The following is a 54,027-nucleotide window of genomic DNA, read 5'->3' as shown; positions in this document are numbered from 1 at the left end:
AGCGTCCCCGTCTTGTCGAAGGCGACGAGATCGATCTTGCCGGCGCGTTCGAGGTGTTCGCCGCCCTTCATCAGCACGCCCGACCGGGCGGCGTTACCGATGGCCGAGACGATGCTGACCGGTGGCCCGATGACCAGCGCGCCCGGACAGCCGATGACCAGCAGCGTCAGCGACAGGATCGCGTTCTGCGTGACCGCGTACGCGCCGATAGCCAGGGCAATGACGGCCGGCGTGTAGTACTTCGCGAACCGGTCGATGAGACTCTCCGTGGGCGACTGAGCCTCCTGGGCCTCCTCGACGCGACGGATGATCCGTTCGAGAGTCGTATCCGATCCCGCTCCCGTCGTCCGGATTTCTAGCGCGCCCTCCTGGTTGACCGTCCCGGCGTACACCTCGTCGCTGTCGGCCTTGTGGACGGGCGCGCTCTCGCCGGTGACCGGCGCCTGGTTGACTGCGCTCTCGCCGTCGACGACGGTTCCGTCGACCGGGATCTTCCCGCCCGGCTTTACGACGACGACTTCGCCCTCTTCGACATCGCGGGCGGAGACCTCTTGGAGTGTCCCGTCGCGACGGACGGTCGCCGTGTCGGGCGTCATCTCCAGTAGCTCCTGAAGTGCCGTCCGGGTCTTCCGCATCGTCCGGCCTTCGAGGTAGCTGCCAAGGCTGAACAGGAAGACGACGGCGGCGGCTTCCCAGTACTCCCCGATGACGATAGCACCGATGGCGGCCAGCGTCACCAGCGTCTTGATGCCGAGCGTCCGGTTGGTGACCTCGTGGTAAGCGGTCTTGGCGATGTCGTAGCCACCCACGACCGTCGCGAGGACGAGGATGGCGGCGCTTGCCATCTCGAAACTCGTGAGGTAGCCGAGACTCCAGCCACCGCCGTACAGCAGGCCGCTCGTCGCCGTGACGATGGCCTTCCGGTGGTTCCGGTAGTACTGCGTGATCGATTGTTTGTTCATAGTGTTAGGCGGGCTGGGGAGTGTACCCCTGGTTTTCGATGGTCTCTGCGAAGGCGTCGGGGTCAGTGACGCTGTCGTCGTACTCGATCTCGACGCGGCCGGTCGCGTAGTGGACTTCGACGTGCTGGACGCCGTCGACGTTCGACAGGGCGCGTTCGACGGTACTCGCGCAGGTCGGGCAGTCGAAGTCGAGGACGCGGAATTGGGTTGTGTCGCTCATTACAGTTTGAGATAGTGCCCGTACCTCAATAAGTATTTTTTAGATGATATGTTTGAATTCGGATACGGGTCGTTGGAACAGTCAAACGGGTCGTCTAGGGCTTTCGCTATCGCGGGTCCATCCTGTACTGGATACCTCGACAGACACCTACCCGACTCCTGCCCCGCTACCTTTTCCCGCGTGCTCGCGCTCAGTTCTCGTATGAGTGATTCCGATACCGACCACCGTCTCGACGACATCGCGGTGCGAGACACTCGGATTTCGGACGCCATCGACGAGCCGATGCGGGCGATGGTCCTCGACATTCTGTCCGAGGAAGCCCTAACTGCGACCGAGGTCCACGAACGCCTCGACGATCGCGGCATCGACCGGACGGAGAACACGGTCCGCCATCACATCAACGAGCTCCGGGATGCGGGCCTCGTCGACGTCGTTCGCTTCGAGGAGGGGCGTGGTGGGACGACGAAGTACTACCACGCGAACACGATCGTCCTCTCGTACTCACTACCAGATTCGGCCGACGCCGCCGTCGAGGAGATGATCGACGCTGCCCAGCCCCAGATCACGGACGCGCTCACTACGCTCACCGACGAGTACGACGACGCTATTGAGGAGATCGTCGAGGATATGCAGCCCTGCGAGCACTGCCAGACCCAGAAGTACGAGACGTACGTTCTTCTGACCGTCCTGCGACGTGCGTTCGTTCGCGCCCACAGAAATTCCTGAGGGGGAACCACCCCTACGCTGGCAGGGTCTTAGAAGGAGAACCGATCACGCGCGGATTGCATCGCGAGGCGAGTCAGGAGTCGCGCAGGGCCACGCTTTGGGAGGTCCCGTACAGTCTCGATGCTGGTCGGCGGTTCACTACCACCAATGTCTAACTCCCAGCCTGTCTCGTCCATGAAGCGTTCGACAGCCTGATTTACTCGCTGTCGCACGTCGTCCGAGTCCATTGTCTCGGGCACACCATTCCGGAGGACGACGTCGCCGTCAACGATCACTGTCTCGACGTCGGCCGGCACCGCGTTGTTCACGACCTGTGCAGGAATATTGGTCCGTGGCGTGAACTTCGGTTTGTCGACGTCGAGGAGGATAATATCCGCGCGCTTTCCCGCTTCAATACTGCCGATCTCGTCGCCCATCCCCAGCGCGCGTGCGCCTTCAATAGTGAGCATTCGTATCAGTTCCATCGAGTCGAACTGCCCGGCTGAACGCTTGAGATTTGCCGCCAGCCGAGCTTGCCGCGCTTCACCGAACATGCTGTACGAGTCGTGCCAGTAGTGGTCGTCAATCCCTACTCCGACGTCGACGCCGGCGGCTCGAAGCTCGGGAACGGGCGTCCACTGCGTCTCCCCGTCCGGATTCCAGTAACAGAAGACGGACGGGCAGTGCGCAACAGCCGCGTCCGCCTCGGCGGTTCGCTGGATGTCCTCTTCGTCGGCGAGGCGGAAGTGAGCAGCGACCAGTCGGTCGTCCAGGAGTCCAACGTCGTCGAGCAATCCCACCGAGTCCTCGCCACCGTTCGCTCGTGCCATCGTGTTACTCTCCTCGAGTTCGAGCAAGTGCGTGTGGACGAGCAGGTCCGGGTACTCTGCGGCGAGGGACGCGGTCCGTTCCCACAGCTGCCTGGTACACGACCAGTCGTCGTGCGGGCAGATCGTCGCCCTGATTCGGCCCTCGTACGTGTCGTGGTACGTTTCGACGAACTCGCGAGCACGGGAGAACTGCTGATCGACTGGTTGGTCCCAGAAGAGGTCCGAGATCGCCGGGCCGAAAAATCCGCGGAGCCCTGCTTCCCCGAACGCCTCTGCACCTGCGGCAGGCCGTGCGTCCATCGAGTTCACGGTCGTGACACCGCCCAAGAGGAAATTGAGCGCTGCGAGCTCGACGCCTGCCTCGACGAGGTACTCGAATTCGCCGTTCCCTAATCTGTTAAACAAGGCCGTCCCACTCCCAAGCATCTCCGTCAGCTCGAGTTCGCTAAACGCACCGATGAGCGGTGTCATCTCCAAGTGCGTGTGGGCGTTCACCAACCCCGGCATCACCAGTTTCCCGTTCCCGTCGATAACGGTGGACGCTTCTAATTCTCCGTCTCCTGCACGTGATGGTCGGACTTCTTCGATACAGCCATCGGTGATGCATACTGTGCCGCGCTCGTACAGGCGGTTCCGCTCGTCGGCTGTGAGAACGAGTGCATCATGGATTGCCAGATCGACAGCCATCGTAAATTAGGAAGTGGATGTGACAGTTACCGTACTGGACAACCGAGCAGGCCGGCGAAGGCTGTTCTTCCAGGTGGTGTTCCCCTCATTTGGGATATCATCGGTCTCTACTGGTCCCATTAGCCTCTAATACGTCGGCGTGATTTAATCAGATTCCCCTTTTGAATCTGAAGTCGGATTCCGTGGAGCTTGTGGAGGTTTGCAATGTTTTCCCCTCTTCACGATAGATCATCTATGGCCGACGGTTACGATGCCATAGTACTGATACCCTCATAGGCAGTATATTCTAATCAAAACCGCAATAGATGATCCCTACAATGATACACCTATGCAGGCGACGATAATCGACGGAGTTCTTGAATCCCTTCGTATCGGTGTCGGATTTCTCTGGACGGCGGCGTGGGCGATCATCATGGGCCTCACGATTACGAGTCTGGTCCAGGTCTACGTCTCGAAGGAGCGGATGGCACAGGTGCTGGGTGAGGGCGATCTAACTGGACTTACCAAGGCGACTGTGTTCGGAGCAGCAAGCAGTGGCTGTAGTTTCGGCGCCGTCGCCATCGGGAAGGGCCTGTTCAAGAAGGGGGCGCACGCGGTGAACTTCCTCGCGTTCATGTTCGCGTCGACGAACCTCATCGTCGAACTAGGGCTGATGATTCTCATCCTGCTTGGCTGGGAGTTCCTCGTCGCGGAACTGCTCGGCGGCCTGATTCTCATCGCCGTCATGGCCGCCATCGTCCACCTTACGCTTCCCGAAAACCTGTTTAACGAAGTCCGCGAGAAGCTCAACGAGCGCGACCGCCAGGCGGGCGTCACGGAAGATCCCACCTGCGGGATGGAGGGGAAAGACGAGTACACGCTCACGACCGACGGCGGTGAGACGCTCAAATTCTGCTCGGAGGGCTGTATGGAGACCTATCGCCAGGAGACGTCGAGTAGCGGCGGGTGGCGTGACGAGTTGCTGTCGTGGGGTGGCTGGTACAAGGTCGGGAATCAGTACCGCAAGGAGTGGTCGATGATCTGGAAAGACATCGTCGCCGGCTTCCTTATTTCTGGGTTCGTCATCGTCTTCGTCCCGCAGTGGGTGTGGAACACGCTGTTCATTCAGGGCGACGGCCTGCTCGTGACTGCCGAGAACGCCGTCATGGGCGTCATCATCGCCGTCCTCAGTTTCGTCGGCAGTATGGGCAACGTCCCGTTCGCCGTCGCGCTGTGGGGCGGTGGCGTCAGCTTCGCCGGGATCATCGCGTTCGTCTACGCCGACCTCATCACCGTGCCCGTGCTGAACGTCTACCGGAAGTACTACGGCTGGAAGATCATGCTGTACATCCTTGGCGTCTTCTTCGTGACGATGGCGTTCACTGGCTTCCTCATGGAGTTGCTGTTCGACGCCCTCGGCATCGTACCAGATCTGGCCGGTGGCGAGACGGCGACCGAACAGACGTACTTCGAGCTCAACTACACGTTCTACCTCAATATTATCGCCTTCGCGCTCTCCGGGTTCCTCCTGTATGTCTACCGACGTGGAATCGGCGCACCAGGTCAGTATCGTGATCCGGTGTGTGGCATGCGGACCGACGATGAGGGGCCGAGTGCGTCCAATGATGGGATGACGTACTATTTTTGCTCGAAGACCTGTAAGCGGGCATTCGAGGAAGAGCCCACGGAATTTGCTGATCAAAGCCCGCAGATAACAAACCACGATCACGATCACTGATAGATGTACTGTGGTTCATCCGCTGTGAAGCACTTCATCATCGCACCTTCAATCCGCAATTGTCACACCTGTCGCGCCAAAATTGATTGTATGAGCAGTCAGATATCGAAACAAGGGGATGTCATATGAACCAACGTCCAGCGGATACCGTCGTTGGTGTGCTCCTTGGGTTCGTCCTCTTGGCTGGCGGACTACTCAGTTGGCGGGCCTATCAACAGCGTCGCGCTATCGAGCAGTCGATGGGGCCGATGATGGACTCGTCTATGGGGGCGATTCACGGTCCAGATCCTCTCTGGTACGTGGTTGGAACCCTTCTGGTCGCAGGCAGTATCGGTGGCATCTATTACGTGGTTCGAGGGAATCTCATCGATTCGACAACCGACTCAGCGGATCACATCGACCCCGATCAGGTATCGGAGGCAACGCCTACATCGATAGACGATGACGCCTCGCCGGCGACGCCTATCAATCCTGAATCGGATCCGCAAGCGCGCGTTCTCGATCTCTTACCGGATGATGAACGACGCGTCCTTGAACCCGTCCTGAACTCGCCTGGAATCACGCAGATCGAACTTCGGGATCGATCTGAGTTCTCAAAGAGTAAAGTGAGCCAGACCGTGAGTTCACTCGAGGAGCGCGGGCTGCTGTATCGGGAACGACAGGGTCGAACCTACCGCGTGTATCCGAGTGATGACCTGCAGAACTAACAGACGTAGAAATTCATACTAACACTACCCATCATGTCACAAGCAACACTCGAAACTGATCGCATTAGCCGGGTTCTCAAGTCAAGCACGTGGCTCAATCTCCTCCTCGCCGCACAGTTGATCGCCGGGTTGGTGTACGCATATTTCACAGGAGATATGGGGAGCCGGTGGACCCATTTCGTCCTTCCATTTATTTGGTTCACCGCCTCAGTCTGGGTGATCTGGCACACTCGACCTGTAACGAAACGTCGAGTGTATCGTATTGGTGCCGCACTTGTCGTTGCTCTATATCTCATCGTGATGTTTTATTTTTCAGGATTACTTGGACCGAGCACCTCTCATTTCGGGCAGCTCACTGGACCAAGCGGCTTCGGAATAACGTGGGGTCGATCTTTGGGATGGAGTCCGGTCTTCGTCTATACAGGTGACCTGATCACGGTCTCGCTCATTCCTTACCAAGCGGTTGGCCTGTTCGCGCTGGCGTATCTCGTCTATGATGCATTGCTTGATTTCTCGCAGTCGGCAGTCGGAGGAATAGTCGGGATTGTGGCGTGCCCTGCCTGCGTTAGCCCGTTGTTTGCCGTACTACTTGCAGGCGGACTGAGTGGTTCTTCAACGATGTTATTGCTTGGTGCGTATGGCTACGAAATTGCGACCGTTCTGTTCCTCATGACAATTGGAATCCTCTACCATCGTCAGGCACTCACGAGGCAGTATCACCAGTTCCGAGGGAACTGATCCATCTCGTTCGTGGTCAGCAATACCCGAGCCTCCCTCGCCGCCTGAACCGTGGTTATTGTCTGGATCGCCGCAATGAGGTGAACAGTCTCGACGGATCCCCTTTGCTCTCACCATTCCTCTGATCCTTTCGAATTCGGCAGGTATGAACGATCCCGTCAGTAGAAAACGTTTAGATGGCGTTATAGACGTTCTTGAACGCTCTCCTGTTTGAGTTCACTCCCACGAAGATAACTCCGAACCCACCGTATGACTACTTGAGGCGAAAAACAATGACCAACCGAAACCTCGGACGATGGCTGCTCGTGGTGCTCGCGATTGTCGGACTCGCGTTTGCCGCCCCGGTAGTTAGCGCACACGGTGACGAACCGATCCAGGGGAACGAGACGGCAGCTGAAGGGACGCCAGCCGATGGTAGTGCAGCAGACTGGGCGGCCTGGATGGAAGGTCACATGACCGACTACATGGGCCCGAATGCCGTTGACGAGATGGAAGCGCACATGGGCGTGACCGTCGACGAGATGGCCCAAGATATGGCGGACGACAATCACACCGCGACGGGGATGAACGGACAGGGGTACGGCTGCTAACGATCCCTGTTCGGATCCTCGTCTGACACGATAGATATTCGACTTACTGACTCAACGATCACAATGACACACTACACCAACACTCTCGGGCGGACGACTCGTCGAATCGCAATACTAGCGGTTCCGCTGTTGATTGTAGCAACGGGCACCGCAGCGGCTCACGGTGGTGGAGGCTACGGCGGCGGTATGATGGGTAGCGGCGGTTGGGGGGTCTTCAGCGGTGGAATGGGCCTCTGGAGCTTCCTTTGGATGGGGCTCCTAATCGTCGTCCCGCTCTATCTCGTCTACTCACTCCTCAACAGAGATTCTGAGAGGAGTGATAGTCGGCCGCTTTCGGTTCTTCGTGAGCGTTACGCTCGCGGTGAACTCTCCGATGAAGAGTTCGAACGTCGACGAAAGCAACTCGAGTAGTGCCCATGACCGAAATAGAAGGAGCATCGTCGAGAAAAAATTCTCGTCTGCCAGTTGGGGCGACGGGACCGAACGCTTAAGTGCGTAAACAGGATACAGTATTACATGAGTTACACAATACAAACCAAGATTGATGGAGAGTTCGACGATGTCGTCGACGCAACGAATGCCGCGCTCAAAGACGAGGGATTCGGTGTTCTCTGTGACATCGACATTCAGGCGACGCTCAAGGAGAAACTCGGTGAGGAGTTCCGCCAGTATCGCATCCTCGGTGCGTGCAATCCTCCGCTGGCATACGAAGGGTTGAGTGTAGAAACTGAACTCGGTGCGCTCTTGCCCTGTAACGTCATCGTCTACGAGAACGATGGCGGCGTCATCGTGGTGAGTGCGGTCGACCCGGAACAGTTAGTCGGGATCGCTGATAACGACGCGCTTGACTCCGTCGCGACCGAGGTCAGCGAACGATTCGACCGCGTACTGGCAGCCGTAACTGACGAGTTCGGATCCGCATCGGAGGCCTGATCTCTGATGGCATCATCGGATCAACTGGATACGACGACGATACTGCTCATCGTCCTCGGAGCGTTCATCCTCCTTCCCTTGCTCACAATGGGTATGGGGTTCGGTGGGATGATGGGATACGGAGGAATGATGGGCCAGTACGGTACCACAGGTGGTTGGTGGCCCCTCATCGGGATGCTCGTCCCGGTCATCTTCCTCCTTGCGCTTCTGGGCGGTGGATATCTCATCTTCCGGCGGATGAGCGAGACACAGACGTCTCATAATCCCGCGATGGAAGAGTTACGTCTGGCGTACGCTCGTGGCGATCTCACGGACGAAGAGTTCGAAGCCCGACGAGAAAAGCTCGAACAATCAGAGTGACCACTACCCAAACCGCGTTTCACCCGTTTGAACACCTGCGGATCGACTCGAGGGTATCGAAACCAACCGTTCGGCAGCATCGTTCCGTTACATCGAAATGGTGTGCTCGATTCAGCATATGGTTATGAGTAGTAATGGGAACAAACGACAAGTTCGGAGTGAGTCACGTCCGAAGTCTTCGCACCAGTATCGCGCGTAGCTACTCCCTGACGAATGATACAGACCACATGACACATCACAGCCGACGTCAATTCTTAGGCATTGTCGGTGCCAGCGCAGTCGCCAGCACCGGCTTTGCTCAGTCAGCGAACGCACAGGAGACGCCCATCGTGGAGATGGGAAACAATTACTTCGACCCAATCGGCCTACGTGTTGATCCCGGGACAACCGTTCAATTTGAACTCGCAGCGGGGGCACATTCCGCTACGGCGTACGCAGATCGTATTCCGGAGGGCGCTTCCGCCTTCGATAGTGGGACGATCTCAGACGGGAGCTTCGAATATACGTTCGAAACGTCAGGGACGTATGATTACTACTGCATCCCGCACAAGTCGATTGGGATGGTCGGACGGATCGTAGTTGGCAGTCCTGGCGGACCGGCAGAGGAGGATTCAATCCCGGATGGAGAGGTCCCATCGAGTGAGGCGATTGTTGACCAGGGTACAGTCGCCTACGGCTCAAGCAGCGATGGAAGCGGGAATACTGGTGGTGGAATGATGGGACGAGGTGGTTCTGGAATGATGAGTGGCCGCAACGGAGGTGGAGTTGGAGGGCTACCAGCTGTTGGTGGCGTACTCGGAATGCTGGGCGTTCTCGGTGGCGGGCTCTACTGGCTTGGAAACCAAAAATCTCCTCAATCGACTACCGACGACTCAGCCAGAAAAACGCTCCAGAACCGCTATGCCAGGGGCGAAATTGACGAGGAGGAGTATAGACGTCGCCGTGAGCGATTAGATGCTACTGATGAGGACATCTCCAACTGATTGCCACCGTGAGAGGGTGAACTCACCGGGGTCAAGTGATTCGGGGATTAGAGAATACCGCCCTCACCGATACCTTTGATTTCAGAACGATCCCGTGACCTGTTTTGTTCCATTTATGACTGATTTCTCTTGTGATCAACTCGCCTGTGTGGCTCGGTAGTAAACACCAATTGCGAGCACGGCTACGAGGAGAAGATATCCAGTAGCCCACACCAACGAGAGAGCCGTATCTACGTCGGTTGTGAGTCCGGTATCGACCATTACACGGACTGGCCAATAGCCCGGAAAGAGTTTCATCCACCAATCAGGTTCAGATTGAATAAACAGCGGATCCTGAAACAGTCCGATATCGAGCATCGGGAGAATCAGCATCAGCCACATCCCGGCTAGGCGGTTGAAGACGGCCCCGACGAGCATCCCGATGAGACCATACGTGACCGAGACGACGAGCATCGCTGCGACGAACCACCAGAGATACTCGGGCTGGAAATCGACGAGCATCACACCAACTGAGACACCGGTGACGATGAGAGTAATTGCTGCGAGAACCCCAAACCGGGCAGCGATTACCTGCCATGCACGATAGCCAGCGACTGCCAGACGACCGTCCGTGTCTTTGGCTTCTCGCATCAGGAACAACCCGGCGAGTCCGGCGATGAGAGCACTCGTAATCGGCGTCATGATCACGCCGTGGACCTCAGGCATCCCCCGCATGACCGTCGCCGTCTCACCGTCGACGAGCGTCCGAACCGGCATCTCGACATCCTGGGTGACTGCGAACGCCAACGTGATGAACGAGACCGGTAAGACGACCAGCAGAGCGACGAGGACGTAGTTACGCGCCTGTTCTTTGATGCCGATCGAGAACGCCGTTGTCGTACGGTTCATGCGGACCACCCACCACTGGTGCGCATCGTCACTCCGAACACTACGGTGACGAGCACGAGCAAGACGAGCAGGTATCCGGCAACGAAGCCGAGGTCGCCCGTCGTATATGTACCTTGGAACATCGCCTCCTGAAGGAGTTCCTTCGGATGATAGAGCGGGAAGTATTCCACGAACTCAGGAATGTCAGCAGCCAGCGGGCTGTCGCCACTGAGGAACGCGTCCATCATCGCGAGGAACACCACGACGAGCGAGCCTTCGAACAGTCGCGGAAGGAGTGCACCGACGAGCGCACCGAGAAACGCATAGACGAGGCCGGCGAGGACGAGGAATACGAACGTCAGGACAGGGGCTTCCGGTGAAATCGTCAGCCAGAGCACGCCGTAGTTCACGGCAGCCACGACGACCGTGACCCCTCCGAGCGTCGCTAATCGAGTCGCAAGCAGTGTTCGGGGTGGATAGCCTGTCTGAACGAGTCGTCGATCGGCTGCACGCGCACTAATCATCTGGGCGAGTCCCATCAGGCCGGCGATGATGGCGACACCGAATATCGCTCCGAGGAGGCGACCCAGATCGATCGGAATCGCCTCAACTGTCGGCATAGTTGGCAACCCCGCCATCGCTTGTCCCCAGCCTTCGATAACGACAACCGGAAGGAGGAGTGCTAAGACGACATTCAGGGGGGTCCTGAGGAAGGTGGAGACGTTCGTCCGGATCCCCGTTTGAATTCTATTCATCGGCCTTTCTCCTCCGTTCACCGGTCGTCGCTTCGGTCTCACTTTCCCGCTCAGTCACGTCGTAGACGTGTCCATCACGAACCTCGTAGATACGGTCGAGACGGCTCTGCTCCTCGATCAAGTGTGAAATCATTACGACAGCTGTTCCGTCGGCAGCAAGTTCGTCGGCGAGGTCCCAGAAGATGAGATATGTCTCCCAGTCGAACCCGGTGTAGGGCTCGTCTAGCATGAGGACGTCCGGATCATGCATTAGGGCGATACTGAGATTGATTTTTTGTCGGTTTCCACCGCTGAGTTGGTCGATTCGATAGTCAAGGTACTGCTCGAAATCGAGTTTCGATGCGAATCGGCGTTTGGCCTCGTCGATTTCTTCGGCGGTCATTCCGTATCCGGAACCGAACAGGCGGAACGTCTCTGTGACCGTCAGGCGGTCGTAAAGCAGTGGTTCTTGTGGACACCAGCCAACCGTCCCTGTTCGTTCAACTGCTCCGGAATCCTGCTTGAGGACGCCGACGAGGATGTTCATAAGCGTGGATTTCCCCGAACCGTTCCCCCCGACGATTCCGACGATTTCTCCTGCTCGGATTTCCAGATTGGCACCGGTGAGGACGGGAACCGATCGTGTAAATGGGAGGTTTGACCCGTACGTTTTTTCAATCTCATCAGCACGGACGAGTACCTCGCTGGTGGTAGCCTCTGTCGTGGAGGTTGTGGGCGCTTCCATAGATGAATACACACGCTCCTCATTTACTGCGATTACTGTTTCAAATCTAAACTATCAGTAGCAACCCCGTGAATAATCAGAGATTGCATACAGAGCTGACGCTGGACTCAACGTGTTAGATACCTCTTGATTTTCTGAATACTGTCTCCTATAAGCTGTTTCACAGTTTACACGGGAAAGCTTCTGAATTGGATCACCAACAAGCCAGAACGCGATACAAACCCGCTTCAAGACAGCTGTTGAAGTTTCGCGTTGAAAAAGATGAGACGCGCGAAGGTGTATCCGAACCCATAGAGAAGCCGTCTGAACATCAGTTGCAGATCTACTGTATCTCTGAATCTATACCTCAGTGTACTCAGCTCCGGCTTTATCGCCGTCAATAGCGTATATGCTTAACGAGCCATCTTTCTCTCCACCCATCCCCGGTGTCCCAGATGGCATACCAGGGAGTGCAACTCCATCTATCGGTGGGTTTTCATCGAGAAGCCGGGCGATTACTTCGACCGGGACGTGTCCTTCTACGACGTAATCTGTGAGGACGAGTGTGTGACAGCTCTGGAGGTCTTCGGGGATCCCATATTCCTGCTTTACTGCTTGGATATCATCCGGTACGGTCTCTGAGAGGTCACCAGTGATATTCTCACGAAGATATGATGCATACTGCTCGCAACAGCTACATCCTGGTGAGTTAAATTGTTGTGCTGATGCCACTGCTACTGGGTCATCAATATCCCATGAGTTCGTGCTTGAGCCACCTAGACAGCCTGTAAGACCTAGTATTCCGATTGTACCACTATGTTGAAGCACCCGACGACGATTCCACGGTTGCGGCATTATTAGACGATACAACAGTAGTTCCCATACGCTTTACCCCTGTTACTAATAACCCGGAATGTGATCACAGTCGCCTTCGGTAGGATTGTCTATTCTAGGACACGCCGGTCCCACACTCCACTCTGTTTTCTTTCGAAACGGGAGTGATCCAGCAAGGCTACGCGCGGTGAACGCCTCAATCCACCATCCCAGATACCGTTCGGCCGGTTTCGATTCTTAACAGAAAGCGCGGTACATCGCCGAGGCCGTTGTTAGGCCCCCAGTAGCATCCGAAGTGACCCGCGAACGCCCATCGGGAGCCCGATCGCTCCGATGAAGAACGTCATAAGCCACCACCATGTGTGGTTCATCTCCTCTTTCGCATCAGCGAGATACCACACGATGCCGACAGTCACGACGAGTTTCAGCACGAACGTCGATCCGGCAAATCCAGTCGCCTGGTATACGAGATTCGTGACGACCAGCTTGGGGGAGTAGCCGAGAAACGTCACACCGATGAGGTTCTGTGCAGCGTCCCACAGCTGGCCAAAGACGGCCAGCAGAATCAGCGGGTGTCGAAGGTGTGTGACATTGACGAAACTCGCTCCCCAGTAGTAGAGCGCGGTCGCCCCGAGAGCAATCCCCGTCGTTGCGACAGGAACCCACAGACGGAGCGGGGTCGACGTCGAGAGGCCGTACCAAAGCACCCACCCGACAGCACCGACAGCCCACACCGACCCGATAAGCCCGACCGTTGACGGAATGGAACCGGTATTCCGATCACGCGCAAGTGCGCCGATGCCGAGCGCGAGGACGGTGACAGCGGTAACGACAAAGTAGATTGACGGCGTGATGAACCACACCGCGTAGTCCCCGAGTAGGCCGATGTCCTCGAGGGCGCGCATCGCTCCGCCGGCGATAATGATCGGGGCGAACCCGTAGGCCAGTCGTGCGTCAAACGTGACGTCGAGTTGATCGAGATACACTCGTAGTCCGGGGAGGCTGTACACGACCGCCGCGAGGTAGGTTACGGTGTTCACCGCGTTGTAGCCCCGAACAGCACGAATCCCCTCATGCATGACTGGCTCACTGGCAGCGTCAGCGACGACTGGTCCCCAGAGGTACTGCCAAATGAACTGGTCGAAGACGAGGCCCGGGAACGCAAGGATTCCCGCACCGATGAGGACGGGCGGAGCAAGTAGGTACAGCGCCCACCACTCGCGTGAGCCTGTTTCCGGAAGGGCGGTTTCGACGCGTCGCGTGACAGTACTCACGACTCGTTCACCTCCAAGCGCCACGTCGTGCTCTTAGAGCGCCCCCACTGTTCGAGTGAGACGAGTGAGAGGTCGTCCTGAAGTTGGCTGAGGTATTGCGCGACAGCCCTCGGAGAGCCGTCAAGATCACCGGCGATCTCGTGAGCCCGGAGGTACGTCGGTTCGCTACTGGCTGTCTCGACGAGGTACCTCCGAACCGTTTGGCGGGAAATATTCGACATTGAGATAGAGGCGACGGTTAGCGAAGGAACCCGAAGAGCTTGTAGTCGTGATCGGGGGTGTACCGCCGGAACAACAGGCTGTTCGTCAGCACCGACACCGACGAGAACGCCATTGCTGCTGCAGCGAGCACCGGCTGGAGCAGCCCGAGCGACGCGAGGGGAATCATCGCGGTATTGTATCCGAGCGCCCACACGAGGTTCTGCTTGATCTTCTGGAGTGTCGCGTCCGAGATTCGGATCGCCTTCACCACGTCGAGCGGGTCGTCGCGCATCAGCGTAAGGTCTGCAGCCTCGATGGCCACGTCCGTGCCGGAGCCGATGGCTGTCCCCACGTGCGCGACCGCGAGCGCGGGGGCGTCGTTGACGCCGTCTCCGACCATCATCGCCTGACGGCCCTCGTCTTGAATACTGTCGACCGCGTTAGACTTGTCTTCGGGAAGGACCCCTGCTCGGACATTCTCCGGGTCGATACCCACCTGTTTGGCGACCGCACGAGCAGTTCGCTCGTTGTCGCCCGTAATCATCATTACGTCGACTCCCCGCTCTTGGAGGGCTGTAACGGCCTGCTTGGAGCTCTCTTTGATTGTGTCGGCGTCAGCCACTACACCAACCAGTTTGCCCTCGGAAGCGACAAGCATCGCCGTCTTCCCCTCGTTTTCGAGGCGTTCCATCGTCTCCTCGGCGGGTGACGGGTCGATGTCGTTGTCTCGCAGCAACTTGCGGTTGCCGACCAGTACCTCGTTGTCACCAACAACCGCTTTGATCCCGTGACCAGGAACGTTCTCGAAGTCGTCGGGCTCAGTCACGTCCAGCCCGCGTTCTTCAGCCCCGTCGACGATTGCCCGCGCGAGCGGGTGTTCGCTTCCGCTTTCTGCTATCGCCGCCAGCCGCAGCACGTTGTCCTCGGAGAGGCGCTCACGAGTGCTGATCTGTCCACCATCTGGCGTCGGCTCGCCACCGTCAGTCACTGCATTTCCATCGCTATCGAAGACGACCACATCGGTCAATTCCATTTCACCCTCCGTGAGGGTGCCCGTCTTGTCGAAGACGACCGTGTCGACGTCTTTTGCGCGTTCGAGGATGTCACCGCCCTTGAACAGGACGCCGTTCTGGGCACCAATCGTCGTCCCGACCATCGTGGCTGCGGGCGTCGCCAGCCCCAGCGCACAGGGACAGGCGATGAGGATCGAGGACGCGAAGACAATAATCGCGAACTCGAAGACGGAAACGGTCCCACCGACCGGGGCCGGGCCGCCAGCGACCTGACCCCACAGCGGGAGCCAGTCGACGAAGCCAGCCAGTACCTCCGGGAACAGGAACCAAACAATGCCCCAGAGGAGAGCGTTCGCGATGACCGCAGGCACGAAGTACGCGGAGATACGGTCCGCGAGGTTCTGGATGTCGGGCTGGCGCGACTGCGCCTCCTTGACAGTCTGAACGATCTGTTGAAGAGCCGTATCTTCTCCGACCTTTGTCGCCTCCACGACAAGGACGCCGTTCTCGTTAATCGTCGAGCCGACGACCTCATCGCCCTCTTCCTTCTCTACAGGGACGGATTCACCAGTGACCATCGACTCGTCGACGGCGGACTGACCGTCGACAACGACGCCGTCTGTGGGAACCTTTTCACCCGGACGGATTTTCATCCGGTCACCCGTTGTGACTTCTTCGAGCGGAACTTCTTCTTCACTGCCGTCCTCGCGGATAATGGTCGCCGTCTCGGCTTCCATTTCGAGGAGCTTCCGGAGGGCCTCGCCCGCTTGCCCCTTCGACCGAGCTTCGAGGTAGTTACCGAGCGTAATGAACACGAGGATGAGCGCTGCCGTGTCGAAGTAGAGCCCACCTGCAATGAGTTCAGACAGGACTGCCACGGAGTAGAGATAGGCGGTTGTTGAACCGATTGCGATTAACACGTCCATATTGGCGCGGCCGTTTTTCACGATCGCCTTGTACGAGTTCTTATAGAACGGCCAGCCGAGGATCGCCTGCACCGGTGTGGCGAGGAGGAACTCGAGCCACCCGATTTCAACGCCGAAGACGGCATCAGGGACGATCGCGCCACCGAGCAGAAATTTGTCGATGAGGAAGAAGAGCAACGGAGCCGACAACACTGCCCCAAAGAGGGTCAGTCTGAGTTGCTTTTGGGTCTCAGCCTGTCGTGCGGCATCTCGTGCGTCTTGGCCCGACTCGTCGTCATCACCATCTTCGCGGACGGGCGAGTAGCCAGCGTCCTCAATAGCATCATACAGCGTATTGAGAGACACCTCTGCCGGATTGTAGGTGACCTGCGCTTCGTCAGTCGCGTAGTTGACTTCGGCGGTGACGACACCCGGTGTATTCTCGAGAGCAGTTTTGTTGGTCTCGGCGCAATTGGCACACGTCATATCGGAGATGGCAATAGACACCGTCTCCGAGACTATGCCGTAGCCCGCCTCATCGATCGCTTCATAGATTTCCTGGAGTGATACCTCATCGGGATCGTAGGTCACGGATCCCTCGTCGGTGGCGAAGTTCGCATCCGCCTTCGATACCCCGTCAAGGGATTCAAGGGTGTCCTGGATCGTTCCTGAACAGTTGGCACAGGACATCCCCGTAATATCGAGATGGGTTGTTCGGCTTGTCATGCTCATCTTACTATACGGGGTCTATGTTTAGGCGGTTTACTGTTTCGAGAAGGTGGTTATTGACACCAAGAAAATTTGGAATCCAAAGAGCGTACTATACACCCTCTTCGAGCCGCTGATAGCGGTCTTCAAACCGTGCGAGACAAGATGGGCAACAGAAGTGATAGATCTCGCCATCGATGCGCGTCGTCTCACCTTCATTGTCGACGGTATTGTTACATTCAGTGCAGGTGAGAGCAAATTCGACGCCGTCGATCGAAGGCGTCCATTCAGCTTCGTCGATCAAGGTGACTGAATATCCAGACATCCCAAGCCCATCAAACAGACTGTCTACCCACTGACGGACGTTCTGTGCCTCAACGCGGGCATAGAACCAGAGATCGCCTTCTGAGGTCGTGAAGACGTGTTCGATGCCGTCCGATTCCCGGACTCGCGTACGGGCCTCCTCGAGTGATTCCGGTTCGATTTCTGTTTGAATGAATACTGGAACACCGGCCCGAAGGTGCGCCCGGTTTACATCGATCGTGAAATTGTTGATAATATCTGCTTCCTGTAATCGTTGGACTCGATCGGAAACAGCTGGCCCGGACAAATCAACTTCTTCGCCGATGGCGCTAAATGGACGACGGGCGTTTTCGGCTAGTAACGAGAGAATCTCCAGATCTGTTTCGTCTAGGTTGCGCATACAATAGCGTCGCACCGCAGGATACATTATTGTTTCTCAAAATAAACCTTTGAGAGTGCGATTTTGAACTCAGAATGACTTTGGATTCTAAGCAGAAAAGCACATAGAATAGGGGGCCCTAATCATGTATGGATATGAGTCAGACCATCTCGGTCGAAGGAATGACCTGTGAACACTGTGAGCAAACTGTAGAGGAAGCACTCAAAGAAGTCGACGGAGTCACATCGGCGACTGCGGATCGGGACTCGGAATCCGCGACAGTCGAAGGAACAGCTGAATCAGATGACCTCGTGACTGTGGTCGAAGACGCCGGGTACGACGCCTCTACGTAAGCTATCACGTCACGACAGAAGGCGAGCGACGCCCCATCGTAGCGTATCTCGCCTTCACTGCTCCGAACGTTGAGTTTGTGCCAAGTGGCTAAGTGCGTCTGAGATCGATTCAACGGGTGTCACGCGTAATCCCTCGATAGTTACATCTGAATCGGTATCGCTGGGAACAATCAATTCGGTCGCTCCGAACGCCCGGGCACTCCGGGCCTTTGCTTTGATTCCGCCAACCGGGAGCAGCTTGCCATCGTCGGCAACGATTCCAGTGATGAGGGTTTCAGACGACAGCGACTGCTGGCGAAGACTGGCAATAAAAGCAACCGTAAGGCCGGCTTCCCAGCTTTTTCCACGGAGTGTAAGAGTGCCCGTCTCAGGTGAGACGAATGATACGTGCGTAGCCGTATCTCCAAGTGAACGACCAGTAAGACGGGTAGCAGTTTGTCTCGCCTCATCCAGTGCACGCTGGAGGTCGTGGCGGATCTCGATACCGTTCAGATTGACAAACAGCTCACCGTTGCCATCAGAAAACTCGAAATTGGTCGCGATAATGAGACCCGAGTTAGCTGCATCCACTGCCGGAAGATGGAACTGTGTGTCCGGGAGAGAGGCCGCCCCGCCTGCCAGTGTCGCTAGTGACTGGAAATCGGTATCTGACCGCGTGAGAGCGACTGCTCCACCGGCACCGCCTATCGATCCGAGACCCAGTCCGGCAAGAAATTCTCTCCGCGAAAGGAGGTCTCGCTCGATGCGAGAGACGATGTCGTCACTTGAGTCAGACGTGGATGCGGACGTTGTCTCTCGTTCGGTAGGTGGCATACTCTGGGAGTGTTTCGTGGGTAGTGATGGTACTATGTTACTTGGTAACGATTGTGAATATATAAGAATGGTGTCGGTCAGAAATTCGGCGCAAAAACGAGTATTCCCGTGTTAGATTCCACACGACTATCTTGACGCATCCCCAATTAGTCAGCCGTGTCCACCAGGTACCGCTCTCTCTTCGCACTTGTGGCGATCAGTGCTGTAGTGACAGGTGTCGGTGTCTGGATCGCGTATCAGGTTGAGCTTGTACTCCTACCGGCTACGACCTCTCGCACCGGAATACTTCTTGTCGGTTTTATCGAGGAAACGTTCGTCCGACTGCTTCCGTTGATCGTAGTCTTCTATTTCTGGAGCTACTGGCGAAGCCAACTACTCTCGAAAACGGAGGGGATCTTGGCGACCGCCGCATCCGGGATCACTGTTGGGGGGCTGGAACTAATCTTCAAACTCGAATACTTGTCCCGGCTTGAAGCCACCGCCAGATTCGATGCGATGGTTGTCCCGATACTACTCGTGTATCTTCCATTCGCATTGGTAGCCGGTCGGTTCGTGTATGCCCTCGGTGAGCGTATTCACGGATCCGACACGATTGGCCTGCCATCACTGCCTCGAAGAACTCTTCTCTTCCTTTTGGGAGGGTATCTCACCCTCGCAATAGCACACGCTATGTATAACCTACTGGTATGACTCCTTAAACCGCGTCCGGCAGCGATAGAAAAGATGCCGGGAGCGTTCGTCAGCAATTAGTGGTCATCGCCAAGTGCACTCGAAACCATTCCGTTCAGTTCGGTGAGCTTCTCTCGGACAGTATCTGGTTTCTCCTCGGGTGGCTCTTCGAGCGCGATCTGTTCATGTGGATCTGGGTCGCCGACGATGACGCTCCCGAGCATACCGACCGTCTCGTGGGGCGTACAGTAGTAGTGGTAGACGCCCTCGGTCTCGAAAGTGTGCTCGAACGTCGCTCCTTCCTCCGAGCGGAGACCACTATCCCATGCTGCAGCACCATCGGGAACGAGCTGGGGTTGGTCGTTGTCTGGATGGTAGGCCGTCGCGGAGTGACTGCCGCTCTCGTTAGTCCACGTTACCGTCCCACCGACATTGACGCGGACGACGTGCGGTTCGAAGTGATATCCTCCGTCTTCGGTGACCATCGCCACCTCAGCTGTATCGCTCGGTTCCTCGACGGCTTCATCGTGACCTTCCTCGTCGTCATGCCCCGATTCTCCTTCGCTACTGTTCTCTCCTTCGTCATGCCCCGACCCGCCTCCGTCTTCGGTAGATCCCGCAGTGCTTTCGGCCCCACTATCACTGCCGTCTGATTCCGATCCAGTACATCCTGCGAGTCCAATAACCGCTGTACCACCAGTTAACTGGAGCACTCGCCGCCGGGTGAGTCCTGAATTGGTTGTCATAGCGTAGGTCACCTCACAGGTGAGAATACGAGGGGTGGGAAAATAGACGGGTGAGCTGTTTTGCGTGCGACGCAAAACTGGTCGTTACATACGTTTCGGCAGGGCATTAACTTGTATTGCGAGGAACAGCTGTGTCCACGGACCATCGCGCTGACGAGCTATTAGACCTCCTCGGGGAGGAACGGGTTCGTCAGATTCTGGCCGCGACGAGCCGGGACCCCCTCTCAGCGAAGGAACTGAGCGAGGAATGCGACGTTGCCCTCTCAACGATTTACCGCCGGGTCGAAGATATGGTCGCTAATGATCTGCTCGTCGAACAAACACAGATTGAGACTGACGGGAGCCATCATAGCGTGTACGAAGCAAACGTTGACCACGTCGATGTCGACATCGAAGATGGAACGATCGACATCAAGATGGACGTTCGTGAGGACGCCGCGCAGCGGTTCTCGCGTATCTGGGGCGACATCCGAGACACCTAACCATGCACACCGCACTCGTCATTGCAAAGCTCATCGCAGTCGGACTAGGGCTGTCGATAACGTATCAAGCGTATCGTGGATACAGGGTCTACGGTAGCGAACCAATGCTGTACGTCGCTATCGGATTCCTATTCATCAGCGTCGGGTCCGTAATCGAAGGCATTCTCTTCGACGTGGTTGGGTTGTCCATCTTCGTTGCTGGGACCATCCAGACTACACTTGTCGCGGCAGGTATGCTCATTATCCTTTATTCGCTACACGGACAAATGTCCCAGCCAACACAGGGGGGCGATGAATCGTGACTACTGGATGGGAAGTCACGCTAATTGGAGTCCGTGTCTTTCTCCTCTTCTTGGGTATGGCGACGACAGCGATCAGCTTTCGCGCGTATCGTCAGGAACGGACTCGATACCTACGTGACGCAACGATCGGCTTCGGGTTCATGACGCTCGGTGTCCTCATAGAAGGTTTTCTCTACCAGCTCACAGCATTAACGCTCACGCAGGTGCATGTTGCCGAATCCGCTGCGTTGGCGTGTGGGTTTGCCGTCCTCCTCTGGTCTTTCATTCGGTGAGTTCTGAAACGCCGTCACAGTATTCAGGATCCCGATTCCCATCGGAATGAATTCGGAGGGAGATTAATATCGCTCCCGAGCACATATTCAGATACTATGACTGACACACTCCCGTTCGATGCCGTCCGCGAACTTGACGTCGACGGGACGACGTACAAGATGGCTGACCTTCGAGCACTCGAAGAACATGGACTCTGTGAACTCGACACGCTCCCGGTGAGTATCCGTATCCTCCTCGAATCGGTGCTCCGAAACGTCGACGGCGAAACCATCACCGCGTCAGACGTCAGAAATGCTGCTGGCTGGGAGCCGGACGTTCCGGACGCAGAGGTGCCGTTCTCTCCGTCACGGGTGGTCCTACAGGACCTTACCGGCGTGCCCGCAGTGGTCGACCTAGCAGCCCTCCGCTCCGAAGTCGATCGCAAAGACCGCGACCCCACTCTGGTCCAACCGGAGATCCCTATTGATCTCGTGATCGACCACAGCGTCCAAGTCGACTACTTCGACTCCGAGGACGCCTACGAGAAGAACGTCGAACTGGAGTACGAGCGCAACGCCGAGCGGTATCGCGCGATCAAGTGGGCGCAAAACGCCTTCGAGGACTTCAACGTCGTCCCGCCGGGAACCGGGATCGTTCATCAGGTAAATCTCGAACATCTCGGCCGTGTCGTTCACGCCCGCGAACAAGATGACAAGAACTGGCTTCTGCCGGACACACTCGTCGGCACGGACAGCCACACCCCGATGATCGGCGGTATCGGTGTCGTCGGCTGGGGCGTCGGGGGTATCGAAGCGGAAGCAGCGATGCTCGGCCAACCGATTACGATGAAACTCCCCGAGGTGGTCGGCGTTCGTCTCGAAGGCGAGTTACCCGAAGGCGCGACGGCAACGGATCTCGTGCTTCACATCACCGAACAACTCCGCGAGGTCGGCGTCGTCGACCGGTTCGTCGAATTCTTCGGGCCCGGTGTACAGAACCTTACTGTCCCGGACCGGGCAACGATCGCTAATATGGCACCCGAACAGGGGTCGACGATCAGTATGTTCCCGGTCGACGATCAGACGCTCGAGTATCTCGAACTCACCGGGCGCGACCCTGAACACATCGACCTCGTCCGCGAGTACCTCGAATCCCAAGGCCTGTTCGGGAAACAGGAACCGGAGTACACCGAGGTCGTCGAGTTCGATCTCTCAACTGTCGAACCGAGTCTGGCCGGACACAAGCGACCACAGGACCGAATCCCGATGGGGGACGTAAAACAGAGCTTCCGAGGACTTCTCCACGGGGAGTTCAAGCACGACCTCAACGATGTCGATGAAGAGGCCTTACAGCGGTGGCTCGGTGAGGGGGGTGTAGCCGACGCAGAGACTGATGGCGGCGCTCAAGTCGAGGCCGAGTCCGAACTGCACCCGTTAACCAAACGCGTTGAGGTCGACCTCGACGGTGAAACGGTCGAAATCGGTCACGGTGATGTCCTGGTTAGTGCCATCACGAGCTGTACGAACACCTCAAACCCGTCGGTGATGATCGCCGCTGGTCTGCTCGCCCAGAACGCCGTCGAAAAAGGCCTGGACGTCCCGCCGTACGTCAAGACGAGCCTCGCACCGGGCAGCCGCGTCGTCACGCAGTATCTCGAAGAATCAGGGCTGCTTCCGTATCTCGAAGAGCTCGGGTATGCCGTCGTTGGCTACGGTTGTACCACCTGTATCGGTAACGCCGGACCACTTCCGGACTCCATCGAGCAGGCGATCGACGACCACGACCTCTGGACGACGAGTGTCCTCTCGGGGAACCGCAATTTCGAGGCGCGTATTCACCCGAAAGTCCGAGCGAACTACCTCGCGAGCCCACCGCTTGTGGTCGCCTACGGGCTCGCAGGGCGGATGGACATCGACCTCGAGAACGAGCCGCTGGGCACTGACGCTGAGGGTGACCCAGTCTATCTGGCGGACATCTGGCCGGACGCAGCCGACGTGCAGGCAGCAATCCACGAGAACGTCTCCCCGGAGATGTTCGAGGAGAAGTATGCCTCCGTGTACGAGGGTGACGAGCGGTGGGCTGCTCTCGACGCGCCAAGTGGTGACGTCTACGAGTGGGACGACGACTCGACGTACATCCGAGAGCCGCCGTTCTTCCAAGACTTTCCCCTCAAGAAACCCGGCGTCGCCGATATCGAGGACGCACGCTGCCTGCTGACGCTCGGCGATACCGTTACGACCGACCACATCAGCCCTGCTGGCCCATTCGGATCTGACCTCCCTGCCGGCCAGTGGCTGCTCAATCACGGCGTCGAGCCCCACGAGTTCAACACGTACGGCGCGCGCCGGGGCAACCACGAGGTGATGATGCGAGGGACGTTCGCCAACGTCCGCATCGAGAATGAGATGCTCGACAATATCGAGGGTGGCTATACGATCCACCACCCAACCGACGAGCAGACGACCGTGTTCGAAGCCAGCCAGCGCTACCGCGAGGAGGGCACCCCACTCATCGTGATGGCGGGCGAGGAGCTCGGAACCGGGTCGAGTCGTGACTGGGCAGCGAAAGGAACGGACCTACTCGGTGTCCGCGCAACCATCGGCGAGAGTTACGAGCGCATCTACCGCGACAACCTCGTCGGGATGGGTGTTCTCCCCTTACAGTTCGATGACGGCGACTCATGGGAATCTCTCGGACTGGACGGGTCGGAGGTCTTCACAATTCACGGTCTCGATGACGGTCTCGACGTGGTAGATGAATTGACAGTTATCGCCGAGCGCGAGGACGGTTCGACTGTCGAGTTCCCGGTCACGGCACAGGTCGGTACGCCGGCCGCCGTGACCTATATCGAACACGGCGGCATCCTCCACTACGTCCTTAGACAGCTACTCACGTAGTAACTCTGCATCTTCGTCTATTCTGTATAATTGGACTTCTGAATACTGCGTTCCGGCTCCGTTCTCGGACGTGTAGATTTGTGGAGAATATTAAATCCGAATAGGTCGTACCGTAGCGTATGATACGGATACTTATCGGCGTCCTCGGAGCTGTTACTACATTGTTCCCGGACAAGATAGTTGCGCTCTTTGAGAAACATGCGATCACTAATCCCAGTGAAGGCACCCTAAGGAAATGGGTAAACCCAGCTATACGATCAGAAGGAATTCTGATAGTCGTGATCTCCCTACTTGGTAGCCGATTGTATGCGTGGATGATGAATCTCACCGGGGCGTTCGGTGCAGCTGTCCTCATGTTTCCCGACCTGTATCGCAAGTTTGCTTCCACGGTCCTCTATGAGCGCCCAGATGCTATCGAATGGAACGAGCAATTCACGACAGGTGTACGAGTTATCGGCGCAGTATACGTTTTTCTGGGGGCAAAAACTTACAGAGACCGCCACAAGGAGACGTAGGATCATCCCCGACCACATCTGTCTCGCGAATGTTCGGTAGATGCCAGCCTGTTCAGAGGGCGTGTCAACTCACAGTAGCCTCCACGTTGAAGCATCCTCGGTTCAATTGCTCGGTAATGGACGATAAATCCCAAAGGGAGGCCGACGAAGCAGACCACGGCCCACACAGTCAGCATGATGGGCACGACGGACACGACGGACACGACGGACACGACGACCACGGTGGGATGCACGAAGGCCACGAGCAAATGTTCCGGCGGCGCTTCTTCGTCTCGACGCTCCTGTCGATTCCGGTCCTCCTGTACAGCGAAATGCTGCAGGAGTGGCTCGGGTTCTCCGTTCCCGCGTTCCCGGGTAGCGAGTGGATTAACCCCGCCTTCGCGGTCATCGTCTTCGCGTACGGTGGGGTGCCGTTCCTCCAGATGGCGGTCCCGGAGCTGAAAGACCGGTCGCCGGGAATGATGACGCTCATCTCGATGGCGATCACGGTCGCATTTGTCTACAGCCTCGCCAGCGTGGTCTTCCCGACACAGTCGGCGTTCTTCTGGGAGCTCGTGACGCTGATCGACATCATGCTGCTGGGCCACTGGATCGAAATGCGGTCCGTACGACGTGCCTCGAGCGCGGTCGACGAGCTGGCGAAGCTGATGCCCGATACCGCCGAGCGGATCAGCGACGACGGTGACACCGAGGAAGTCCCGGTGAGTGAACTCTCCGAGGGCGACCTCGTACTCGTTCGACCGGGCGCGAGTGTTCCTGCTGACGGCATCGTTGAAGAGGGTGATTCGGACGTCGAGGAGTCGATGATCACGGGCGAGTCGAAACCAGTTTCTAAGAAACCCGGGGATGAGGTCATCGGCGGGACGATCAACGGCGACGGCAGTCTCCGCATACGTGTCGGTGCAACGGGCGAGGAGACGACACTCGCAGGTATCATGCGACTCGTCGAGGAAGCCCAACAGAGCAAGTCCAAAACGCAGGTGCTGGCCGACAGAGCGGCTGGCTGGCTGTTCTACGTTGCCCTCGGGGCAGCAGTCGTGACAGCAATCGCGTGGACCATCGCGGTCTCGTTCAACGCGACTGTCATCGAGCGTGTCGTCACGGTACTCGTCATCGCCTGCCCGCACGCGCTCGGGCTTGCCATCCCGCTGGTTGTCGCCATCAATACGTCACTCGCGGCTCGCAACGGAATGCTCGTCCGCGACCGGATTGCGATGGAAGAGGCACGAAATCTGGACGCCATCATTTTCGACAAGACGGGGACGCTCACCGAAGGCGAACACGGCGTCGTCGATATGGCGACCGTCGACGGCGTCGACGAGGACGACGCACTCACGCTGGCGGCGGGTGTCGAGAGCGACTCCGAACACATGATCGCTCGAGCTATCCGCGAGGCCGCCAACGATCAGGACCTCACCGCGCCTGACGCGACCGACTTCGAGGCGATCAAAGGCCGGGGCGTCCGCGCGAACGTCGACGGAAATGAGGTGTACGTCGGCGGGCCGAACCTGTTGACCCAGCTCGATAGCAAGATCCCCGCCCATCTCCAGCGTTTCGCTGACGAGGCGGGACAGAACGCTCAAACGGTGGTGTATCTCGTTCGTGACAGTGAGTTGATCGCCGCGTTCGCGATGGCCGACGTAATCCGTGAAGAGAGTTTCCGCGTCGTTGACGCCCTCCACGATCTGGGCATCGAGGTGGCGATGCTGACTGGGGACTCCCAAGACGTCGCCAACGCTGTCGCCGACGAACTGGGCATCGACACGGTGTTCGCGGAGGTCCTCCCCGAAGACAAGGACGAGAAAGTCCAGGAACTTCAGAACCAAGGGAAGCTCGTGGGGATGGTCGGCGACGGTGTGAACGATGCGCCGGCGCTGACGCGAGCCGACGTCGGTATCGCGATCGGGAGCGGTACCGACGTCGCCGTCCAGTCGGCGGATGTCATCCTCGTTCAGAACAACCCGATGGACGTGGTGCGACTCGTAAAGCTCAGCAAGGCGAGCTACCGGAAGATGCAGGAGAACATCGTCTGGGCGGCGGGGTACAACGTCTTCGCGATTCCGCTTGCAGCAGGCGTGTTGGCACCGATCGGGATTCTGCTGTCACCCGCTGTGGGTGCACTCCTGATGTCGCTGAGTACGGTTATCGTCGCCATCAACGCGCAACTGCTCCGCCGGGTGGATCTATCCATCCCCGAGCTTCCAGGAGTGACACCATCCACTAGCGCCCAAACTGCAGACTGAAACTCTGCCTGATCGCTTTAGGAGGGGTTTTTCGATTGCATACGGTTGGTATTCGGAATCAGAAAATCGGTGCAGTTTGGATAGATGGCACTCTGTAAACCGATTTAACGGGCTATAGATGCCAGTTTCCCACTCACGCCGCGCCTCTTCTTGAGAAGCTGGTTGTCCTCACACGAGTTATCTCAGCATAGTTGATTCCAGAATCTCCCGACCAGTTTCTCACCCTCAACGTCGAGCAGGGTGATTGAGTCACCATCAATGAAGGTGTTAGCTATGAGTGAACGAAGCGTAGCTGCGAGACTTACAGAGTACTTGTTTGTGCTGACCGATTCAACAGCAGCGGTTCCTGCGCAAAGAGGATGGGATCGCGCCGCTTGTGTGACTGGCTGATGGGATAGCTCACATGACTTCTCAGGAGCACCGATTGACCGACGCCTACCTTGTCGGGTTGACACTCACAGAGGCACTCAAAGCCGATCAGTCCCTCTGCACGGCTCTTCGAACTCTGGAGGGGCCGTTCGATTCGCTCAATGACGGCTACCCAGAGTGGCATCCAGCACCGCACTCGTTCGAGGGGATGGTACGCTTGTTACTCTACCGCGAACTCACTGGCGAAAGCTACCGTTCGCTCGCCCAGTATCCCGAACTCGCAGTTGTCTTCGACTTGGAGAAAATCCCCGACGAATCGGTGCTCTCGCGGACCTGGCGTAACCGGTTCGACGAGGCGACCCGGGAGTTCGTCACCACAGCCGCCCACTACGTCATCAAGGAAGTCCACGATCGCGACATCTCAGCGCCGGAGGTGCGGCCTAAGGCAGAGATCGTCGACGATGAGCAAGAAGCCGCAGACCCAGTAGAAGACAATTCCTTCTCACAGGAGGAGATCATCCAGACAACGCGGCTCGCGCGTGATCACGCCTTCGGTCACTTCGACTCTGGTCGGGCGTCGAACGCCTCGTACGAGGACACACAATTCTTTGAGCTACAGACGTTCATGGGGATGGTCCACTGTGGAACTGCGCAGGGAGCGACTCGCTTCCAATATCGCCATGGCGAAGAGTACAGCCCCCATGGTGATACCCACCTCCGCGCCGTCAAGCAGTTCGATCCCGAAGAACTCGTGAACGGATTCAACGAGACAACGGATCGCTTGCTCTCCGTGATCGCCTCAGAAGCATCCTTTCGAAGGCCGGTCACCGCGGCAATCGATATCACGACTATTCCCTACTACGGAGAGGTCGAAGGAATGCCGATGGTCAGCGGGACCAAGGACAGAGACGGTCGAGCATTCAAATTCGCAACCCTCTCGATCATCGGGCGGAACATCCCGCTCCTTCTGGCGGTTGAGCCGGTCCGAGAGAGTTCCGAGTGGGATGAGAACCCATCGAATCAGATACATCGTACTGTGCGACGGCTCGTTCAACGAGCGGAAGAACACGTTCCGATCGAGACGGTGCTGTGTGACCGGGAGTTCGATTCGATACGCGTGTTTCAGACGCTCTCAAACCTCGATGTGAACTACCTCATTCCGAAGCGGGTCTCCAGATCCGAACGGGATGTACTCGAACAAATGGACAAAGACAATCAAGAAGTGGCTGTTGAGTCGGCTTCTGTCCATGTTGAATCTGGATCGCATCCAATGCGGCTCCTGTACGTGCCGTCGACGAGTGGGGAGGGAACGGCCGTCTTCGCGACGAATCTTCGAGTTGGACCTGATGAGGCTGAGGCGTTTTGTCAGCGTTACAGCCGCCGGTGGCAGATCGAGAGCGAGTACAAGAGCATCAAGGGCGACTTTCTCGCGAAGACCTCCTCGAAAGACTACCGTGTTCGCCTGTTCTACTTCGTGTTCGCCGTGCTGTTGTACAATATCTGGCGGCTCACTGACTTTCTGCTGAAAGCGGATGTTGATAATGAGATGGACTACGCACCAGTGTTGACTGCGGGTGAGTGTGTTGAGCTCGTTGCCTCGTCGTTGATTCCACACGACTAACCCGCTGAGATCTCGCTGGGTCCGCCGCTCAAGAGTGACAACCGTATCCAGCAGCGCCAAAATCCACGCAATTTCGTACGCTCGTCTGGTAGTTCGAGAGTAATAATTCAAAATTGATCCCAGAACGCTGAAAATCACCGCGAATTGATGCTAATTCGACCTGAAACTGGTCTATCCTCCGAAACTGTGAACTTCCCGGCCCGGGATTTTGTATAGCGATATACGATATATAATTTCCTGTAGCACGGAATTCCGGCTGTAAGAGACTCCAGATGCCTGAATTCTTCCGATGGGGTGAATACAGCAAGTGGTCCTGATTACGCCGGTAATCACGACCACTTTGAAGTACCCTGCCGCCGTCGGTGAAGCACGAATGCTGCAACCGGCTCAGAAAGACGCTTCCCCCAGGGTAGAGCCGCCAAGACCACGGTTCGATTTTACTATAACTCTCCACAGCTGTGGTCGGGGCGATGGTGACAGATGAGATTCGATATAGGACGAATGACCTCAACCTATATTAAGACAAAGCACGAATGGTGTGGTATGACCGAAGACAAATCAAACTCCGAGGGCCTGATGGAGCGCCAGACCACGGGTGAAGACCGTGTGCGGATGATCGCCCGGCAGCTGTCGGAGCCGCGGACAGCCAACTGGATCGCTTCCGAAGCGGGCTGGTCACACGAGCCGACCAAACGCGTCCTTGAGCGACTCGTCGACGACGGGGTCCTCCACCGCGACGATAGCGGGACTCACACCACGTACTACCCCGATTACCGCCGCCAAGCGATGCAGGAGGCGATGCGGCTTCGAGACAGCGGACACACTGTCGAGGAACTCACGGACCGTCTCGCCGATATGAAGGCGCAGATCCGCGACTGGGAGGACGAATTCGGCGTTGAATCGCCGAACCAGCTTCGCGGGACGCTCGCGGAGGAGTCTCTTGACGCCGACGAGGAAGACCGACGCCGCGAGATTGCCCGTGAGTGGGAGCACCTTCAGCGACGTATCAAGATTGTCGGGTTTGCCATCCGCGAATGGGACTTCCTCGCTCCGATGACAGAGCCTGCTGAGGCCAGCAGCTAACGGATGTCGGTTCCACATCCAGGTGGTGACCCGAACGCAAACCTCTACGCCCAACTGAAGCGGGATGTCCTCGACAGGGTTCCTCAGATCACGACCGTCGAGTTCGTTCCCGACGATATCGAGGCCAAGCAACTGCGAGCGGTTTTCGATTCGGCCCGCCTTGAGGATCCCCCGACAGGCCCTGATTCGCCGGAACTCACCGTCAAGTGGTATCGACAGGACCCCCACGATTGGTTCCGTATCAACTACACCGACCCGAACACGGGCTTTCACGCCGGCTGGCACCAGGACGAAGACCATCCCGATCTCGGACACGCGCATTTCCAGTACTCAGCTGCCGATACGGAGGACCGCTGGGGGATCACATTCGCACACGAGTCTCCCTCCCTGATTCTCTGGGAAATCGTCGAAGAACTTCTTGAGGACGTCCGTCCGAATTACCAGTACGCGAGTGATGATTCATGACGCCCCGAGAACGCGCCGATCAATCACTCGCGAGTTCCTTCGAACGCTACCTCCAAGACAAGGGGAAAGGCCGCGGTGGCGACGGCGGGAACTACCGACGAAACGCTGCACGCGAACTCGAGCGGTTCGCCGAGTGGGCCGCCGGCGACCGCGGCGACGACGACTGGACCGGGATCGTCTCCGGCAACGTCGACCAGGAGCCCACCTTCGAGGACCTCGACGAACGCGTGTTTCGGGAGTACGCCCGCCATCTTACCGGCGATCGTGGACTCAAACAGAACACGGTACAAACCTATTATCGCTATATCTCTGCGTGGTGCGGGTGGTGTGTCAACGAGGGGTACCTCGAAGCGCATTACGCGCAGCGGGCGAGTGCGATGGCGCCGCTGCCGGAGGACGACGGCCGCAAGCCCGGCGACCAGCAGGCCTGGACGTCGGAACAACGCCACGTCCTCACCCGCCACGTCGACGAACGGGCCCGCGACGCCGTCGAGGCGTACACGACACTCCCAGAGGATACTGACCCCCTCGACAAGCAGCGAGCACGCTACGCGGCGCTGAAGGCGACTCGTGACCGGGCTCTGGTGTTCGTTCTCGCGTACACAGCTGTCCGCGTCGGCGAACTGCTCCGGGATCCGAACGACCCGCGCCGGCGCGGCGTCCGCTGGGAGGACCTCTCGCTCGACGACGGGAGCATGGACGTGTACCGGAAGAAACAGCAGTGGGACGCCGCCAGTCTTCCCGATCCGGTGATCTCGCCGCTCCGGAGCTATCGCCAGCTGATGGATCCGCCGACGGAGCGCTGGCCGGTGTTTCCGACGTTTGACCAACGGACGCTCGCAGAGCTCGTCCGGGAAGAGCTAGCCGAACGAGGGGAACGCCCAGAAGCAATCACTAAACGCCGTACGGAGTACGCTCGCGACCTGCTGCTGGCGCTCGATGTGGACATTCGGCCGCCGTCGATCACGACGGACGGCGCACGGTCGATTCTCCAACGACTCTCGGAGGCCGCGGAGATCGACATCGACCATCCGAAACACGATTATCTTGCTCCGCACGGTGGCCGTCGTGGCATGGGCGAGGTTCTGGTCCGGGCATTCGGATATACTGTGGCGGCCCGATATCTCGATAATTCTGAGGAGATGGTTCGTGAGCGGTACTCGCATATCGAGGCCGGAGAACTCGGTGACGTTGCAACAGAGGCGCTCTCAGAAATTGATGGGTAATTAACGGTACTCCCAGTGCCGAGTTTTCGGCACTACACTCTTCTCAACACCTCTCGAACTCTATCGCATGCCTGACAACATTCTCGTCGCCTTGGACGGCTCCCCGCTTGCCGAGCGTGCACTCATTTACGCACTCGAGACCTTTCCGAACGCCACGATTACCACCATTTACGTCATCAACCCGATCGATTCGGTAATCGATGTAGAGGCCGGTGGCTTGCCAGTCGCAGAGGACTGGTACGATACCGCCCAAGAGCGGGCGACCGGGATTCACACGACTGCGACGGATCTCGCGGCGGACCACGATATTGTGCTTGCTACAGTCACTGAAGTCGGGAAACCAGCGCGTGAGATTCTCGACTACGCTGCCGACAACGGCATCGACCAGATCGTTATGGGGAGCCACGGTCGGTCAGGTCTAGACCGGACGTTCCTCGGAAGTGTTGCCGAGACAGTCACTCGCCGAGCACAGATCCCGGTAACCATCATTGGATGAAAGCCTCGACTCGTGTGCCGGGATTAGGATCGGATGAATGCTCGTGGGCCCACCTCAAACGTGAAATCAAACCAACTCATAGGTACCGAGAACGTGGCTGTTACTGAATCTCCATCTCTCTCGACGTGTACGATCCACATTGAACGACGGGGTGGTCGGGGCGACGCGGGAGCACGGGCACTTGAACGACATCTCAGGCGTCTCTCCGGCGTCCACGATGTCGACGTCTCGTTTCGAACAGGGGACGCCCGGATCACCTACGAGGGGAGCGTCATCTCAGAAGAAACGATTCGAGACGCTGTCCGCGACCGCCACGTGTCGATTCAGGACGAATCTGAGACAGCAACGGATGAGGTGAGTACCCGCTCGGAACTCAGGCAGGAGGCCGTGTTCGTCGGCTTGACCCTCCTCGGGATGGCCGTCGGCCTGGTGACGGGGTGGCTCGAAGGACCTCAGCTTCTCATGTGGGCCGGGTACGGCGTCGCATACGTCTTCGGTGGCTGGTACGGGCTCAAAGGCGCGGTCGAGACGCTGCGCCACCGTGCGGTCGACATCGACCTCTTGATGATCGTCGCGGCACTCGGTGCCCTCTCGATTGGCGCCCCGTTCGAGGGCGCGATGCTCCTCTTCCTGTTCTCGCTCTCAAATACGCTCCAGCACTACGCCATCGGCCGCTCACGCCGAGCGATCAAGTCCCTCGTCGAGATGCGACCGGACGAAGCGCAGGTGCTACGCGACGGGGAGGAAGTCACCGTTCCCATCGACGACGTCGCCGTGGGCGACGTGTTCGTCGTTCGTCCCGGCGACAGAATCCCGCTCGACGGCGTCGTCACGTCCGGCGAGGGGACGGTCGATCAGGCGTCGCTCACCGGTGAGTCCGTCCCCGTGCCGAAGGAACCCGGTGACGAGGTGTTCGGGGGGACGATCAACGAGAGCGGCAGCCTCGAAATCGAGGTCACGCGGCAGGCCCACGAGTCGGCGATCAGCCGTCTCATCCATATGGTCGAGCGTGCTCAGAGCGAGAAGGCGCCGACACAACGACTCATCGACCGCCTCGAACAGCCGTATGTCCTCGGCGTGTTCGGGCTCACGATTGCAGCGATTGCAATCCCGCTCGGGCTCGGGAGCGAGTTCACCAGTACGTTCTACCGCGCGATGACCCTGATGGTCGCTGCCTCACCGTGTGCGGTCATCATCTCCACGCCGGCGGCGGTGCTGTCGGCCATCGCCTCCGGCGGCAGGCAGGGTGTCCTGTTCAAGGGCGGCGAACACGTCGAGGCGGCGGCGAACATCGACGCGGTCGCATTCGACAAAACGGGCACCCTCACGCGGGGCGAGACACAGCTGACGGACGTGTTCGTCCGGGATGGCCTCGCGGATGAGTCACTGACGTCCGACGAACTGCTCTCGCTCGCAGCCTCCGTCCAGGCCCGTTCGGAGCATCACTTGGCTCGTGCGACCGTCTCGGAAGCCGAAGCCCGCGCCCTCGACGTCCCCGACGCGCGACGGTTTCAGTCGGAGGCCGGGAAAGGCGTGCGCGCCGACGTCGACGACGGAACCATCCACATCGGGAATCGGAGTTACGTCGAGACGGTTCTCGAAGACGCTGCGATCGAGGGACTCGATCCCGGTCTCGACAGGCTTCGGACCCTGGAGGCGGAGGGGAAGACCAGTGTCCTTGTCGCCCGCGAGCACGCTGGCAACGCCACGGTACTGGGATGGCTTGCGTTCACCGACACGGTCCGGCCGGGGGCTGCAGAGATGATCGAGGATCTCCGGTCTCTCGGTGTGGAGCACATCGTTATGCTGACCGGCGACAACGAACGTGTCGCCCAGCAGATCGCCGACGAAGTCGGTATCGACGAGGTACAGGCGGAACTGCTGCCGGAAGAGAAGGTGGCAACTATCGAAGACCTGGTTGAGCGATACGAGAACGTGGCGATGGTGGGTGACGGGGTGAACGACGCACCCGCTTTGGCGACGGCGACGCTCGGGATCGCGATGGGTGGCGCCGGGACCGACGTTGCCCTCGAAACGGCTGACGTCGTCTTGATGGGCGACGACATCGGGAAGATCCCCTACGTGCTCGGACTCGGTCGCAGGACGCGCCGGACGTTGACGGTCAATCTCACAATCGCCTTCGGTGCGATCGCCCTGATGGTTGGGACGATTCTGTTGCGAGGCATCCCCCTGCCGCTGGCCGTGGTCGGCCACGAGGGGTCCACCGTCCTCGTTTCACTGAACGGGCTTCGGTTACTCGGATTCCGTGAATAATGGTCTCTGAAGGCTTCGAACGGACCGATCAGCAACAGCTGGTGTCGTCGGGAGTCCACTCACACGCATTGCCGGTAGTAAGGTTGTTTTCGTCGATATATGCGGAGAGACAGGCGTAGTTACAGAAGTACTTGGGCGAGCCACAGTCATCATCGCAGTCGCGGACGCAGATGGGGTCGTGGTCGAAGATTCGGGATTCACAGTACGCACACGTCTCGTCTGTTTCGGGTGTTGAGACGGTCGTCGACATACTTGTGTTGAGGAGGCTCCCACGGATAACGTTTCCTCGGGCTGTACTGAGTGATGCCAATCACCAGTCCGCATTATCACCCACAGATGTCCCCCGCAGAGCTGCAAAGCCACCCGTCACAGTTCCTCAGCTCTTGGTTCGCGTCACCCGTCGATACCCTTCGTGCAGGGCCGGTAATCCGAGCGGAAGTGCGAGGAACCCGAACCCGAGAAGGGCATATCGGTCTGTATCCTGGTGTCGCACGACGAGGAGCGTCGCGACGATGCCGAATAGCGCAATTGTGTATGCCGTGTTGCTCCAGAGCACGTCGTAGGTCGAACAGTACAGCCAGCAAACGAACGTGTAGGCTGGGGCGTTCCAAGTCGGAGGATGGAGTTTCGGCCAGAAGAACCGGCAGTACGTGGTCCAGCCCAGCATCGCCAGGGTCGGCAACCCGACGAGCCATACTGCTGCCCCACGGCTCCTGTCACCGTATCGCCGGTATCCGGCGAGGAAGAGTGCGGGGAAGCAGAAAACCCACAGCCAGATGCCGATAGTGTAGGTCACTGGCCAGTGCTCGATGCGGGGCTGTGTAATCGGTAATCGTAGAGACTCGGGCAGCGTCGCCCACGGGAACGAGGGGTCGGGAACAGGATTCGTGAGGAACGCGACCAGACAGAGGACTGTCCCGACGAGTAGTCCGTACAGTCCCAGCGTCGTGTATCGGTCGAGCCACGGTGGAAGCTGCAGATGCGTTGACTCTTGACGGCGGTCGGAGAATCCGGTCATCGTTCAAGTTTCCCGGGTGGAAATCAGGTATCTCGTTCGAGTGCTTCGCGTCGCTGTTCGTATTCCTCGTCGGTCAGCTCTCCGCGGGCGTAGGCGAGCCGGAGCTCCTCGAGGGCTTGGTCTGAGCTACTCTCACTTCCCGTAATCGCACGGTAGATGAGGTAGCCACCGCCGAGGAGGGCAGCGAGGAACAGTAGCTGCATCACGATGCCGACGATGAACATCCAGCCAGGCATCGTCCCGTCGCCCCACATATGACCGCCCCACGTACCACCCATCATCGGACCGAACCCCATCATTCCGAAGCCCATGAAGAACAACGGGACGATGAATACGGCGCCGATGATAACGAGGAGGAGCGTAACAAGTCGCGTGTCGTCTGGATTTGTCGGCATATTGTGATCCCTCCGTGAGTTTGGGTCTCAAGTAATACTACGTCCTAACTATTCAATGCGCTTGTGCCTTCGACCTGCGTATTTCACCCACTGCTAATCTTTTGAATTCATACTTACCGCGGTTCTAACCTGAACTATCTGAAGGAAAACTGCAATAGATGATCCGCACGATGATACATCTATGCAGGTGACGATGGTCGAGGGCATCTTCGAAGCCCTCCGAATCGGTGTCGGCTTCCTCTGGACGGCGGCGTGGGCGATCATTATGGGACTCACGATCACGAGTCTGGTCCAAGTCTATGTCTCCAAGGAGCGAATGGCACAGGTGCTGGGCGACGGTGATCTGAGTGGGCTCACCAAGGCGACCGCGTTCGGCGCGGCGAGCAGCGGCTGCAGTTTCGGCGCTGTCGCTATCGGGAAGGGAGTGTTCAAGAAGGGAGCACACGCGGTCAACTTTCTCGCGTTTATGTTCGCGTCGACGAATCTCATCGTCGAGCTCGGATTGATGATTCTGATTCTGCTTGGTTGGGAGTTCCTAGTCGCAGAGTTACTCGGTGGACTCATTCTCATCGCTGTGATGGCAGTAATCGTCCACTTCACGCTCCCGGAGAATCTCTTCGACGAGGTCCGGGAGACGCTCAACGAGCGCGACCGTGAGACGGGTGTCACCGAAGACCCGACCTGCGGGATGGAAGGCAAAGACGAGTATACGCTCACGACCGACGGCGGTGAGACGCTCAAATTCTGCTCGGAGGGCTGTATGGAGACCTACCGCCAGGAGACGTCGAGTCGCGGCGGGTGGCGTGACGAGTTGTTGTCGTGGGGTGGCTGGTACAAAGTCGGGAATCAGTACCGCAAGGAGTGGTCGATGATCTGGAAGGACATCGTCGCTGGCTTCCTTATTTCTGGGTTCGTCATCGTCTTCGTCCCGCAGTGGGTGTGGAACACGCTGTTCATTCAGGGCGACGGCCTGCTCGTGACTGCCGAGAACGCGATTATGGGTGTCACCGTCGCCGTCCTCAGTTTCGTTGGCAGTATGGGTAATGTCCCGTTCGCCGTCGCGCTGTGGGGCGGTGGCGTCAGCTTCGCCGGGATCATCGCGTTCGTCTACGCCGACCTCATCACGATTCCCGTGCTGAACGTCTACCGGAAGTACTACGGCTGGAAGATCATGCTGTACATCCTCGGCGTCTTTTTCGTGACGATGGCGTTCACCGGCTTCCTCATGGAGCTGCTGTTCGACGCGCTGGGAATCGTTCCGGATCTGGCGGGCGGCGAGACGGCGACCGAGCAGACGTACTTCAAACTCAACTACACGTTCTATCTCAACCTCACCGCGTTCGCGCTCTCCGGGTTCCTGCTGTATGTTTATCGTCGCGGTCTCGGTGCGCCCGGCCAGTACCGCGACCCCGTCTGTGGGATGCGGACTGACGATAGCGAGCCATCGGCGACGCACGACGGCGAGACGTACTACTTCTGCTCGCAGACCTGTAAGGAGACGTTCGAAAAGGACCCAGATGAATTCGCCCATCAACACCCAGAGGCGGGAGCGTCTCAGGATCATGACCACCATTGAACATCGATTGGGGATATCGAATTTGTGGGGCCGCCAGCCCCGTGATTGCGTTGGCCAATCAAAACTGGTACAGCAATGTCTCACGAACTCTCACATATGAGCAAGTGTCCCGGAGGATCGAGGTGGAGAAAATGAATCGACGGCGAGCCGATACCGTAGCCGGTGCCTTGGTCGCTGCCGTCCTCATAGTCGGTGGTGTGCTCACCTGGCAAGCGTACCAGCAACAGCAGGCCTTCGAGCAGATGGGCTCGATGATGGGTACGTCGATGGGTGCGGTTCACGGAACGAACCCACTCTTGTACGTTCTCGGAACGCTTCTTGTTTCGGCTGTCGTTGGTGGGGGCTATCTCGTGGTTCGGGACGAGTTCACTACCACAGAGGTAGCCGATCGCTCACAGACTGGCATGGCGAATCAAACCGATTCTGAGAGTATCGAATCGCAGGATTGGCCCGTTCAACCAGAGGGAAAAATCAATCCGGAGTCCCAGCCACAGGCTCGCGTATTGGACCTCTTGCCGGATGATGAACGCCGAATTCTCGAACCGGTCCTCTCGTCGCCCGGTATCACACAGATCGAACTCCGGGATCGCTCGAACTTCTCGAAAAGCAAGGTCAGTCAGACGGTGAGTGCCCTCGAGAAGCGCGGCTTACTGTACCGCGAGCGACAAGGGCGAACGTATCGCATCTATCCGAGCGACGACTTACAACAGAAACAGGCGAACTAGCGGGGGATTCTCGGGAATCCATGATCGTTCACCGTATCGCCCGGCCTAAACTCGGAACGAGGATGGCCGTATGAACGTCTCTCATCGCGAGGCCTTTACTCGCTGACCGCGAAAACAAAGGCAATGACCTCCTCGGGACTTTCTCGCCGTAAACTCCTCCAATTATCGGGGATCTCGACTCTCGGAGCGCTTGCGGGGTGTGCCAGTCCGCTACCAGGCACCGACGATGGTGGGGGTCGTGCGGTGACCCCTCGTCCAACTGTCACAGCTGATCCAGATACATCGGTCAGCCTCACTGCGACGTCTGGGACCATTCGACCAGCTTCGGATACGTCGACGACTACGTGGCTATACGATGGACAGTATCCGGGCCCAGAGTTGCGCGTGCAGGAGGGTGACGTGCTCAGCGTAGAACTGGCTAATGACCTGCAGGAGGAGACGACGATTCACTGGCACGGGATTCCTGTTGCGAATCCGGTCGACGGCGTCCCGAACGTGACGCAAGAGCCGGTTGCATCCGGTGATACATACACATACAAGTTCCGTGCTGAACCCGCTGGGACGTATTTTTACCACAGCCACGTCGGACTCCAACTCGATCGTGGATTACTCGGCCCTCTGATCGTTGAAGAACGTGACCCACACGTCGAGTACGACCGCGAGTACGTCGTCGTGCTCGACGATTACCTCTCTGGAGAACCTCGTCTTCCGTCGGACGGTGGGATGGGTGGCGGTGGAATGGGTGGAATGATGGGAGACGTTCGACCACCATACGAAGGGCTTTTGATCAACGGTAAACTGCCCGAGAACCCCCCGACGTTCGACGTAACGGAGGGCGATCGGGTTCGCTTTCGGTTCGTGAATGCCTCCAGCGCGACAGTCTTTGGTGTGCGAATCGCTGGACACGAAATGTCGGTGACCCACGCCGATGGCCAGCCCGTCGAACCAGTCGAGGCCGACTCGTTCGTCTTTGGTGCTGGTGAACGGTACGATGTCGTCGTGGAAGCGACGAATCCGGGGCGATGGTTCGTTCAGGCGAACGCGCTCGACGGGAACGAACCACCGGCCAGAGCCGTCGTCGAGTACGAATCAACAGACGGTTTGATCACTCCACAGCCTCCATCATCTTCGAGTAACAGATTGCAATACGGTGACCTGCGAGCACGCTCCTCGCTCGACGGTGTGAGTGGAGATCCAGACCGGACGTTCGACCTGACGCTCTCACGTGGTAGAAACCAGTCCTACACGTGGACGATAGACGGACAGGCCTATCCGGATGCCGACCCGCTTCAGATTCGGCCTGGGGAACACGTCCGAATTCGGATGACCAATCAGAGCCCGGTCGTCCATCCGATGCACCTTCACGGCCACTTCTTCCAGGTCGGCAACGCGATCAAAGATACGGTTATCGTCCCGGGACATCGAGGACAGGTGACGCTGGACTTCCACGCGGATAACCCCGGTCGGTGGTTGTTCCACTGTCACAATCTGTACCACCTCGATGCGGGGATGGCGCGTGTTGTGGAATACGTCGAATGAGTGGGTTGAGACTCGATTTCTGGTTGATCAATCTGTGGCTCGTGTGGTCTTAGTCCTGTTCCGAACGAGGCGTTGAGTGCCATCCCGGCGAATTCGAGCCGGATGAACGCTCTTATTTCTGAAACACGATTAAAACGCTGTATACACGTTCTCGAACGTTCTCCTGCGTGAGTTCACGCCCATCGTCATAACTCCCGAGCGGTCCTACGAGTAACCGAGGAGAAAGACAATGACCAACTTCAAACTCGGCGGCTGGCTGCTCGTGGCGCTCGCTCTCGTCGGACTCGTGGTCGCCTCCCCCGTGGTCAGCGCACACGGTACCGACACGACAGCTGACGACGCGCCCACGGACAACGCTACCGCTGATGACTGGGCTGCTTGGATGGAGGCGCAGATGACCGAGCACATGGGCCCTAGTAGCTTCGAGTGGATGGAGACGCACATGGGTGTGACCGTCGACGAGATGGGCCAAGACATGGCTGACAACGACTACAACGGCGGGATGTACGGGCAGGGCCACTGCTGACGGCCTCTGACCGTTTCGATTGCTTCAAACGACAACCACGGTTCACCAACTCAGGATAATGACGCAACTTACCACTCATCTCGGACGCACTGCTCGCCGCCTCGCGATCCTCGCCATCCCGCTGCTGGTCGCGGCGACTGGAACGGCTGCCGCCCACGGCGGCGGGAGCTATGGCGGCGGGATGATGGGCGGAAGCGGCTGGGGCCTCTTCGGCGGAGCGATGGGGCTCTGGGGACTCCTCTGGATGGGACTCCTCATCGCCGTTCCGCTCTACCTCGTCTATGCGCTCCTCAACCGAGGATCCGGTGGGAACGATGAGCAGTCGTTGTCGGTTCTCCGCGAGCGGTACGCCCGTGGCGAGATCGACGACGATGAATTCGAACGGCGGCGAAAACAGCTCGAACGTACCGGATGATCGGAACGGCTGCTGTTCCAGCCGAAACACTGCCCTCCCCAACGATTGCTGTTGGGCACCCAACGGTTAACCCCGCGGACGGGGTATGATATTCCATGGAATACACAATACAGACCACAGTCACTGGCGAATTCGACGACGTCGTTGATGCAACGAACGCTGCACTCACGGACGAGGGATTCGGTGTCCTCTGTGATATCGACATTCAGGCGACACTCAAGGAGAAGCTTGGCGAAGAGTTCCGTCAGTATCGCATCCTCGGTGCGTGTAACCCTCCGCTAGCATACGAAGGGTTAACCGAGGAAATCGAGCTTGGTGCGCTCTTGCCCTGTAACGTCATCGTCTATGAGACTGATGACGGCGACATCGTGGTGAGTGCGGTCGATCCGGAGCAGTTGGTCGGGATTGCTGATAACGACGCGCTTGATCCCATCGCAACCGAGGTCACCGAGCGATTTGATCGTGTACTGGCAGCTGTTAGAGACGAGTTCGACCCCGCGTCGGAGGCCTGATCGTCGATGGCTTCATCGAATCAACTGGACACAACGACGATACTGCTACTGATCCTCGGAGCGTTCATCCTCCTTCCGTTGCTCATGATGGGGATGGGCTTCGGCGGGATGATGGGATACGGGGGAATGATGGGCCAGTACGGTAGTACCGGCGGCTGGTGGCCCGTTATCGGAATGCTTGTTCCACTCGTCTTCCTCGTTGCGCTTCTTGGCGGGGGCTATCTCCTCTTCAGACGGGTAAGCAAAACACAAACCTCTGACAACCCCGCGATGGAAGAATTACGTCTGGCGTACGCCCGTGGCGATCTCACGGACGAAGAGTTCGAATCCCGCCGAAACAAACTCGAACAATCAGAGTGACCGTCCGCTAAGGTACACACGCAGTTACTCCTTTCTGCATCTCGTTCCCGGTTCGAAGCTGGTACTGTTCGGACTTCCCTCGTTCTCGATAGTGTCGGACCACAGCGAGAATTATATCCGTATCGATCGTACCATACCGTATGATTCGAACACTCGTGGGTGTCCTCGGCGCTATCTCAACACTGTTCCCGGACAAGATCGTCGGGATCTTCGAGAAACTCGCGATTGCGAATCCAAGCGAGGGAACGGTGAGAGGGTGGGTACGTCCAGCAGTCCGGTCGGAGGGCGTTCTGATAGCTGCGATTTCCCTCTTTAACGGGCGGGCATACACGTGGCTAATGAATCTTACCGGCCTGTTCGGCGCGATCGTCCTCCTGTTTCCCGATCTGTATCGGAGATTTGCCACCGCGTTCCTGTACGAGCGTCCGGAGTCGATCGAATGGAACGAGCGATTCAAATCGGCCGTTCGGGCTATCGGCGCACTATACGTTTTTTTAGCAGCGAAGACGTACAGAGAGCGCCACAACGATACCTGATCTTACCTGCCATCGACAGCTGGCCAAGGGTCAGTTCATCATCGTCGCGTGGTCTTCACTACTGCGTTCCCCGCCGCCGACTGAATCCTGTTTGTGGAGCCAGTAGAGGAACAGGAAGAACACAGTCGCGAGGACGTTCAATACGAGCTTGTAGTTGAGTTCGATGGATACCTCGGCAACCTCGGCGGCAGCCCGCGAGGGGATGAGGCCGACGCTCAGGAAGAGGAAGTGAATTACGAACCCGGCGATGACGGCGGTGACGAAAATCATCAGAGACAGCACCGCCGCGAACGTCGTCCCGTAGTACTCGTCGTAGGCTTTCATGATCGGGGGGACGATGAGGTCAGCGAAGATGTACGAGAGCACCGATCCGAATGGCAGCCCCCGTGTCCAGAGAACGGTGCCGAACGGGACATTCCCGACCGAACAGACGAAGGTGACGACACCAATAATCGCCCCCAGCGCAGCCGTCCAGAGGACGTACACCGGCAAGCCGAACGTGGCTCCGGAAAAGACGCTCGTCCAGACTGATTCGGGGATGAACCCGGCAATGAGGCCGGCGAAGATGAACCCGATAGCGATTTCATCCCACAACATCGCCCATTCTTTCCACTGTTTGTCCGCGAGCGACTTCCATCCCGACCATGAGGTCGCCTTCTCCGGGATCGAGGTGTTCGCCGCTTCCGGGTCGAAGGAGTCCTTGCAGGACTGTGAACAGAAGTAGTAGGTCTGGCCATCGTGTTCGATGGAGTAGTCCGTCTCCTCGGGATCGACGTCCATCCCACAGACGGGATCCTGTACGGTGATCCCCTCGTCGTCGGTGACATTCTCGCGTGCTTCGTCGAGAATCTTGTCGGGAACGACGTAGACGAAGCCGATCGACATCAGGCCGATGAGGAGCAGCCCACCGATGATGTCGGCGAGCAGGAACTCCCAGCCGAGCAGCAGCCAGATGACGATCCCGATCTCGATGACAAGATTCGTTGAGGCGAACTGGAACGCTGCTAGCGCCGCCGCCGCGGACGCTCCCTTCTTGTAGAGGTTCTTTGCCGTAGCGATAGCTGAGTACGAACACGACGAGGAGACGAACCCGAAGAACGTAGCGACGCCGAGCGATCGCGGACCGTGGCCTTCGAGCAGCTCCGAGATCTGCTGGGTCGATACCCACGCCTCAACGCCGCCGGCGATAGCGAACCCGAGGACGAGCGCCCACCAGGTGATCCACGCCATCGCGGCGGTCGTTGTCGCGGCCTGCCGCGCGCTCTCCGCGAAGAACGTCCCGAGGGATTGGTTGGTCGTCACGAGGCCGATGGTGACAGTGATTACGGCGATGACCGTGAGGATCGCGTAATCTGATCTGTCCATTATTGAGGTGTTCTATGATATGGGTCCTCTTCCTAATGCGCTTGTGGCTTCTATCGCGGGCTGTCTCGTGTGTTGGTCTTTCGATTCCATGGTTGTATCCGGGGGAGAGATTTGGAATCTGAGCCGGGCCTTCAGCGAGGTATTACGGAGTTGTAGCTGATGGAGTGGATGCTCACAAGCTTGTCTCCTTCAGCGAGACGGTGATATGATTGGTGAATTAACGGTCCTGACGCCGGGAACCACAGCTGTGGCATGATCTGGATTACGAAATTAGTAAACGGCCATTCGTTTTGGATATAATTTTTGTGCGGTCTGATACTGGGGTTTTCTAAGAGAAATCGCATTAGAACATGTATGCGTACATACGAATGTGATGGACATAGCTTCCAAGGGTGACGACGCCGGAGGTACTGCGAACAGTTCCGGTGACACCGTCGTTAGTGCGAACAGCGTCGAGAAGACCTACGACTCCGTCCTCCCGTTTACCCGGTCCGTCGAAGTACTCGACGGCGCGACCCTCCACGTCGAGCGTGGACAGGTTGTCGGGATAATGGGCGAGAACGGGAGCGGGAAGTCAACGCTCATGGGCATCCTCGCCGGTGTCCTTGACCATGACGCCGGCGAGGTTGAACGGGCGGGCTCTATCGGCTGGTGTCCGCAGGAGCCGCGGCTGTACGACCGGCTGACCGTCGACGAGACCTTCCAACTGTTCGGAACTGCCTACGGGATGAGCGACGACGAGATCGTCGAAGCCAGAGCGTGGCTGACCGAAGTGCTGGACTTCGAGCGCTTCCGTGACAGGCAGATCCGCCACCTTAGCGGCGGGAACCGGCAGAAAGTCAACCTCTCGGTCGCGTTGATGCACGAGCCCGACCTCCTCCTCCTCGACGAACCGTACACCGGGTTCGACTGGGAGACGTTCCTGGCCTTCTGGGACTTAACTGAAGAGCTTCGCACCCGCGGCGTCGGTGTCGCCATCATCTCTCACATCATCAACGAGCGCGACCGGTTCGACGTCGTCTACGAGCTCCACGAAGGCCACCTCCACAGACAGGAGATCGGCGACGACGATGGCCTCAGCTCGGAGCCAACAGACGACGACGTCGCCTGCGAGCGGACCGCCTCATTTATCGACGAGGCTGGTGCCGGGAGCGGTCAGCGAGCGACCGCCGGCCAGGAGGAAAGCGAATGAGCACCGTTCACCGGACCCTGGCGGGAATCCAAGCGAGCACGCGTTCGTTCGTCCGGGAGCCGTTCACCGTCGTGTTGCTGGTTGTCCTGCCGGCGCTGTCGATCCAGATTTACGGGATCGGCATGGGGCAGTTTCCCGACGTAGGGGTCTTCGCGGTGAGCGGGTCGGTCGCGACAGTCGGACGAATCACCGGCGCCGTGTTCGCCACCGGCGCGCTCGCGGGCGTCCTCGGCCTCTTCCAGATGATTAGCGCCCGGCACGCCGACCGCAGACTCGCCATCTGTGGCTTTCGCGGCGTCGAACTCGTCACCGCCCGGTTCGCGACCGTCGCCGTCGCGAGCGCCGTCGTCAGTGTGGTCGCCACGCTCTCTCTGATTGTCCTTGTTGACGACCCGATTAGAGCACCGCTCGCCGCGTTCGGTGGGCTCGCGATAGCCGGTGCCATATACGGCCTGCTCGGCATCGTCGTCGGCAGCGTGCTCCCGAAGGAGCTCGAGGGCTCGCTATTGCTCGTCATCCTGGCCGACGTGGACAACGTGTTCGCGAGCGGCCTGTTCGGCATCGAGGATAGCATCACGCAGTTCGCACCGCTCGCGCACCCGCACGCCATCGTGACGGAGGCCGTCGTCGAGGGCGCGCTAGCGACCGGACACCTCGTCCCGGCTCTCGGCCACCTTTCGCTATTTGCCATCTTGAGCGTCGCCGCGTACACGTACCAGCTCGAGTCAGGAGGTGACGCCTGATGAACCGCCGCATCACGACCGCCGTGCGGATGGGCGTTCGCGAGTTCCGCCGGACGCCGGTCCTCCTGGCGCTGCTCGTCTTCCTGCCGGCGTACATCATCGGCGCGTTCGTCCTGCTCGTCCCGGATGTTGATGTCCCGGCGACCATTGACGGAACGAGGCTCACTGTCCCCATGACGGACTTCGCGGCGGCGTTCATGACGCCGGTAACTGTCGCCATCCTCTCGGGTATCGTCGGACTGTTCCTCGTCCAGACGTCGCAAGCGGCCGACGACAGGCTCCGGCTGGCCGGCTATACTGCGACCGACCTCGTCGTCTCACGGGTCGGTACGCTCGGACTCGGGATCGTCGTCGTCACGATGGCGTCGGTTGTCGTCGCCGTATTCGCGTTTACGCCCGAATCGACCGTTCCGTTCGTCGCCGCGACGTTGCTGGTTGGGCTCACGTACGGTATCCTCGGGGTTGTTGTCGGCATCGTGTTGGGTCGACTGGGCGGGGTGTACGTGATGCTGTTTTCGCCGATGGTCGACGTCCTCCTGTTCCAGAATCCGCTCGCGACCGACGCGCCTGAGTGGACGACGCTACTGCCGAGCCACTACGCGACGAACGCGCTCTTCGACGCGGCATTCACGTCGAGCATCGACGCGTGGGATTTCGGCGGTGCCGTCGCATATACCGTCGGCCTCCTCGTAATCGGCGTGCTGGTCTTCTATCAGGCGACAGACGTCGAGTGACTTCTCCAACGACCAAAGTCGAGGGAGAAGTCATAAAGTACGGCGCGTAATCCCGAATCAGTCAGCGCCCTCTCGGAGTTGCTCGTACTTCTCCTCAAACCGAGCCTCACACGATGGACAACAGAACTGGTACAGCTCTCCATCGATGCGGGTGGCTGTTCCTTCACTGTCAACTGTATTTCCACACTGTGCGCAGGAGAGCGCGAACTCCGTTTCCCCCAATTCTGGTGCCCAGTTAGCGCCTGCGAGAAGCGTTACCTCGAAGTCGTCGATTGCTCCGGTGTCGATGGTATCCGCAAGCCAGCTTGCGATATCTGTATCTGGGACTCTGGCGTACAGGACTAGGTCCGCTTCGGCTGTGGTGAATACGTGTTTGATGGCGCCTTCGTCGATGAGATCGTCTTTGATCGATGCAGCGCTATGGCTGTCTGATTCGACATCGAGCGTAATCAGTACCGGAATTCCGCCTCGGAGCTGTGAGCGATCGACGTCAAGCGTGAACCGATTAATAATGCCCATCTCCTGTAGCCGTTCGACCCGATCCGACACAGCCGGCGCTGAGAGGTCTACAACATCTGCGATCTCACTGTACGGTCGACGAGCGTCCAACATCAGTAGCTGAATAATCTCGAGGTCAGTTTCGTCCAAGTCGCGCATAGTAGCACGCCGTTGGCGAGTAACTAAAGAATCACGACAATCTCTATTTGGATTCTAAAGTCAAACCGAACCTCATACCAGCCTATCGAAGGAGAAATCCGCTAAAGGGGGGAGGACATACATTCATACGTATGACAACGACCATCAGCGTTGAGGGGATGACCTGTGGCCACTGTGAACAGACGGTAGAAGAAACGCTTCAAGAGGTACCTGGTGTGACCGACGCAACCGCAGACCGGGAAGCTGAACAGGCGAAGGTTGATGGTGACGCCGACGCTTCGGCTCTCGTTGAGGCTGTCGAAGACGCCGGATACACTGCCCACGCCTGAGTAGTGTATCTCTGGGGATAGCACATTACGCTCCTGGGTGAACGGTCCCCCGTTCTCTTCGGAGTTTGCCCAGCTTGACCCTGCTGTACGGTTCCAGGGACCGAACTTTCAGGAAGCCGGCGGAACCACCTCAAAAGAGAACATGATACATGGACGACCACAAAGATACAGCTGAGAATTCCCCGGGAGGAGAGGACCAGCCGGACACCACCAGTCACCAGCACGAACACGGCGAGCACGATGAAGCGGTCGCGGAATCTGACGAGGAAGGGGTAGAACAGGAGCTACTGGAGGAGGAAGCTCACCCTGCTGCAGCAGGTGAGATGGCGTCCCACGAGCAGCACGAGCACGCCGGCCACGAGGGCGACGGCCACGGTCACGATTCCCACGAGGGACACGGCGAGGGCCATGGCGGGATGCACGAAGGCCACGAGCAGATGTTCCGGCGGCGCTTCTTCGTCTCGACACTCCTGTCGGTTCCCGTCCTCCTGTACAGCGAAATGCTGCAGGAGTGGCTCGGCTTCTCCGTCCCGGCATTCCCGGGGAGCGAGTGGATCAACCCCGTCTTCGCGGTCATCGTCTTCGCGTACGGTGGGATTCCGTTCCTTCAGATGGCGGTGCCGGAGCTGAAAGATCGATCACCGGGGATGATGACGCTCATCTCGATGGCCATCTCTGTCGCGTTCGTCTACAGCCTCGCGAGCGTGGTCTTCCCGACGCAGTCTGCGTTTTTCTGGGAACTCGTCACCTTGATCGACATCATGCTGCTGGGCCACTGGATCGAGATGCGGTCGGTCCGGCGGGCCTCCAGCGCGGTCGACGAACTGGCGAAACTGATGCCGGACACCGCCGAGCGTATCACCGACGACGGGGAGACCGAGGAAGTTCCCGTCAGTGAACTCTCGGAAGGCAATCTCGTGCTCGTCCGGCCGGGCGCAAGTGTCCCTGCTGATGGCACCGTCGAGGAAGGTGATTCGGACGTCAACGAGTCGATGATCACGGGCGAGTCCAAGCCCGTCTCGAAGGAGCCCGGTGACGAGGTCATCGGCGGCACCATCAACGGCGACGGCAGTCTCCGTGTCCGCGTCGGTGCGACGGGCGAGGAGACGACGCTCGCGGGCATCATGCGCCTGGTTGAGGAAGCTCAGCAGAGCAAGTCCAAGACGCAGGTACTGGCCGACCGGGCGGCAGGCTGGCTGTTCTACGTCGCGCTCGGGGCGGCAGTCGTGACGGCGATTGCGTGGACCGTCGCGGTCTCGTTCGACGTGACCGTCATCGAACGCGTCGTCACGGTACTCGTCATCGCCTGCCCACACGCTCTCGGGCTCGCCATCCCGCTGGTCGTCGCCATCAACACGTCGCTCGCCGCTCGGAACGGGATGCTCGTTCGCGACCGCATCGCGATGGAGGATGCGCGGAACCTTGACGCGATCATCTTCGACAAGACAGGGACGCTCACCGAGGGCGAACACGGCGTCGTCGACATGGCGACCGTCAACGGCGTCGACGAGGACGACGCGCTCGCGCTGGCGGCGGCCGTCGAGAGCGACTCCGAACACATGATCGCCCGAGCGATCCGCGAGGCTGCCGACGAGCGAGACCTAACTACTCCCGACGCGACCGCCTTCGAGGCGATCAAAGGCCGAGGGGTTCGCGCGAACGTCGACGGAAACGAGGTGTACGTCGGCGGGCCGAACCTGTTGACCCAGCTCGATAGCGAGATCCCCGACCATCTCCAGCGCTTCGCTGACGAGGCCGGCCAGAACGCCCAGACGGTGGTGTATCTCGTTCGTGACGGAGAGTTGATCGCCGCGTTCGCGATGGCCGACGTGATCCGCGAGGAGAGTTTCCGCGTCGTCGACGCCCTCCACGATCTGGGCATCGAGGTAGCGATGCTGACTGGCGACTCCCAGGACGTCGCCAACGCTGTCGCCGACGAACTGGGCATCGACACGGTGTTCGCGGAAGTCCTCCCCGAAGACAAGGACAAGAAAGTCCAGGAACTCCAGGACCAGGGGAAGCTCGTGGGGATGGTCGGCGACGGGGTGAACGATGCGCCGGCGCTGACGCGGGCCGATGTCGGCATCGCAATCGGGAGCGGTACCGACGTTGCGGTCCAGTCGGCGGACGTCATCCTCGTCCAGAACAACCCGATGGACGTCGTTCGGCTGGTAAAGCTGAGCAAGGCGAGTTACCGGAAGATGCAGGAGAACATCGTCTGGGCGGCCGGCTACAATATCTTCGCGATTCCGCTTGCAGCAGGCGTGTTGGCACCGATTGGGATTCTGCTCTCCCCCGCAGTGGGTGCGCTTCTGATGTCGTTGAGTACAGTGATTGTCGCGATCAATGCACAGCTCCTCCGCCGCGTGGATCTGTCCATTCCCGAGCTTCCCCGCGGGACACCAGCTACGGAGGCACAGCCCGCTGAGTGAGCCCTATTCTGGCTACGTCAAGAAGAATTCCGGCGTGTTAACCGTCACTTCGAACAGTCCTATGGGTGCTACGTAGCACGGAAGCGAGGTTATTCCGTTCTACGACAATCTTCGATATCTGCGATGAGGGCGTCTGCTTGTGCTTCTGCCGTTTTGGAGTTCCCCTCCGGGGCATCCGCTTTTCCATCTGGATCGAAGGGAGGGAGTTCCTGTTCCCAGCCCTTTTCGGCGTAGCTGTCGTCGGGTGCTGACTCGAAGAATTGAACGAGTGAATCGAGCGATTCGAGCCGTCGCTTTAGCTCACTGGCTCGGCTTGGATCAACGTAATAGACGTTGTCTACTCGTTCGATAAGCCCGTGCTCGAAGAGACGATCCATCGTGTTCGACACGGCAGTCTTGCTGAGGGCTGTTCGAGCCGCAATTTCGTGTGGAGTGAAGCCGTATTCGCGGTGTGCGACAAGGAAGCTGAGAGCGCGGTACTCGTTTGTGTCCGGCTTGATCGGGAACGGATCGTCACTCATGAGTTCGTCAACCGGAACGGGCATCCGTACCAGTACCTGTTGCCGGATAACAATACGGTTTTCGCAGACGGATATGTCTCGCCAGATCTCCGAAGGACATTTCAGAGAATTTCGCTCCTGGCCAGTAGAAGTATAATTCGACACTCGGTGTCCAATCCTGTAGAGAGTTAATGACCAGCAGCGGGATGCGCATCGTCATCCCGATCATTCTCGATCGGTTCGTAATCGGCGTCGTTGCCGACTGGCTTGAACCCGGGGACGTAGCTGAAGCGTTTCCCTGGCTCGCTGCGGAACATCAACGGGAACATGCCACGATGCTCGCGAGCACGGTACTGTGGCTCCCATTCTCGGAATTCCATCGTTGGTTTGGCAATCTGTGGGGCAGGCAGCTCTGCACGCTCTAAGTCTGGTAGCTCAAGCACGCGCACTTCGAGTTCACGCGCCAGTTTCTCTGTCCGAGGCGTCAACTCGGTCGTGTGACAGAGCACTGGCATCGCACGACAGGCAAACGCCACCGTACACAACCGGAAGAGAGCCGTCGGTGTGATTGGGTCGTCTGTCCAGTCTTTACACTGACCGACGAGCCAGTCGCTGGGCTGCTGTTGTTTCTCCTTCCGTCTGGCGACGACATCTATCTCCATACTATAGAGGTGTTGGCGTGTCGCTGCACGGTATCCCCAGCGTCCGAGTGCACGCTCAAGTTGATACTCGAGCCACCGTCCATCACCATTCCCACGCCCCCCGACGTGCGGGTCAACGTTGTCGAGGTTGATGTCCTCTCTGTCGGCGAGAACCGGACTATCTTCCGGGACCGATGACAGAATGTCTCGAAGGGCTGTCGTGTACTCGAGGGCTGTTGTGAGCTTCTCAGTGGGTGCTTCGTCGTAGTGGTGGGCTGCCGGTTCTCCAGTTCGGAGTGGCCGAAGTAGCCACGACAGCTGCTGTTCGATGGTCGTGACTGCCTCCGCATACTCCACCGTCGAACCCACGGGCCGGTCATCCACTGAGTCATCTTCTTCGGCTGGCTCGGGGAGCAGGCGGACGGTCTCCGTGATCGGTTCGTTCGCCAAGTACAGCAGTCGGCGTGCGAACAGTCGCTGGTCGGTTGACAGTGTGTGGTCGGCTTTGAGCGTTCCACGGAGTGCCTGGATTGTCTCCGTCAGCGAGCGGAGGTGGTCGGCGTACCCATCCGGGAGTGGGGATTCATTCCCCGTCATTGGTGAGTGGGCTGGGGGTGAAGTGGTGGCGCGTCAGCGACGTCTCCGAGAGCGACTGGATGGTCGGCTGCCCTTGCTGCTGGAGGTGATGAGAGAGTTCCGCTTCGTCGGTGACGGTGTACCACTGGTGACTATCGGCTCCTCGATACCGGAGTTCGTCCTCGACAGCCACGAGGACGCCCTGTTCAGTCATCCCGGCCGTATCGAAGACGAAAACGTCCGGGTCCGGATTCGTCCAGGTGCCGCGAATCAAGGCGAGAAGCGTGTCGAGTGTTGGCGGATCGACGGGGTCTGGGTAGCGTGGTTCCCCGGGGGCGCTGATCGCAACATCACGGATGGTGTCGCGACGACAGTTGCGCCAACCGGCGCCGGTCCACTCGAGTTCACGCCGCGTCCAGCTATCGCCGTCGCCGTCGGGCTCAAGAATGAGCCGCCGCGGTGGAGACGTAGTTGGAGTCCACTGGAGGACACACGAGCCGCCATCTGGGAGTCGGTTGTCCTCTGTTCGACGGTGCTGGTCTAAGAGCGCAGCGTCGATCTGCGAGCGTGCACGTCGGAGTGTGGTGATTGGGTCTGGGACTGGCGTGGCTGCTGTCTCATCCGCAGTATCGACCGCCTCGAACAGCCTGTGAAAGCTGGCGTCGATGTCTCGAAGCGTCGCGAGGGCGTGCGCTTGGGTGTCTGTCATGTGGATTCCTCCGACTTGGGCTTGTAGCAGGCCGTCTGGAGTCGACGAATGTATTCGGCGAGCGGTTCCGTCGCGTCCGTCGAAGTCACAGTCTTCGAACGGTCATCATAGTCGACCGCGCCGACCCCATCGAGCGTCTCAAGATGCCGTTGGGTCAATGCGATGTAGACTGGGGTTCGGTCGTCGCTCCCGACTTTGCTGGGGTCAATTCCGTTTTCGATGGCCGCGATTTCGACCGCAAGCTCGTCAGCAGTGACTTCATCGGGAGCCCGTGACAAGGACAACAGGACGCGACGACGGCGACGGTTCCCGATTGCATCGAATACGCTATCAGGATCCAGTGGGATGGCAAGTGACGCCGACTCGCTGGATGTCGCGGTCATGCAGCTCGCCCTCCTCGTCGGTGCGTCGTTCGATGGGCCTGTCGCGTTCTCTGGAATGCGCCTTCGTCAAGGCGGGCCTGCTGGCGTATCTGTGACTTCGTGGTCGCTTCACGGGGTTGATGTGCGAGTTGTACGACTCGGTGTGTCTGTGGGTCGGTGTCCGGAGTGGTGTTCTGAGAGACAGAGTTATCACTCCTGACACGGGTATTCTGGCTTGTTGTCATCCGTCTGGCAGCACGAACCCTCCGGCGTCCTGACGCCGGGGGATTCCGCTGGACTCGTGCTAGTCTGGCGTAGGAGCGATTGTAGCTTTTATATCAGCATCACAAACCTCGCACGCCGAATTCCGGTCTTTGAGTACTTTTACCGCTCGAATCAGTCCGTATGCTTAATCACTTGGTAAATCACACTCCACGCCTACCGGTAGCTAAAAACAAACCACTCACAACACGAGTGATCCGGGGAGGCGCTTGCGCTCCGGAAGTATGGAAACAGATTGTCGGCTAAGTCCACATCGACAACATCAGCACGTAAATCGCACTTGCTGACTTATCCGCAAGTGCCTAATAGTGGTTACCGAAGATTCGTTCTCGGACGTGACGAGTACGGCTCTCTAGCCCTGGGAACGTAGAATTTGATTTTAGAACTATGTGTTTGCCGATTCCAAATAATCTGGTTTGTTTTCCCCATTAGCTGCGAATTTGAAGAGCGTTGATTGATTTTCAGGATGGGTTTCTAACCTGTTATGCAAGGTTGTGTGTTCACTGTGCGATAGCAATTCGAGATTAGTCGGACGATTATCGAACGCAATCTTCGTTTGATGATGGACATCACGGTTGTACACAGCTTTGGTGCCATGCTCAGCGACCATAACTAGTTGATGGATGTCGACTGATCTGTGTGATCCGGACGCTTCCTCGTTGCCATCAGTATTCGTCCGGAAGGTACTGCGTCTGGTCCATGGTCCGGGGCCTCGAGTTGGAACTTTGCGGTCTTTCATTCGCCGGTGGACCGTTGTTATCGAAACCCCCACCTTCTTTGCGATGTCTTTGAGGGTCATTCCGTTGCCCCAATACATTTCTCGTAGGTTTTCGGCTGTATCCCAAACCCAGATTTTACGATTCATCTGAAGGGTCTGTTGTCGTGGGTCATCTGGTTCCATGTTATCGTTCTAATTAGTAGTCAGAGCCGAATTATTATAATATTTTCTTCATATTCCAATTGATTGAAGGGTATCCTCAGTTATTTATTTAGATTGGACTGTAATCTGCCATAGATCTTTCCAGAGACCACTAATGGCCGGAATTTTAGCCAAAATTTCCAACCCTCTGCGAAATAGAATCACCCGCACTCAGGCCCCTTATCTAGTAATACTATACACTTAGTATAAATTCAATACACTCCATGCGATTTGGAGACGAGCATAATAACCACACTCACAAAATCAGTTTGACATTTCAATTCGTGATTTGGCGAGAAAATCATATCGTACGCCCAATCGGAGTTGTGACAACTGGACCAGTAATTCGCCAGATAACCGAACAACACCCCTGCAATACGGTAGTCGGCTATCAGAGAAGTCACCACAAAGGAACTGTCCGAATCGTTCTGAACCACTAATAAAAATAGAATTTTTACTACTATCTCTTTCGGCTAAAAGTTCTAAGCGATTCTGTGAACATAGATCGCCCAAACGTGTGCACCCAGCAGGACGGGAAAACAAGTCGAAGCGACACATATTAGAATATTCTCCTACCCCTCGAACCTTACTGGGCTGTGAGACTCTAGTTGACAGCTCCTATAGCTATGTTTAAACCCTACTCTTGACTGCCAACTTCGGCCTTACTCCGCGTTCTCTGCCGGCCCCGGCTACTCCCCGCCGCCGCGCCCACCGTCTGGCCCCGTCCTGTCCGACTCCTCGGCTCCGCCCTGACCAGCCCGCCCACGGCAACGCGGGGAACATCTCTCCCCCGCCCTCTACACC

At 58.2% G+C, this 54,027-nt stretch carries 58 protein-coding genes; 36 read left to right on the top strand and 22 right to left on the bottom strand.

The features are described from left to right. Both DJ70_RS01970 and DJ70_RS01965 read right to left on the bottom strand, forming a co-directional pair. On the bottom strand, window positions 1–962 hold a 962-nt coding region (locus DJ70_RS01970; RefSeq protein ID WP_143420896.1), incomplete at its 3' end, for a heavy metal translocating P-type ATPase. A gap of 4 nt (window positions 963–966) precedes the next feature. Next, window positions 967–1,182 carry a heavy-metal-associated domain-containing protein gene (locus DJ70_RS01965; protein WP_004048661.1) on the bottom strand — a complete coding sequence of 72 codons (216 nt, stop codon included), beginning with the start codon at window positions 1,180–1,182 and terminating at the stop codon, window positions 967–969. Window positions 1,183–1,383: 201 nt separating this feature from the next. Between DJ70_RS01965 and DJ70_RS01960 the strand changes: the two genes are divergently transcribed. Next, window positions 1,384–1,908: an ArsR/SmtB family transcription factor gene (locus DJ70_RS01960; RefSeq protein WP_004048660.1), complete on the top strand. Its 525-nt coding sequence runs from the start codon at window positions 1,384–1,386 to the stop codon at window positions 1,906–1,908. Window positions 1,909–1,937: 29 nt separating this feature from the next. Here DJ70_RS01960 and DJ70_RS01955 read toward each other — a convergent pair whose 3' ends face one another. Continuing rightward, window positions 1,938–3,404 (bottom strand): amidohydrolase family protein, encoded by a 1,467-nt coding sequence (locus DJ70_RS01955; RefSeq protein ID WP_050051507.1) that lies wholly within the window; start codon window positions 3,402–3,404, stop codon window positions 1,938–1,940. A 328-nt stretch (window positions 3,405–3,732) separates the two neighbouring features. On the opposite strand from DJ70_RS01955, the gene DJ70_RS01950 reads away from it, so the two are divergent. From DJ70_RS01950 to DJ70_RS01920, 8 genes are all read left to right on the top strand, one after another. Next, window positions 3,733–5,121 (top strand): permease, encoded by a 1,389-nt coding sequence (locus tag DJ70_RS01950; protein ID WP_049986199.1) that lies wholly within the window; start codon window positions 3,733–3,735, stop codon window positions 5,119–5,121. A 125-nt stretch (window positions 5,122–5,246) separates the two neighbouring features. Next, window positions 5,247–5,828, top strand: a complete 582-nt coding sequence (locus tag DJ70_RS01945) for a helix-turn-helix transcriptional regulator (protein WP_004048657.1) — start codon at window positions 5,247–5,249, stop codon at window positions 5,826–5,828. Window positions 5,829–5,861: 33 nt separating this feature from the next. Then, entirely contained in the window at window positions 5,862–6,566 is a 705-nt protein-coding gene (locus tag DJ70_RS16580; protein WP_123624180.1) for a DUF7546 family protein, read from the top strand. 272 nt (window positions 6,567–6,838) lie between these two features. Further along, window positions 6,839–7,156 (top strand): hypothetical protein, encoded by a 318-nt coding sequence (locus tag DJ70_RS01940; protein WP_004048656.1) that lies wholly within the window; start codon window positions 6,839–6,841, stop codon window positions 7,154–7,156. A gap of 63 nt (window positions 7,157–7,219) precedes the next feature. Then, window positions 7,220–7,567 carry an SHOCT domain-containing protein gene (locus DJ70_RS01935; protein ID WP_049986201.1) on the top strand — a complete coding sequence of 116 codons (348 nt, stop codon included), beginning with the start codon at window positions 7,220–7,222 and terminating at the stop codon, window positions 7,565–7,567. Between the two features lie 105 nt (window positions 7,568–7,672). Next, complete coding sequence (locus DJ70_RS01930) at window positions 7,673–8,089, top strand: DUF302 domain-containing protein (protein WP_094529646.1); 417 nt, start codon at window positions 7,673–7,675, stop codon at window positions 8,087–8,089. Between the two features lie 6 nt (window positions 8,090–8,095). Beyond that, window positions 8,096–8,449, top strand: coding sequence for an SHOCT domain-containing protein (locus tag DJ70_RS01925; protein WP_049983674.1), 354 nt, complete (start codon window positions 8,096–8,098; stop codon window positions 8,447–8,449). A 134-nt stretch (window positions 8,450–8,583) separates the two neighbouring features. Beyond that, window positions 8,584–9,432 (top strand): plastocyanin/azurin family copper-binding protein, encoded by an 849-nt coding sequence (locus DJ70_RS01920; RefSeq protein ID WP_245810638.1) that lies wholly within the window; start codon window positions 8,584–8,586, stop codon window positions 9,430–9,432. A gap of 135 nt (window positions 9,433–9,567) precedes the next feature. Here the strand turns inward: DJ70_RS01920 and DJ70_RS01915 are convergent, their stop codons facing one another. From DJ70_RS01915 to DJ70_RS01880, 7 genes are all read right to left on the bottom strand, one after another. Then, entirely contained in the window at window positions 9,568–10,320 is a 753-nt protein-coding gene (locus DJ70_RS01915; protein WP_049909288.1) for an ABC transporter permease, read from the bottom strand. Then, a complete protein-coding gene (locus DJ70_RS01910) occupies window positions 10,317–11,054 on the bottom strand; it encodes an ABC transporter permease (RefSeq protein ID WP_094529644.1) in 738 nt (245 codons plus the stop codon). Before DJ70_RS01910 ends, DJ70_RS01915 begins: the two co-directional genes overlap by 4 nt. Beyond that, complete coding sequence (locus DJ70_RS01905; protein ID WP_049909257.1) at window positions 11,047–11,778, bottom strand: ABC transporter ATP-binding protein; 732 nt, start codon at window positions 11,776–11,778, stop codon at window positions 11,047–11,049. Before DJ70_RS01905 ends, DJ70_RS01910 begins: the two co-directional genes overlap by 8 nt. Window positions 11,779–12,117: 339 nt before the next feature. Continuing rightward, window positions 12,118–12,489 carry a DUF411 domain-containing protein gene (locus tag DJ70_RS01900; RefSeq protein WP_239638655.1) on the bottom strand — a complete coding sequence of 124 codons (372 nt, stop codon included), beginning with the start codon at window positions 12,487–12,489 and terminating at the stop codon, window positions 12,118–12,120. 374 nt (window positions 12,490–12,863) lie between these two features. Beyond that, window positions 12,864–13,865, bottom strand: coding sequence for a DUF63 family protein (locus DJ70_RS01895; RefSeq protein ID WP_004048647.1), 1,002 nt, complete (start codon window positions 13,863–13,865; stop codon window positions 12,864–12,866). A 238-nt stretch (window positions 13,866–14,103) separates the two neighbouring features. Continuing rightward, complete coding sequence (locus tag DJ70_RS01885; protein WP_004048645.1) at window positions 14,104–16,710, bottom strand: heavy metal translocating P-type ATPase; 2,607 nt, start codon at window positions 16,708–16,710, stop codon at window positions 14,104–14,106. A gap of 94 nt (window positions 16,711–16,804) precedes the next feature. Then, a complete protein-coding gene (locus DJ70_RS01880; protein ID WP_080505591.1) occupies window positions 16,805–17,395 on the bottom strand; it encodes an AsnC family transcriptional regulator in 591 nt (196 codons plus the stop codon). Window positions 17,396–17,529: 134 nt separating this feature from the next. Here DJ70_RS01880 and DJ70_RS01875 point away from each other — a divergent pair, with 134 nt between their 5' ends. Then, window positions 17,530–17,727, top strand: a complete 198-nt coding sequence (locus DJ70_RS01875; RefSeq protein ID WP_080505595.1) for a heavy-metal-associated domain-containing protein — start codon at window positions 17,530–17,532, stop codon at window positions 17,725–17,727. A 54-nt stretch (window positions 17,728–17,781) separates the two neighbouring features. On the opposite strand, the gene DJ70_RS01870 is transcribed toward DJ70_RS01875, so the two are convergent. After that, a complete protein-coding gene (locus DJ70_RS01870) occupies window positions 17,782–18,297 on the bottom strand; it encodes a S16 family serine protease (RefSeq protein ID WP_160163143.1) in 516 nt (171 codons plus the stop codon). Between the two features lie 399 nt (window positions 18,298–18,696). Between DJ70_RS01870 and DJ70_RS01865 the strand changes: the two genes are divergently transcribed. Then, window positions 18,697–19,230, top strand: coding sequence for a hypothetical protein (locus DJ70_RS01865; RefSeq protein ID WP_123624173.1), 534 nt, complete (start codon window positions 18,697–18,699; stop codon window positions 19,228–19,230). Window positions 19,231–19,286: 56 nt separating this feature from the next. Here the strand turns inward: DJ70_RS01865 and DJ70_RS01860 are convergent, their stop codons facing one another. Then, window positions 19,287–19,955: a cupredoxin domain-containing protein gene (locus DJ70_RS01860; RefSeq protein ID WP_080505589.1), complete on the bottom strand. Its 669-nt coding sequence runs from the start codon at window positions 19,953–19,955 to the stop codon at window positions 19,287–19,289. Window positions 19,956–20,086: 131 nt separating this feature from the next. Between DJ70_RS01860 and DJ70_RS01855 the strand changes: the two genes are divergently transcribed. The 12 genes from DJ70_RS01855 to DJ70_RS01800 all read left to right on the top strand — a co-directional run bounded on the left by DJ70_RS01855 (window position 20,087) and on the right by DJ70_RS01800 (window position 34,180). Continuing rightward, on the top strand, window positions 20,087–20,437 hold the full coding sequence (locus tag DJ70_RS01855; RefSeq protein ID WP_004048640.1) for an ArsR/SmtB family transcription factor: 351 nt from the start codon (window positions 20,087–20,089) through the stop codon (window positions 20,435–20,437). 2 nt (window positions 20,438–20,439) lie between these two features. After that, window positions 20,440–20,739, top strand: a complete 300-nt coding sequence (locus DJ70_RS01850) for a DUF7521 family protein (RefSeq protein ID WP_094529642.1) — start codon at window positions 20,440–20,442, stop codon at window positions 20,737–20,739. Then, complete coding sequence (locus DJ70_RS18090; protein ID WP_049909249.1) at window positions 20,736–21,011, top strand: DUF7521 family protein; 276 nt, start codon at window positions 20,736–20,738, stop codon at window positions 21,009–21,011. The genes DJ70_RS01850 and DJ70_RS18090 overlap by 4 nt, the downstream gene beginning before the upstream one ends. 96 nt (window positions 21,012–21,107) lie before the next feature. Continuing rightward, on the top strand, window positions 21,108–23,888 hold the full coding sequence (acnA, locus tag DJ70_RS01840; RefSeq protein ID WP_094529640.1) for an aconitate hydratase AcnA: 2,781 nt from the start codon (window positions 21,108–21,110) through the stop codon (window positions 23,886–23,888). Between the two features lie 119 nt (window positions 23,889–24,007). Continuing rightward, window positions 24,008–24,403, top strand: a complete 396-nt coding sequence (locus DJ70_RS01835; protein WP_080505588.1) for a hypothetical protein — start codon at window positions 24,008–24,010, stop codon at window positions 24,401–24,403. A 227-nt stretch (window positions 24,404–24,630) separates the two neighbouring features. Beyond that, entirely contained in the window at window positions 24,631–26,646 is a 2,016-nt protein-coding gene (locus tag DJ70_RS01830; protein WP_094529652.1) for a copper-translocating P-type ATPase, read from the top strand. A 403-nt stretch (window positions 26,647–27,049) separates the two neighbouring features. Beyond that, a complete protein-coding gene (locus DJ70_RS01825; protein WP_094529638.1) occupies window positions 27,050–28,636 on the top strand; it encodes a transposase in 1,587 nt (528 codons plus the stop codon). 501 nt (window positions 28,637–29,137) lie between these two features. Next, the gene (locus tag DJ70_RS01820) at window positions 29,138–29,719 is read left to right on the top strand and encodes a DUF7342 family protein (RefSeq protein WP_094529636.1); all 582 of its coding nucleotides are present in this window, start codon (window positions 29,138–29,140) and stop codon (window positions 29,717–29,719) included. A gap of 3 nt (window positions 29,720–29,722) precedes the next feature. Next, entirely contained in the window at window positions 29,723–30,184 is a 462-nt protein-coding gene (locus DJ70_RS01815; RefSeq protein ID WP_094529634.1) for a hypothetical protein, read from the top strand. After that, window positions 30,181–31,410, top strand: coding sequence for a phage integrase SAM-like domain-containing protein (locus DJ70_RS01810; RefSeq protein ID WP_094529632.1), 1,230 nt, complete (start codon window positions 30,181–30,183; stop codon window positions 31,408–31,410). Before DJ70_RS01815 ends, DJ70_RS01810 begins: the two co-directional genes overlap by 4 nt. Window positions 31,411–31,477: 67 nt before the next feature. Next, window positions 31,478–31,906: a universal stress protein gene (locus DJ70_RS01805; protein ID WP_094529630.1), complete on the top strand. Its 429-nt coding sequence runs from the start codon at window positions 31,478–31,480 to the stop codon at window positions 31,904–31,906. A 93-nt stretch (window positions 31,907–31,999) separates the two neighbouring features. Then, window positions 32,000–34,180: a heavy metal translocating P-type ATPase gene (locus DJ70_RS01800; RefSeq protein WP_094529628.1), complete on the top strand. Its 2,181-nt coding sequence runs from the start codon at window positions 32,000–32,002 to the stop codon at window positions 34,178–34,180. Window positions 34,181–34,208: 28 nt separating this feature from the next. Here the strand turns inward: DJ70_RS01800 and DJ70_RS01795 are convergent, their stop codons facing one another. From DJ70_RS01795 to DJ70_RS01785, 3 genes are all read right to left on the bottom strand, one after another. Next, window positions 34,209–34,430 (bottom strand): hypothetical protein, encoded by a 222-nt coding sequence (locus tag DJ70_RS01795; RefSeq protein ID WP_094529627.1) that lies wholly within the window; start codon window positions 34,428–34,430, stop codon window positions 34,209–34,211. A 126-nt stretch (window positions 34,431–34,556) separates the two neighbouring features. After that, entirely contained in the window at window positions 34,557–35,198 is a 642-nt protein-coding gene (locus DJ70_RS01790) for a hypothetical protein (protein WP_094529625.1), read from the bottom strand. A 23-nt stretch (window positions 35,199–35,221) separates the two neighbouring features. Further along, complete coding sequence (locus DJ70_RS01785; RefSeq protein WP_094529623.1) at window positions 35,222–35,593, bottom strand: SHOCT domain-containing protein; 372 nt, start codon at window positions 35,591–35,593, stop codon at window positions 35,222–35,224. A gap of 181 nt (window positions 35,594–35,774) precedes the next feature. Here DJ70_RS01785 and DJ70_RS01780 point away from each other — a divergent pair, with 181 nt between their 5' ends. From DJ70_RS01780 to DJ70_RS01745, 8 genes are all read left to right on the top strand, one after another. Continuing rightward, entirely contained in the window at window positions 35,775–37,169 is a 1,395-nt protein-coding gene (locus DJ70_RS01780) for a permease (RefSeq protein WP_094529621.1), read from the top strand. Between the two features lie 131 nt (window positions 37,170–37,300). Beyond that, window positions 37,301–37,894, top strand: coding sequence for a helix-turn-helix transcriptional regulator (locus DJ70_RS01775; RefSeq protein WP_094529650.1), 594 nt, complete (start codon window positions 37,301–37,303; stop codon window positions 37,892–37,894). A gap of 123 nt (window positions 37,895–38,017) precedes the next feature. Beyond that, the gene (locus DJ70_RS01770; RefSeq protein WP_094529619.1) at window positions 38,018–39,433 is read left to right on the top strand and encodes a multicopper oxidase family protein; all 1,416 of its coding nucleotides are present in this window, start codon (window positions 38,018–38,020) and stop codon (window positions 39,431–39,433) included. 229 nt (window positions 39,434–39,662) lie between these two features. Then, window positions 39,663–39,959 carry a hypothetical protein gene (locus DJ70_RS01765; RefSeq protein WP_094529617.1) on the top strand — a complete coding sequence of 99 codons (297 nt, stop codon included), beginning with the start codon at window positions 39,663–39,665 and terminating at the stop codon, window positions 39,957–39,959. A 58-nt stretch (window positions 39,960–40,017) separates the two neighbouring features. Beyond that, complete coding sequence (locus tag DJ70_RS01760; RefSeq protein WP_094529615.1) at window positions 40,018–40,374, top strand: SHOCT domain-containing protein; 357 nt, start codon at window positions 40,018–40,020, stop codon at window positions 40,372–40,374. 95 nt (window positions 40,375–40,469) lie between these two features. Beyond that, a complete protein-coding gene (locus tag DJ70_RS01755; RefSeq protein WP_094529613.1) occupies window positions 40,470–40,886 on the top strand; it encodes a DUF302 domain-containing protein in 417 nt (138 codons plus the stop codon). 6 nt (window positions 40,887–40,892) lie between these two features. Next, window positions 40,893–41,246 (top strand): SHOCT domain-containing protein, encoded by a 354-nt coding sequence (locus tag DJ70_RS01750; protein ID WP_092565384.1) that lies wholly within the window; start codon window positions 40,893–40,895, stop codon window positions 41,244–41,246. Window positions 41,247–41,386: 140 nt separating this feature from the next. Further along, window positions 41,387–41,782 (top strand): hypothetical protein, encoded by a 396-nt coding sequence (locus tag DJ70_RS01745; RefSeq protein WP_094529611.1) that lies wholly within the window; start codon window positions 41,387–41,389, stop codon window positions 41,780–41,782. A 30-nt stretch (window positions 41,783–41,812) separates the two neighbouring features. On the opposite strand, the gene DJ70_RS01740 is transcribed toward DJ70_RS01745, so the two are convergent. Beyond that, the gene (locus tag DJ70_RS01740) at window positions 41,813–43,147 is read right to left on the bottom strand and encodes a permease (protein ID WP_094529609.1); all 1,335 of its coding nucleotides are present in this window, start codon (window positions 43,145–43,147) and stop codon (window positions 41,813–41,815) included. A 373-nt stretch (window positions 43,148–43,520) separates the two neighbouring features. Here DJ70_RS01740 and DJ70_RS01735 point away from each other — a divergent pair, with 373 nt between their 5' ends. From DJ70_RS01735 to DJ70_RS01725, 3 genes are all read left to right on the top strand, one after another. Then, the gene (locus DJ70_RS01735; RefSeq protein WP_094529607.1) at window positions 43,521–44,339 is read left to right on the top strand and encodes an ABC transporter ATP-binding protein; all 819 of its coding nucleotides are present in this window, start codon (window positions 43,521–43,523) and stop codon (window positions 44,337–44,339) included. A gap of 74 nt (window positions 44,340–44,413) precedes the next feature. Then, on the top strand, window positions 44,414–45,082 hold the full coding sequence (locus tag DJ70_RS01730; protein WP_143420895.1) for a hypothetical protein: 669 nt from the start codon (window positions 44,414–44,416) through the stop codon (window positions 45,080–45,082). Next, window positions 45,082–45,816 (top strand): hypothetical protein, encoded by a 735-nt coding sequence (locus tag DJ70_RS01725; RefSeq protein WP_094529603.1) that lies wholly within the window; start codon window positions 45,082–45,084, stop codon window positions 45,814–45,816. Before DJ70_RS01730 ends, DJ70_RS01725 begins: the two co-directional genes overlap by 1 nt. Window positions 45,817–45,873: 57 nt before the next feature. On the opposite strand, the gene DJ70_RS01720 is transcribed toward DJ70_RS01725, so the two are convergent. After that, window positions 45,874–46,473 carry an AsnC family transcriptional regulator gene (locus DJ70_RS01720; protein WP_094529601.1) on the bottom strand — a complete coding sequence of 200 codons (600 nt, stop codon included), beginning with the start codon at window positions 46,471–46,473 and terminating at the stop codon, window positions 45,874–45,876. A 131-nt stretch (window positions 46,474–46,604) separates the two neighbouring features. Between DJ70_RS01720 and DJ70_RS01715 the strand changes: the two genes are divergently transcribed. Together DJ70_RS01715 and DJ70_RS01710 are read left to right on the top strand one after the other, a co-directional pair. Further along, window positions 46,605–46,802, top strand: a complete 198-nt coding sequence (locus tag DJ70_RS01715) for a heavy-metal-associated domain-containing protein (protein ID WP_094529599.1) — start codon at window positions 46,605–46,607, stop codon at window positions 46,800–46,802. Window positions 46,803–46,951: 149 nt separating this feature from the next. Continuing rightward, a complete protein-coding gene (locus tag DJ70_RS01710) occupies window positions 46,952–49,234 on the top strand; it encodes a copper-translocating P-type ATPase (protein ID WP_094529598.1) in 2,283 nt (760 codons plus the stop codon). An 89-nt stretch (window positions 49,235–49,323) separates the two neighbouring features. Here DJ70_RS01710 and DJ70_RS01705 read toward each other — a convergent pair whose 3' ends face one another. The 5 genes from DJ70_RS01705 to DJ70_RS18005 form a co-directional block, all read right to left on the bottom strand. Further along, complete coding sequence (locus tag DJ70_RS01705) at window positions 49,324–49,755, bottom strand: MarR family transcriptional regulator (RefSeq protein ID WP_245810637.1); 432 nt, start codon at window positions 49,753–49,755, stop codon at window positions 49,324–49,326. A 167-nt stretch (window positions 49,756–49,922) separates the two neighbouring features. Beyond that, window positions 49,923–50,972: a hypothetical protein gene (locus tag DJ70_RS01700; RefSeq protein WP_094529594.1), complete on the bottom strand. Its 1,050-nt coding sequence runs from the start codon at window positions 50,970–50,972 to the stop codon at window positions 49,923–49,925. Continuing rightward, on the bottom strand, window positions 50,959–51,660 hold the full coding sequence (locus DJ70_RS01695) for a hypothetical protein (protein WP_094529592.1): 702 nt from the start codon (window positions 51,658–51,660) through the stop codon (window positions 50,959–50,961). The genes DJ70_RS01700 and DJ70_RS01695 overlap by 14 nt, the downstream gene beginning before the upstream one ends. After that, window positions 51,657–52,043 (bottom strand): DUF7344 domain-containing protein, encoded by a 387-nt coding sequence (locus DJ70_RS01690; RefSeq protein ID WP_218827778.1) that lies wholly within the window; start codon window positions 52,041–52,043, stop codon window positions 51,657–51,659. The genes DJ70_RS01695 and DJ70_RS01690 overlap by 4 nt, the downstream gene beginning before the upstream one ends. 646 nt (window positions 52,044–52,689) lie before the next feature. After that, the gene (locus DJ70_RS18005) at window positions 52,690–53,121 is read right to left on the bottom strand and encodes a winged helix-turn-helix transcriptional regulator (protein ID WP_394338443.1); all 432 of its coding nucleotides are present in this window, start codon (window positions 53,119–53,121) and stop codon (window positions 52,690–52,692) included. Window positions 53,122–54,027 lie beyond the last annotated feature (906 nt).

This window comes from Halorubrum halodurans (assembly GCF_002252985.1).
GTDB classification, from domain to species: Archaea; Halobacteriota; Halobacteria; order Halobacteriales; family Haloferacaceae; genus Halorubrum; species Halorubrum halodurans.
Note: the sequence above shows the minus strand (reverse complement) of the source record. Positions and strands in the feature narration are given on the sequence as shown.

Excerpts from the sequence above, each read along its gene's own strand:
- DJ70_RS01785 (WP_094529623.1), bottom strand. The coding sequence starts at position 35,593 with ATGCCGACAAATCCAGACGACACGCGACTTGTTACGCTCCTCCTCGTT.
- acnA (WP_094529640.1), top strand. The coding sequence starts at position 21,108 with ATGACTGACACACTCCCGTTCGATGCCGTCCGCGAACTTGACGTCGAC.
- DJ70_RS01775 (WP_094529650.1), top strand. The coding sequence starts at position 37,301 with ATGAATCGACGGCGAGCCGATACCGTAGCCGGTGCCTTGGTCGCTGCC.
- DJ70_RS01885 (WP_004048645.1), bottom strand. The coding sequence starts at position 16,710 with ATGACAAGCCGAACAACCCATCTCGATATTACGGGGATGTCCTGTGCC.
- DJ70_RS01915 (WP_049909288.1), bottom strand. The coding sequence starts at position 10,320 with ATGAACCGTACGACAACGGCGTTCTCGATCGGCATCAAAGAACAGGCG.
- DJ70_RS01790 (WP_094529625.1), bottom strand. The coding sequence starts at position 35,198 with ATGACCGGATTCTCCGACCGCCGTCAAGAGTCAACGCATCTGCAGCTT.
- DJ70_RS01815 (WP_094529634.1), top strand. The coding sequence starts at position 29,723 with ATGTCGGTTCCACATCCAGGTGGTGACCCGAACGCAAACCTCTACGCC.
- DJ70_RS01735 (WP_094529607.1), top strand. The coding sequence starts at position 43,521 with ATGGACATAGCTTCCAAGGGTGACGACGCCGGAGGTACTGCGAACAGT.
- DJ70_RS01710 (WP_094529598.1), top strand. The coding sequence starts at position 46,952 with ATGGACGACCACAAAGATACAGCTGAGAATTCCCCGGGAGGAGAGGAC.
- DJ70_RS01830 (WP_094529652.1), top strand. The coding sequence starts at position 24,631 with ATGCACGAAGGCCACGAGCAAATGTTCCGGCGGCGCTTCTTCGTCTCG.
- DJ70_RS01860 (WP_080505589.1), bottom strand. The coding sequence starts at position 19,955 with ATGACAACCAATTCAGGACTCACCCGGCGGCGAGTGCTCCAGTTAACT.
- DJ70_RS01690 (WP_218827778.1), bottom strand. The coding sequence starts at position 52,043 with ATGACCGCGACATCCAGCGAGTCGGCGTCACTTGCCATCCCACTGGAT.
- DJ70_RS01810 (WP_094529632.1), top strand. The coding sequence starts at position 30,181 with ATGACGCCCCGAGAACGCGCCGATCAATCACTCGCGAGTTCCTTCGAA.
- DJ70_RS01965 (WP_004048661.1), bottom strand. The coding sequence starts at position 1,182 with ATGAGCGACACAACCCAATTCCGCGTCCTCGACTTCGACTGCCCGACC.
- DJ70_RS01695 (WP_094529592.1), bottom strand. The coding sequence starts at position 51,660 with ATGACAGACACCCAAGCGCACGCCCTCGCGACGCTTCGAGACATCGAC.
- DJ70_RS01795 (WP_094529627.1), bottom strand. The coding sequence starts at position 34,430 with ATGTCGACGACCGTCTCAACACCCGAAACAGACGAGACGTGTGCGTAC.
- DJ70_RS01760 (WP_094529615.1), top strand. The coding sequence starts at position 40,018 with ATGACGCAACTTACCACTCATCTCGGACGCACTGCTCGCCGCCTCGCG.
- DJ70_RS01910 (WP_094529644.1), bottom strand. The coding sequence starts at position 11,054 with ATGAATAGAATTCAAACGGGGATCCGGACGAACGTCTCCACCTTCCTC.
- DJ70_RS01850 (WP_094529642.1), top strand. The coding sequence starts at position 20,440 with ATGCACACCGCACTCGTCATTGCAAAGCTCATCGCAGTCGGACTAGGG.
- DJ70_RS01835 (WP_080505588.1), top strand. The coding sequence starts at position 24,008 with ATGATACGGATACTTATCGGCGTCCTCGGAGCTGTTACTACATTGTTC.
- DJ70_RS01960 (WP_004048660.1), top strand. The coding sequence starts at position 1,384 with ATGAGTGATTCCGATACCGACCACCGTCTCGACGACATCGCGGTGCGA.
- DJ70_RS01740 (WP_094529609.1), bottom strand. The coding sequence starts at position 43,147 with ATGGACAGATCAGATTACGCGATCCTCACGGTCATCGCCGTAATCACT.
- DJ70_RS01725 (WP_094529603.1), top strand. The coding sequence starts at position 45,082 with ATGAACCGCCGCATCACGACCGCCGTGCGGATGGGCGTTCGCGAGTTC.
- DJ70_RS01820 (WP_094529636.1), top strand. The coding sequence starts at position 29,138 with ATGACCTCAACCTATATTAAGACAAAGCACGAATGGTGTGGTATGACC.
- DJ70_RS01700 (WP_094529594.1), bottom strand. The coding sequence starts at position 50,972 with ATGACGGGGAATGAATCCCCACTCCCGGATGGGTACGCCGACCACCTC.
- DJ70_RS01750 (WP_092565384.1), top strand. The coding sequence starts at position 40,893 with ATGGCTTCATCGAATCAACTGGACACAACGACGATACTGCTACTGATC.
- DJ70_RS16580 (WP_123624180.1), top strand. The coding sequence starts at position 5,862 with ATGTCACAAGCAACACTCGAAACTGATCGCATTAGCCGGGTTCTCAAG.
- DJ70_RS01920 (WP_245810638.1), top strand. The coding sequence starts at position 8,584 with ATGGGAACAAACGACAAGTTCGGAGTGAGTCACGTCCGAAGTCTTCGC.
- DJ70_RS01930 (WP_094529646.1), top strand. The coding sequence starts at position 7,673 with ATGAGTTACACAATACAAACCAAGATTGATGGAGAGTTCGACGATGTC.
- DJ70_RS01935 (WP_049986201.1), top strand. The coding sequence starts at position 7,220 with ATGACACACTACACCAACACTCTCGGGCGGACGACTCGTCGAATCGCA.
- DJ70_RS01805 (WP_094529630.1), top strand. The coding sequence starts at position 31,478 with ATGCCTGACAACATTCTCGTCGCCTTGGACGGCTCCCCGCTTGCCGAG.
- DJ70_RS01825 (WP_094529638.1), top strand. The coding sequence starts at position 27,050 with ATGACTTCTCAGGAGCACCGATTGACCGACGCCTACCTTGTCGGGTTG.
- DJ70_RS01955 (WP_050051507.1), bottom strand. The coding sequence starts at position 3,404 with ATGGCTGTCGATCTGGCAATCCATGATGCACTCGTTCTCACAGCCGAC.
- DJ70_RS01705 (WP_245810637.1), bottom strand. The coding sequence starts at position 49,755 with ATGAGTGACGATCCGTTCCCGATCAAGCCGGACACAAACGAGTACCGC.
- DJ70_RS01765 (WP_094529617.1), top strand. The coding sequence starts at position 39,663 with ATGACCAACTTCAAACTCGGCGGCTGGCTGCTCGTGGCGCTCGCTCTC.
- DJ70_RS01905 (WP_049909257.1), bottom strand. The coding sequence starts at position 11,778 with ATGGAAGCGCCCACAACCTCCACGACAGAGGCTACCACCAGCGAGGTA.
- DJ70_RS01755 (WP_094529613.1), top strand. The coding sequence starts at position 40,470 with ATGGAATACACAATACAGACCACAGTCACTGGCGAATTCGACGACGTC.
- DJ70_RS01715 (WP_094529599.1), top strand. The coding sequence starts at position 46,605 with ATGACAACGACCATCAGCGTTGAGGGGATGACCTGTGGCCACTGTGAA.
- DJ70_RS01950 (WP_049986199.1), top strand. The coding sequence starts at position 3,733 with ATGCAGGCGACGATAATCGACGGAGTTCTTGAATCCCTTCGTATCGGT.
- DJ70_RS01720 (WP_094529601.1), bottom strand. The coding sequence starts at position 46,473 with ATGCGCGACTTGGACGAAACTGACCTCGAGATTATTCAGCTACTGATG.
- DJ70_RS01925 (WP_049983674.1), top strand. The coding sequence starts at position 8,096 with ATGGCATCATCGGATCAACTGGATACGACGACGATACTGCTCATCGTC.
- DJ70_RS01880 (WP_080505591.1), bottom strand. The coding sequence starts at position 17,395 with ATGCGCAACCTAGACGAAACAGATCTGGAGATTCTCTCGTTACTAGCC.
- DJ70_RS01945 (WP_004048657.1), top strand. The coding sequence starts at position 5,247 with ATGAACCAACGTCCAGCGGATACCGTCGTTGGTGTGCTCCTTGGGTTC.
- DJ70_RS18005 (WP_394338443.1), bottom strand. The coding sequence starts at position 53,121 with ATGTATTGGGGCAACGGAATGACCCTCAAAGACATCGCAAAGAAGGTG.
- DJ70_RS01770 (WP_094529619.1), top strand. The coding sequence starts at position 38,018 with ATGACCTCCTCGGGACTTTCTCGCCGTAAACTCCTCCAATTATCGGGG.
- DJ70_RS01780 (WP_094529621.1), top strand. The coding sequence starts at position 35,775 with ATGCAGGTGACGATGGTCGAGGGCATCTTCGAAGCCCTCCGAATCGGT.
- DJ70_RS01745 (WP_094529611.1), top strand. The coding sequence starts at position 41,387 with ATGATTCGAACACTCGTGGGTGTCCTCGGCGCTATCTCAACACTGTTC.
- DJ70_RS01875 (WP_080505595.1), top strand. The coding sequence starts at position 17,530 with ATGAGTCAGACCATCTCGGTCGAAGGAATGACCTGTGAACACTGTGAG.
- DJ70_RS01940 (WP_004048656.1), top strand. The coding sequence starts at position 6,839 with ATGACCAACCGAAACCTCGGACGATGGCTGCTCGTGGTGCTCGCGATT.